Raw genomic sequence first — 57671 nt, forward strand, 5'->3', positions numbered from 1 at the left:
ATAAATCAGTCAACGAACCGACAAAAAGGGGACATCTCAAACCGCGAAAAAGAGGACTTCTCAGACCGGCATTGACAGTATCAATGCCGTGGACGTTGGCCCACTGCTCAAGCAGCTCTCTGGCAGTGTCCGGGATCACTCGCTTGTCCTCGTCGCCCTGCCAGATCGACAGCCTCGGCCAGGGGCCGGTGTGGTCGCTGGCATCACGCACCAGATCGCCCCACTCCTGTGGCGATAGATCCTTTATAGGGACGGATCCGGCTCGGTCGGCATCGACACCGCAGTCGGTTAGCGCTGTGATGGAGTAACGTGCACATTTATAGGGAATACCGGCGATGATGCCGCCGCCCGCAAACAGCTCCGGGTAGGTAGACAGCATTACCGCGGTCATAGCGCCACCCGCCGAGAGGCCGGTCACAAAAACACGGCGGGTGTCCGACTGCTGCTTGTCCGCCAGATGATCGATCATCTGCTTGATGGAGAGCGCTTCCCCTTCCCCACGATCAATATCATTGCCCCAATCCGTCCACCAGAAGACCCAATCCAGATAATGACTGCCGTTGAACCAGTTGAAGCACAAAGAGCTGTTGTTGGCCTTCTGCTGCTCAGGCAGCAGCAAGGCAAAGCGCCAGCGATCGGCCAGCTCGACCCAGCCGCTCTCATCGTCATACGCGGATGCGCTCTGGCTGCACCCGTGCAATGCCACCACCAGCGGGCGGCCTTTTGGCAGGTCATCCGGGATATATTCGTACATGCGCAGATCACCGGGGTTTGAGCCGAAACCGGTCACTTCTGTGAGCGTAGCGGCGCGAGCCGGGCTCAAGCCGGCAAGCAATAGTGCTGTCAGCAACGCCACTATTAAAGCTTTTAAAGCCGGCTTCTGGATCGCTTTCGCATTCAAACCAATACCTAATCGATTGTGCATGTCCGTCTGCCTTCTGATTATTGGGGGTGTTTATAGCTGCCAGGCTGCAACTTCATAAGACGCTACTGGGAACCAATCAATACGAAAAGTGGGACCGGAGCCCTATTTCATTACAAGCCAACAAAAGCGTTCGCCTTGACGTACGTACCTAAAGGCGTACACTTTGGTGATTATTTAAACACAACAAAGGTGCGTCATGACCGGAATTACTGCAACTGAGGCGCGCAGCAACCTTTACCGATTGATTGATGAGACCGCCGAATCCCACCAACCCATCACTATCATGGGTAAACGGAACAAAGCAGTCCTGGTATCGGAGGAAGATTGGTCGGCCATTCAGGAGACACTTTACCTGCTATCTGTTCCAGGTATGCGGGAGTCTATTCGTGAGGGGATGGATACCCCTGTAGATGAGTTTGATGAGGAGCTGGATTGGTGACATGGAAGTTGGTTTACAGCAAGCAAGCTCAGAAAGATGCTAAGAAACTGGCCTCCAGCGGCCTCAAGTCCAAAGCTCAGGAGCTGTTGGCAATCATCGCCGAAGATCCTTACCGCAAGCCGCCTCCCTTCGAAAAGCTGGTGGGCGATCTTTCAGGCGCCTATTCACGCCGTATCAACATTCAGCACCGCCTGGTTTACCAAGTGCTTGATGAAGAGCAGGTAATAAAAGTGCTCCGGCTTTGGAGCCACTACGAGTAAGGCACAATCCAACAAAAATTTCGAAGCAGGTTTGTGCCTTACGACTGTTAGGCTCAGAGATTACCCCGCATCCGCAACCAACCCCGCCGCCTCAATCCCAAACACAGCACATTGCTCATCGATATCGGACAGGTCACCGCTGATCCCTACCGCGCCGACGATCTCGTTGTCGCTGTTACGGATCAGTACACCACCCGGCACCGGTACGATCTTACCCTGCGCCAGAGTATTCAGTGCGGAGATAAACGCCGGGCGGTTCTGTGCGTCCTCCCCCAGGGCGCGGGAGGATTTGCCCACGGCGACGGCGCCCCAGGCTTTGCCTATGGCCACGTCCGGGCGGATCATGCTGGCGCCGTCCTGGCGTTGCAGCGAGATCAGTGTGCCGCTGGCGTCCAGTATCGCCACGGTCAGCGGCGCGGTGTTCAGTTCAAGGCTTTTGCCGAATGCGGCGCGGGTGATGGTGATCGAGCTTTCCAGATCGAGTTTGCCCATTTTCCACTCTCCTCTAAGAGATTAATTGTATTTATTTGAAGCTAGAGTTCGGTTTTAAACGGTAAAACGGAACGCGAATGCGGTTATTGGAGATGGTTCGTTCAGGCCGGATCTAAATAGTCTGTACTGAGCGCATTGAACTGTTGCTGCTGGGCGAAGCGTCCGATCAGTTGCTTGGCATTGTGATCACAGTCGATATCGCTGCCGGTATGGAGCTGAAGCAGCGACCGGTAGACCGCTTTGACCCCTTCTTCGTAGGCCCGGTGGCCGTTGAAGTGGATCCGCACTCCCCGCTGGCGCAGTTCGTCGATGCTCAGCTCTGACTTGGCGTAGTCGATCAGCATCAGCGGCAGGTCGGTGACGCCGTTCAGCTGCTCCAGCAGCTCTTTTGATGTCTGCCCGAAAATACAGATGCCATCGACGCCGGTACGGCTGTAGGCCGCGACCCGTTCCAGGATCGCCGGTAGCGGCTGCTGGGCGTGGGTGCGGGCGAACAACGCCATGCCGCTATCCCTACGCGCGTTCAGCGCGGCGTGCAGTTTGCTGCAGCCCTCTTCGATGCTGCTCAGGTTCAGCTCCGGCTGTTTGTAGCGCCTGGGAATAACGGTGTCTTCGATGGTGATGACGGCGGCACCGGCGTGCTCGAGTTCGGTGACCGTGCGCATCACATTGAGGGCGTTGCCGTAGCCGTTGTCGCCATCGACGATCACCGGCAGGCTGGAGGCCTGACACACCCGGCGCGCCTGGTCGGCCAGTTCGCTGAGGGTCAGCAGGTAGATATCCGGCACGCCCAGCGCCATCAATGAGGTGACCGAGCCGCCGAGTATGCCGACCGAGAAGCCGATCTCCTGGGCCATGCGTGACGAGAGGGGGTCGAAGACCGAGGCGCATCGTACGCACTGCCGAGTCTCCAGCAGTTCACGTAGACGCAGTCGTGCAGCAGAACTCATGATCGGTACCTGTTTTAATCGATGGTAAAGCGTCGGAAGAAGTGCCCCCTCGCCAGGCGAGGGGGATGTTCGGTGTTACAGTGCGATCTGGGTGGCCAGACCTTGCTCGAGCGCCAGCTTGGCGGCAGCCGAAGCCACGGCGAGATCCTGCAGGCCCACGCCGGTGCCGTCGAACAGGGTGATCTCCTGGTCGTCACGACGGCCGGGATGGGTGCCGTTGATCACCTGGCCGATCGGTGTGATGTCATTTTCGCTGATCAGCCCTGAGGCCACGGCATGCTGCGCCTCACCGATGGAGATCGACTGGGCCACCTCATCGGTGAACAGGGTTGCCGCCGCCAGCAGCTCCGGATCGACCTCCATCTTGCCCTTGGTATCGGTGCCCATGCAGGCGATGTGGGTGCCCGGCTTGATCCAATCTTTCATCATCAGCGGTTCGAACGCCGAGGTGATGGTGATGATTACATCCGCCTGCGCGCCCAGCTGCTGCTGGTCTACCGCTTCGAACGGCACACGCAGCTCATCGCAGACCGCGGCCAGACGGCTCAGGTACTCCGGGTGCGGGTTCCACGCCACCACCTTTTCGAACTCGCGCTGCTCGAGGGCGGCGCGCAGCTGGAAGGTGGACTGGTGCCCTGCTCCGACCATGCCCAGTACCTTGGCGTCCCTGCGGGCCAGGTAGGCGATGGATACGGCCGACGCCGCGGCGGTGCGCACGGCGGTCAGGTAGTTGCCGCCGACCAGCGCCTTCAGGCGGCCGGTATCGGGGTCGAACAGGATCACCGTCGACTGGTGGTTGGTCAGGTTCTTTTGCACGTTGCCCGGCCAGTAGCCGCCGGATTTGACGCCGAGCACCATACCGGCGCGGTCAAATCCGGATTTGAAGCCGTACAGGGCATCGGCGTGGCCGATCGCCTCACGCACCACCGGGAAGTTGTAGGCATCGCCGCGCGCCATGGCGCCGAATACGCTCTCGACCGCCTTGAACGCCTCGGGCCGGCCGACGATCTGTTCGCAGACCGCTTCGGATACGATCGAGACCAGGGTGTCTCGCTCGGTTCCGTTTACACCTGCTGCATTAGCAAGAGTCGTCATTAAATCTCTCCTCTCGTGAAGCCTGCTGCCCCTGAGGGCAGCAGGAGTGGGATCAGTACGCCTTACCGCGGGCGGAGACCGGCCACAGGGTCTCGACCTTGCCGTTACGTACGCCGACGTAGTAGTCGTGTACGTTGCAGGTCGGGTCGCAGTGGCCCGGTACCAGGCGCAGCTTGTCGTTGACCTTCAGCACACCGGTCGGATCGGAGATCACGCCGTGCTCGTCGGAGCATTTGATGTACTCGACATCGTCGCGGCCGAAGATGAACGGCAGACCGCTGTCCACCGACTGCGCCTTCAGACCGGCGTCGCAGATCGCCTTGTCGGCCTTGGCGTGGCTCATGACGCTGGTGAGGATAAACAGCGCGTTCTCCCACTCCCCCTGGTCGATACGCTTGCCGTCTTTATCGAGAATGCGGCCGTAGTCGGCATCCATGAAAGCGTAGGAACCGCACTGCAGCTCGTTGTAGACGCCGGAGTTACTCTCGAAGTAGTAAGAGCCGGTGCCGCCGCCGGAGACCAGTTCCGGTTCCAGCCCCACCTCCTTGAGGCCATCCACGGCAGCCTTGACCTGCGCGATGGCGATATCCAGCTTCTCCTTGCGTGCCTCGTAGGTATCCAGGTGCTGCATGGCGCCCTGGTAGGCCTGGATGCCGGTGAACTTCAGGTTGGCGGCGGCGTCGATCGCCTGAGCGATCTGGACGACCGCTTCGGTGGTGGTGACGCCGCAACGGCCCGCGCCACAGTCGATCTCGACGAAGCACTCCAGCTCGGTACCGTGCTTTTGCGCGGCGGCGGACAGTTCGGCGACGTTGTCGATGTCATCGACGCAGACGATGGTGCGCGCACCCAATTTCGGCAGTTGCGCCAGGCGGTCCAGTTTCAGCGGATCGCGGACCTGGTTGGAGACCAGGATGTCCTTGATGCCGCCGCGGGCGAACACCTCGGCTTCGGAGACCTTCTGGCAGCAGACGCCGATGGCGCCGCCCAGTGTCTCCTGCAGCTTGGCCACATCCACCGACTTGTGCATCTTGCCGTGAACCCGGTGGCGCATGCCGTGGGCCTTGGCGTAGTCGCCCATCTTCTTGATGTTACGCTCCAGGGCGTCCAGATCGAGGATCAGGCAGGGGGTCTGGATATCGGCTTCATCCATGCCCGGCAGGGCTGGAACGTCGTAGCCTACTTCGAGGTCTTGCAGATCAGTTTGTGCGTTCACTTCAGTGCTCCTATATCTGTTGTCGTTTCAGCCGTTCACTTGAGCCAGGGCAGTTTGTCGAGGTCCACGTTGCCGCCGGTGATGATCACGCCGACGCGCTTGCCGCGGAAAACCTCCGGGTTCTTCAGGATGGTCGCCAGCGGCACGGCGCTGCTCGGCTCCATCACGATCTTCATCCGCTTCCAGATCAGCTTCATGGCATCGACGATCTCCTCCTCGGTGGCGGTGAGGATGTCGGTGACATGGTGGCTGACGAAGTGCCAGGTCAGATCCTTCAGCGGCACCTTCAGGCCGTCGGCCACGGTCTCCGGGGCGTCGTCGGCGATGATGTGACCGGCGCGGAACGAGCGTGCGGCGTCATCCGCATTCAGCGGCTCGGCGGCGTAGATCTTCACCTCAGGGGCGATGGTGGACAGGGTCAGGCAGGTGCCCGAGATCATGCCGCCACCGCCGATCGGTGCGATCACCGCATCCAGGTTCTCCACCTGGGAGTACAGCTCCTTGGAGCAGGTCGCCTGGCCGGCGATAACGCGCGGATCGTTGTACGGGTGGACGAACTCGGCACCGGACTCGGCCACCACCTCGGCGAAGGTGGCTTCGCGGGAGCTGGTGGAGGGCTCGCACTCGACGATCTTGCCGCCGTAGCCGATCACCGCATCCTTCTTCGCCTGCGGTGCGGTGCGCGGCATTACCACGGTGACCGGGATGCCGCGCCGGCCTGCCGCATAGGACAGGGACAGCGCGTGGTTACCGGAGGAGTGAGTGGCCACCCCTACCCTGGCCTGCTCTTCGGTCAGACCGAACACGGCGTTACAGGCGCCACGCACCTTGAACGCACCGGCCTTCTGGAAGTTCTCGCACTTGAAGAACAGCTCGGCGCCGGTCAGTTCGTTCAGGAACCGGGAGGTCAGCACCGGCGTTTCATGGATGTAGGGCTTGATCCGCTCATGGGCGATCAGTACATCGTCGTATGTTGGAATGTTCATCGTTGTCTCGCTCACGGCATACCTCGGTGATCGCAATTATTGGTTGGCAGCGGCGGTGGCGCGGTAGTACTCCTGCGCCGCACGTACACCCGAGCCCAGCTCAATCGGGTAGTCCAGATCGGCCATCGCCATCTCGATGGTGGCAAGGCCCGACAGACACATAACGTCGGTCAACGAGCCCAGGTGGCCGATACGGAACGCCTTGCCGTTCATCTGGCCCAGGCCGATGCCGAAGGAGACGCCGTAGGTGTTGAACGCGTGCTCGGTCAGCTTGTTGCTGTCGAAGCCTTCCGGTACGTAGATGGCGCTAACGGTGTCGGAGTACAGCTCCGGCGACTTGGCGCAAAGCTTCAGACCCCAGGCGTCAACCGCCTTGCGTACACCCTCCGCCAGGCGGAAGTGACGGGCGTAAACATTCTCCAGCCCCTCTTCGAACAGCATCTTCAGGCTCTCGCGCATGCCGTAGATCAGCTGCAGCGGCGGCGTGTAGGGGAAGCCGCCGTTGGCGTTGGCCGCCATCATGTCGCGGAAATCGAAGAAGGTGCGCGGCAGGGTTGCAGTCTCCATCGCCGCCAGTGCCTTCTGGCTGACGCCGAGAATCGCCATACCGGTGCTCAGCATGAAACCCTTCTGCGAACCGGAAACCGCGATATCAACGCCCCAGGCGTCCATCTCGAACGGCATGGAGGCCAGCGAGCTTACGCAGTCGACGAACAGCATCGCCGGGTGGCCGGCAGCATCCATCGCACGGCGAACAGCGGCGATATCGCTCTTAACGCCGGTGGCGGTTTCGTTATGGGTCGCCAGCACTACCTTGATCCTCTTGTCCTTGTCGGCGCGCAGCGCCTCTTCGAACTTGTCGGCCGGGGCACCTGAACCCCACTCGCAGTCGATCACCTGAACTTCGAGGCCATGACGCTGGCACATGTCGATCCAGCGGTGGGAAAACATGCCGTAGCGCGCCACCAGTACCGTGTCACCCGCGGACAGGGTGTTGGTGATAGAGGCTTCCCATCCGCCGGTACCGCTGGCCGGGAAGGTGATCACCTGCCCCGTTTCGGTACCGAATACACGCTTGCAGTCCTGCAGCACGGGCGCGAAGGTCTCGACGAAATCCGGCGCGCGGTGGTCACGGGTCTGCATATGCATGGCGTTGAGCAACCGATCAGGAATGTTGGTCGGGCCTGGTATGAAAACGGGGTTCTGGTCTGACATGGTGATTCGCTCTTATTGGTAATACTTAAGTCGATACCAACATATGAAGAACCCAGATCAACCGCAATACGCAAAGATTTCACATTACGAAATACTTGATTTATCGGTCAGATTTTTTAATAACTACTTGTATATAAAGTGCTTTATTTATTCCAACCGGCAAAAACCATGAATTTCACAATATGAAAATTGGTATTTTTTTATTGCGATGTGGTAGATTGAGCGAAAATTACACATTGTGAAATTTAGATCCTCAAGACCTGATTCACAGATAAAGCGCCATTTTCAAAGAGTTATCCCAGGAGGCCTGTCATGTCAGAATCTAAACCGGAAGCCCGTATCCAGGTCATCGACCGGGCCGCCATCCTGCTGGATGTGATCTCCCGGTACTCAAAACCGGTGAAACTGAAGGTGTTGAGTGCGGATGCCGGACTGCACCCTTCTACCGCGTACCGGATACTGCACTCGCTGATCGATAACCGCTTCGTCGAGCGTAGCGGTGCCGGCGAGTACCGGCTCGGCCAGCGCCTGCTGCAGCTCAGCAACCGCCTGCACACCGATATCGACCTGCGCGCGGTGGCGATGCCCTATATGGCGAAGTTAAGGGACAAGCTGGGGGAGACGATCAACCTGACGATCCGCGAGGGCGATGTTGTGATCTATTTCGACAAGGCCACGCCGAACCGGATGATGCATGTGCAGCAGATCGTCGGCAGCCGGGCACCGCTGCATGTCACCGGTGTCGGCAAACTGATGCTGGGCAAGGGTGGTGCCCAGGAGATCGCCGGTTATGCCCAGCGCACCAACCTGCCCGCCTATACCCGCAACACCTTCAATTCACTGAAAGCGCTGACCGAAGAGTGCCTGGCCGCAGCCGAGCGCGGATATGCGCTGGATAACGAGGAAGCGGAGATCGGCGTCGGCTGCATCGGGGTGCTGATCTACGATCAGAGCAACCAGCCGGTGGCCGGGCTGTCGCTGTCGGCCCCAATGGAGCGGCGCAAGGATGAGTGGATTGAGGATGTGGTCGCGGCGGGTAAGGCGATCTCCGAGCAGTTGGGGTATCGACCGGAGTAAGGCAACACCGGTCGCCCCACTCTGTATCGGCTAACCTACCGAAACGGAATCTTCCCTGTCGGCGGCGCTGTTGCCGCCCCTGTTCTCCAGCGCGACAACCTGGTTGCGCCCCTGCTGCTTGGCGGTATAGAGCGCATCGTCGGCCAGGCTTATCCAGTCGTCCAGTGTCGCCCCTTCATCCTCGTGAAGCGCGATACCGATCGATACCGTGTAGTGAATTGTTTGCCCCTGGTAGTCAACCGCATCGTCCTGCACCAACCCACGCAGTCGCTCGGCAAGCGCATGGGCGCCCTCTTGGTTGACACGCGGCAAGAGGATCAGGAACTCCTCGCCCCCCCAACGGGAAGCGGTATCCTCGAGCCGGATCGCACTGCGCACCGCGTCGGCGAAACATTTAATCACCTGATCGCCCGCCGCGTGGCCGTAACGGTCGTTGATCTCTTTGAAGTAGTCGAGGTCGACCATCAACAGCGCCCCCGACTCGCCATAACGGCTGAAACGGTGGAACTGTGTCTCCAGCACCTCTGCCATCGACCGTCGATTGGGAAGACCGGTCAGATGGTCGGTCTGCGCCAGGCGAGTCAGCTCGGCCATCAGCGCATCCACCAGGCTCTCCCAGCGGGTGAAGATGCGGTAGTTGAACACCCCGATCGACAGCACGATCAGGGCGACGACCCAAAAGAAGATCCAGACCGTGGAGGTCAGCACCTCCGTCGCGTTCATCAACGGCGAGTCGGACACCCCGGACAAAGCGGTTTCAACCCGCTCGACGCCCAGTTTGATGGTCAGAAAGCCGTAACCCAGAACGCCGAGTACCAATACCATCACCAGCCGCAATACGCGACGGCTCAGATCTTCCACCTCAGGCGCACGCAGGATGGAGCGCTCCGCCTGCCAACGGGCCATAAAGGGGTGGGTGAGAAACAGAATCGGGCCGACGATAAACATCGACTGCAGGAAAGCGCCCAACCACCAGCCCTGCCAGATCGGCAGCAATCCAAGAGTGTCGACTTGGTTGGTATAGCACCATATAAGTGCACCGGCGGAGCTGAATATCGCGCCGATGAAGTTAATCAGTACAAAGAAAGCAAGGGACTGAATGCTGCGAAGATCACGGGGAATACGGATAGCGCGATAACCGATCGAGACGGCGGCGAAACCCAGAGGATCTGCGAAACTGAACAGCAATGCCCAATCCAGCGGCATCCCTGAATAGAGCGCCAGCACTAAAGTGGCGATGTACGCAGGTATTGCGCCCCAAAGCCAGCCGAAACAGAGTGTCCACCAGAGGCATATCAGCAAAGGCGGGTAGATGGTGATAAATACTTCGATACCGCCGAACGGCAGAGGCAGGCCTGACCATCCCTCGACGACGACGAGCAGACCGAAGGCGATGGAGGCAACAAGCGACAGCAGCCATCCACCGAGTACAGCCTTCTTTTCGGTGGGCGTCCCATATTGCCGCAGACGCGCGAACGTCATCGACAAGTAGGGCTCTTCTCCCTTCACCAGCCCGAGACGCGCAGCCAACTTCTTTGAAAGCATTCCAGACATCCTGCACTTGGAGCTTTTTCTGTTTTAGAAAGAATAGTCGTTAAACTCCATCTATGTATTAGACCGGCGACGGTATTGGATGAATTCGAACTATAAAACAGCCGCATCCGCAGCGGCCACGACAGTGGTGTCCCCCTAACTCTTCGGAGTCCTGACAGGTCAGGTTACTACCGCCCTCGGCAGTGAAAGGAATTGATTTCCTACCGTTTCACCCCGCTGAGCAGCTCCACACGTTCTGAATCGTAAAAATATTAGAAACGCTCCTCACAGATAGGAACGACTCGAATTAAGAGACGATGTGGTAAATCGCAGACTAGTTTGATCCTGATCGCAGCTGAAACAGGCTTTCTTTGATTGTGCTAACAAGCCGGGTTGTTGCTTCGTTAATATGTGTGGAGACGATGAGTGTGTTCTCTGTTTGCGGCAGTGTGGGTAACCCCTCGTCAATAATGATCATTCCAGATTCAAGGGCCATCTTTGGAATAACACCAATGCCAATACCCGCTCGCACGGCCGCGAGTATGCTGGTCCAACTGTGACTGGTAAAAGCGACGCGATGCGGTAGGTTATATTGCTTCAGTAGGCGAAGTGCCTCATCCCTGCCCAAACTGCCCTCCGGAAGTAAGGCTAGCGGGATAGGGGCGCTAGGCTGCAGTGGATGTGCTTCCGCCTTTACCCAGACCAATTGGTCGTGCCCAAGGCACAGACCAATGCCCGACAACGACGACATGTCGACCAGCGCTATATCGAGTTCTCCATCTGCGACCAGTGACGCTAGATAGTGGGGACGATAATCGCAAACGACCTCAAGCCTCACCTCTGGGTAGGAGAGCGCGTAAGTCTGAAGTAATGGAGTGAGCGACTCCGTTACATAATGGTCGTGGGTGCCAAGACGTACCTTTCCCTTAATGCCAGCATTTAGAAAGGTACCCAGAATCCGGTCGTGCAGACCGAGCAGCTGATGGGCGTGAGACCGAAGTTCTTCACCCGCCGCCGTTAGCTTGACTCCATATTGAGCACGCTCTAGCAGTGTTACCGTTACCAAAGTTTCAAGGCGGCTCAACTGCATGCTGACGGTAGATGGCGCCCGATGCAGCTGTTTGGCTGCTACCGTGAGGTTGAGCGTATCAGAGACTACAACGAAGGTGCGCAGCAACGAGATAGGCAGGTCAGTCATAAACTGGCTTCAATTTTTTTGAGTGAAATCGTCACTATTTATCTATTTGTAAAATAGCCCAACCGAGTATTTGTTAACCCAGCAATTAAGGAATCCCATTATCGAATCGAAGATCAAAGACCTATACGACACTTACTCCTAACCATAGCTTGATGGGAGATTCATTTCGTCCAACAACCAATCACGAAACTCTCTGGCGATGGCTCGCTCCCTGTTCAACCCGGGGCTGACTACGTAATACGCCTGGGCGCATCGCATCGGACGATCAACCAGCACCTCCAACTTGCCGGCCTCCAACTCGGTAGACAGCAGTTCTTTGGAGCCCAATACCACCCCCTGCCCGGAGATGGCCGCCTCCAGTGCCAGCAGTCCATTGCCAAACTGCAACACCTTACAGGCGTTCAGCTCCTCCTGGCCCTGCTGTCGGAACCACTCTCGCCAGCCGCAAAGATCCTCAAAGCGAGCCAGGGTGCGATCACATAACAGGGTGTCAGAATTCAATGCCATGAATGCGGCTTCGGAACTCAGCCCCGGTTTGCACATCGGCACAAGATCAAGATGCATCATGCGCTGCAGTTCCAGATCATCATAGTCGCCATAGCCCAGTCGCACCGACACATCGATCCCGGCTCGCTTGAGTTGCGATACACCAAATCCACTGTCACGACATGAGTCAACCGAGTGCAAGCTCGCCTGTAGCCGCACTTCGGCGTCGGGGAACTGGGCATAGAAACGGTGCAAACGCGGTACGATCCATTTGGTGGCGAACAGCGGTTCGGCACAGACGGTGATCACTTTGCGCTCTTCACTGTACAGGCGAATTTTATCGACGGCGTTGGCCAGAACCTGGAAGCCCTCATGCAGCTCGGGCAGGGACGCGCGCGCGGCGGGGGTCAGGCTGACGCGACGGTGATGTCGCACAAACAGCTCAACTCCCAGATACTCCTCAAGTGCTTTGACCTGGTGACTGATCGCTGCCGGGGTGACATTCAGCTCCTTCGCCGCCTTGGCGAAGCTTTTGGTGCGCGCGGCAACCTCGAAATACGAGAGTGCGATGAGCGGGGGGAGTCGTGACATAACAAGTACTCTTACTCTTCAGAGCTGCCACTGTAGCAACACATCAGCTGAATAGTTGGCCCTTCTGGCACAACTATTCAGCGATGCACCTCCTGCACCGGTTCAGCTCGCTTGCGCTTCCGCTAGCTGCTGACGCAGGACGAACTTCTGGATCTTTCCGGTTGAGGTTGTGGGGATACGTTCGAAGATAATTTTCTTCGGCGCCTTGAAGCGGCTCATGTTTTGCCGACAGAACTCGATCAGCTCCTGCTCGGTCAGTTCGCTGCCGATACGCAGCTGCACGAATGCCGCAGGCACTTCACCCCACTTTTCATCGGGAAGAGGCACCACCGCCGCGAGCTCGACATCGGGGTGGCGCTGGATAACATCCTCAACCTCCAGCGAGGAGATGTTCTCTCCCCCCGAGATGATCACATCTTTCGACCGGTCAGAGATCTTGATGTAGCCATCCTCATGCACGACCGCCAGATCGCCAGTATGGAACCAGCCGCCTGCAAACGCCTCTTCGGTAGCTGGCTCGTTGCGCAGATACCCCTTCATAACGATGTTGCCCCGGAACATGATCTCGCCCACGGTCTTGCCATCGGCGGGGACCGGCTGCATCGTGTTCGGGTCAAGCACCACGACCTCTTCCTGAAGCGGGTAGGTCACCCCCTGGCGTCCGTTGAGTTGAACCCTTTCCTCCAGGGTGCGACCAGCCCAATCATCCTGCTTGACGCATACGGTGGCAGGGCCATAGGTTTCGGTCAGACCATAGACATGGGTGAGTTCGATCCCGATTCGCTCCATCTTCGCCAGCACGGCCGCTGGCGGCGCGGCACCGGCAATCAGCCCGGAAACCTTGTGCTCGATCGGCGAGGACTGGACCGAGGCGGCATCAGCGATCATCGAATGTACGATCGGTGCACCACAGTAGTGTGTGACGCCATGTTGCTTGATCAGCTGCAGAATCAGCTCCGGGTCGACCTTGCGCAAACAGATGTTCGTGCCGCCAATCGCTGCCAGCGTCCAGGGGAAGCACCAGCCGTTGCAGTGAAACATCGGTAAGGTCCACAGGTAGACCACATTAGAGGCGATGCCCCAGGACAGGACATTACTGACCGCATTCAGATAGGCGCCACGATGGTGGGTTACCACCCCCTTCGGATTGCCCGTTGTACCCGAGGTGTAGCCTAATGCGATTGCATCCCACTCGTCGGACGGTGGATTGCACTCGGCCAATTCAGATTGCTCGGCAAGCAAAGCTTCGTATTCGAGGTTACCGATAGAGGCATCCAGGCCGCAGCTCGGATCGGCAACATTGATGACGATAGGCGCCGGGCTATCGAGCAGCGACAGCGCTTTCTCGACGACGCCAGTGTACTCCGGATCCACCAGCAGCAGCCGAGTCCGGCTATGATTAAGGATAAAGGCAACCGCCTCCGCATCCAGGCGGATATTGATTGAGTTTAGTACCGCCCCCGTCATCGGCACCCCGAAATGCGCTTCATACATTGCGGGCACATTTGGCAGCATGACGGAGACAGTATCGCCCCTGGAGATACCGTAGCCCTTCAATACCGAGGCCAGCTGACGGCAACGTTGATAGGTTTCAGCCCAGGTAAAGGATATGTCGCCATATATCAATGCGATGCTATCAGCATAAACAGACGCCGCCCGTTTGATAAAACTTAGCGGAGAGAGCGCCACGTAATTGGCTGGCGTCTTTTCGAGCGCCTGATTATAAGAACATAACCCGTTCATAATATTTGTACTCTTATTTTTTAACGAAAAAGTAGACCAGGATTAAATCAGGCTGGGTCTCTGTTACCCGCCAGCGGACAGAGCCGGCTTTCGCCGGCGAACGTTGGGCACGGGTTACCGAGTCGGCTGCACCCAGGTCGGCTTGCGCTTTTCCAGGAACGCATCAATGCCCTCCCCTGCATCGGGGCTCATCATGTTTTCAGCCATCACGTTACCTGCGAACTCATAGGCTTCAGACAACGACATCTGCCGTTGCGGGTTGAACATGGACTTGCCATAGCGGACGGCAGAAGGACTTTTGCTCAGAATTTTCACCACTTTCGCGGCGACAGCATCATCCAGCTCTTCGTCGGCCACGACACTGCTGATCAGCCCCCAATCCAGCGCCGTCTCGGCATCGATGACATCACCGGTCACCAGCATATCGAAGGCGCGTTTGGCCGAGATGCTTCTTGAGAGCGCAACAGCGGGCGTTGAACAAAACAATCCAACGTTTATGCCCGGTACTGCGAAGCGCGCTGATCTGGCGGCGATAACCAGATCACAGCTGGCGACCAGCTGACAGCCAGCAGCCGCCGCGATACCGCTGACTTTTGCAATCACCGGAACCGGCAGTGCAACGATACTCTGCATCATTTTGCCGCAGCGCTTGAACAACGCTTGATAGTATTCCCGCTCCGGATGCGAGCGCATCTCCTGCAGATCATGGCCCGCACAGAAACCGCGACCTTCAGCGCTAATCACCACACAGCGAACACTGGGATCCACCGCGATATCGTCCAGTTCGGTTTGCAAAGCGATCAACATCGCTTCAGACAGGGTATTCAGTTTGTCCGGCCGGTTCAGGGAAAGGAAGACCGCACCGTTACTATCGGTTCTAAGAAGAATGTCTTCATTTGATGAATTGATACGCACGCTTTCTCTCCTAGAAATATCGAGTTTACGAATGATTGATTTCGACACTGGCCGTTATTGAGTTCCTGATAAAGCAGTTCTTGTGTGCTCTTTCATGGATTTTTTTAATCATTTCCTGGTCAGGAGACTTATCACCACCAAAAACGATCTTCGGTGTCAAAATTATACGTGTAACTTCCATCCCACCTTTTAAGCTTTTTTCCAGAAATCCCTGTGGATTATCCTGATAGGACTCGACCTTGAACCCCTGAAACTCTGCAATCGCCAGGAAAAACAACATATGACAGCTGGATACCGCGCTCACAAGCATCTGTTCTGGATCAGCGCAATCTGGATCGCCCTTGAAATCGACAGACGCCGAAACATCAAGCTTCTGATTGCCGTTCAACGTAACAACATGATTGCGAGAGTATGTTTTTTCATCTGTGTCATGCGGTTTCTGGTACCAGCATATTTCTGCTTCATGTATAGACATCTGATAGAACCTTCTTATTCGTTTACCTGAGCAACTCTCTGCATGATATGAAGAACGTACCGAGGGCGGGGGCTAAAAGTAGTCAAAAACGTGTGTTATAGGACTATTTTTTCGTAATCCATAGACCATTTAGACTAGGCATATCCCAGCTAACTCAGGCCGCGGTTATCCAGCCGCTCTGGAGACCCCATTCTGCCTGCCATTTCGCCTGGAAAAGACCAGCCATGGCAGAGGCTCTATGAAAAATCTCATCTCATCTGTCACACATGTCTGGATACGGCTGACACAACAGAAAACCTTCCTTTGAGTTACGAATCCTAATCAATACACTTAGAAAGGATCGTTTTACACTCTAACCCCCTACAGGTAACGTGAAGTTCAGATCGACGTAATGAGCCATTTAAAAAATGTTCCAATACACGAGTTTACTCACTTTTAATAAGTGTATTTTATTTCTCAAGGCTTTTAGACGTAGAAAATAAGCGACTTAATGCCTGTATCTTCTCCCAGCAGATATATAAAACAACGGAGCAAGCCAAAGATGAAAATCATCGACGTCGAGTATGCAATTATTGGCGCCGGGACGGCCGGATTAGGTGCTTACTCTAAGATCAGTCGCAAAACGGACAGCCTGGTCATGATCCAGGATGGCCCCTACGGCACAACTTGCGCCCGAGTAGGCTGCATGCCCAGCAAGCTGCTGATCACGGCCGCCGATCATGCACACGATATCGAAACCAGCGAGTTTTTCGGTATCGAAAGCACGGGGACAGTCAATGGCAGAAAAGTGCTGGAACGTATGCGCCGGGAGCGGGACCATCGGTTCGTTGCGCGCAACCTCCAGTATGTCGAGAAGATACCGGCCCACCATAAAATCGAAGGGCGCGCTCGCTTTATCGCACCGGGTCACCTGATTGTCGGCGACGGGGTTGAAGTCAAGGCGAAGAAAATCATTCTTGCCTGTGGCTCGAGGCCCGAAATCAGCGAGGTGTTCAACCCCGTTCTGTCACGCGTGCTGACCAGCGATACGATCTTCGAGATAACAGACCTGCCGCGTTCCGTTGCCGTCATTGGCCTGGGGGTCATTGCGCTGGAATTGGGACAGGCACTGCACCGCCTGGGTGTTAAAACCACTTTGTATGGCCGTTCCGGAAAAATAGGCGGCCTTACCCATCCGGATATGCAGCAGGAAACCCTTAAGACCCTCAGCAATGAGCTGGAGATCTACCCCAGCGGTACCGTGGAGAGAACCTGGGAGGATGAAGGCGCCTGGATCCAGTACCGGCAGAGTCATGGTGAGACGGTAACCAAGGTATTCGACCGAGTGCTGGTGGCAACCGGCAGGGTGTCCAATGTCGATCGCCTGGATCTTGAGGCCGCTGGTGTCTCATCCGATCAGCACGGCAATCGGTCTTTCGACCCCGATACCCTGTCCTACCCCGGACACCCCATTTTCATCGCCGGCGATGCAACCGACGTGCTACCGGTATGGCATGAAGCCTTCGATGAAGGCCGCATCGCAGCTGACAATGCGATGCACTACCCGGATACAGTGGACGCCAAACGCCGCACGCCGCTGATGATCTACTTTACCGACCCGCAGATGGCGATTATTGGCAAAACCTACCAGGAACTGCAAAGCCAGGAGATTATCGTTGGCGAGCTGCCATTCGCCAGCCCACGGCATATCGTGTGGAACAAGGTCGATGGCCGTATTCAAGTGTACCTGGAGGCACGAACAGGCAAGATCCTGGGGGCAGAGCTGCTTGGCTATCAGGCCGAACACCTGGCCCATATTCTGGCACTGGCCATCACTCACCAGATGACCGCCGAGCAGGTGCTGGAGATGCCCATCTACCATCCGAGTGCCGAGGAGCTGCTGCGCGACGTGTTGGAAAACGCTCAGCGAAAAAGATAATCCCCCCAGATTCGGCCTTTGGCCAGCCGGTTAAATTTTGCTGCGCCCAACCGAACTCTTGGACAGCCCTGCCCATGAAGCTCGGTGTGTGCAGCTCACGATGGCACTTCGCCGCTAAGGTACCCTCCGAGGCGGCTTTTTTTAACTTTTTAGAAGAGTTTGAATTCTTAATTCACGATCCTGTCCACAGGCTCGTTCTCAAACTCTTCCTACAAACTCTTTGGTGAAGCCCTTGAAAGAGATGTTTACTTCCATCATTCGTAGCATTGGCGAGAATCCGGATCGCGAAGGTCTGCTCGATACCCCGGCGCGCGCAACAAAGGCGTTGGAGTATCTGACCAGCGGCTACCGGACAAGCCTGGAAGAGGTTGTCAATGGCGCGCTGTTCGAGTCCGACAACAGCGAAATGGTGATCGTCAAAAATATCGAGCTCTACTCATTGTGCGAACACCATCTGCTGCCTTTTATCGGCAAGTGCCATGTCGCTTATATCCCTTCCGGCAAGGTAATCGGCTTATCCAAGATAGCGCGCATCGTCGATCTGTTCGCTCGCAGGCTGCAGATTCAGGAGAACCTGACCAAGCAGATTGCGGACTGCATCATGGAGGTGACCGGCGCGGCCGGGGTCGGTGTCGTGGTTGAAGCCAAGCATATGTGCATGATGATGCGCGGCGTCGAAAAACAGAACGGCTTGATGACGACGTCAATGATGCTGGGGCAATTCCGTAAGAGCGGCGCAACACGCGCCGAATTCCTCTCTCTTATCAACTGATTCGCCACGCTCGCCTGGTGATAATCACGCGCAATCCGGAACCGATATAGCGCTCAACCGCTCTATCGGTTCCTTCGTCCTTGCTTCAGAAGTTCAACTCCAAAAACAATTCACAGCGTGATTATCCAGCACTAACAGGGCTAATCAACCTGCTTAGAAAACGTCGTTTTACACCCCTCGCCACTCTTCTTAGGATCATTATTCGGATCTGCTTCGCCGCCGCGATAATAAAAACAAACAGGACTTATATAATGAACCAAACCGCTCAACGCAGACTATTAACAACTGAAAGTGATACGGAATACGACGAGGATACGGGCTACTACGATACGGACTACACAGTAGGGCAGGATAACGTTCAGGTTATGGGTATGGACATCCACAACCCCGTTTTCGGCGTAAGCGCCGGTCTGATTCTGCTTTTCATTATCGGAACACTGCTGTTTCCCGCCGAAGCCAAAGTTGCCCTGACCGGCGCGCGCAGCTGGTCGATCGAAAACTTCGATTGGCTGTTCATGATTGGCGCTAACGCCTTCGTGTTTTTCTGTCTGGCCATGATCCTGCTGCCGATCGGTCGGGTTCGCCTCGGTGGTGCCTCCGCTCGTCCGGAGTTCTCCACTGTCTCCTGGTTCTCGATGCTGTTTGCCGCCGGCATGGGTATCGGGCTGATGTTCTGGAGTGTTGCCGAACCCGTCGCCTACTACACCGACTGGTATGGCACGCCGCTGAATGCGGCAGCCAACACACCGGAGGGTGCTTCAATGGCGCTGGGTGCCACCATGTTCCACTGGGGTCTGCACCCCTGGGCGATCTACGGTGTCGTCGCACTGGCGCTGGCGTTCTTCTCCTATAACAAGGGCCTGCCGATGACACTGCGGTCAGCCTTCTACCCGCTGCTGGGCGAACGCTGCTGGGGGCCGATCGGGCACCTCATCGACATTCTGGCGGTACTGGCCACTATCTTCGGTCTGGCCACATCCTTGGGACTTGGCGCGCAACAGGCGTCCGGAGGACTTAACTACCTGTTTGGCATTGAAAACGACATCACCACTCAGATCGTGGTGATTGCCGGTGTGACCAGTGTAGCACTGCTTTCCGTGGCGCGCGGTCTTGATGGTGGCGTCAAGCTGCTCAGCAACATCAACATGATCATCGCTGCCGGCCTGGTTGCGCTGGTTATCGTGCTCGGTCCGACGCTGGAGATCTTCAGCTCCATGGGCTCAATCCTGGGCAGCTATGCCGAAAACATCGTACCGCTGAGCAATTGGGTCGGTCGTGAAGACAGCTCCTGGTTCCACGGCTGGACCGTGTTCTACTGGGCCTGGTGGGTGTCCTGGTCACCGTTCGTCGGCATGTTTATCGCCCGCGTTTCCAGAGGCCGTACCGTACGTGAGTTCATGATCGCCGTGCTGCTGGTGCCTACCCTGGTGACCCTGGTCTGGATGGGTGTGTTCGGCGGTACCGCCCTGGAGCAAGCGCAGGCTGGTGTCGGCGCGCTGGCTGGGGGGATCACCGATGTTTCACTGGCCATGTTCCAGATGTTTGAGAATCTGCCGCTGACCATGCTGATGTCCTTTGTCGCCGTCATGTTGGTACTGGTGTTCTTCATTACCTCAGCCGACTCCGGCTCACTGGTCATCGACAGTATCACCTCCGGCGGTAAAACCGACGCCCCAATGTTGCAGCGCCTGTTCTGGGCAACACTGGTGGGTGTTATCGCGGCCGTGCTGCTGGTTGGTGGCGGCACCGAGGCGCTGACAGCCCTCCAGGCCGGTGCGATCACGACCGGACTGCCATTTACTCTAGTGCTAACACTGATGTGCTTGAGCCTTTATAAAGGTCTCAAAACGGAAATACGCTAGTACGTATTTAGAATATAAGCTAGGAACAAGCCGGCATAAAGCCGGCTTGTTTAATGGCGTCTAGCCGAAATTTTCATCGCTTCGGCTTGGAGCAATCTTCGATAGGACATAAAACTTACTCGCTCGTCCGATTCTTAATTTCCATCAGTTGCGACAAACTAAGCGAAGTTGATTTAACATCCTTGGTTACCATATAAATATAATAGCGATCGATGCCGATATCTTCGTCGAGTAACTGCTCAATTAACGCCTGGAAATTGAACAGGCTGGTTGTTATGACCTTGAGTACATAGTCACAACCACCACCAGTCGCGCAGCATTCAACTATTTCATCGATACTCTGTATGCGTTTTTCAAACCGATCAAAATCTGACTTTTTATGTGCCTTTAGAGAAACAGTCACAAAAACCTTGGTTATGTCGATAATTTTATCAACAGCGACCTGTCCTCGATAACCCGTTATAAGACCCGCATTTTTGAGCTTGGTAAGTCGTAACCAGCAGGGTGTTGGCGAAAGATTGACCAATTCGGCAAGCTGGTTTTTGCTTATTTGTCCATGCTGCTGCACAGCACTCAAAATCCGGATATCCATTGCATCTAGCGCGACTTTTTTCATATTTTTAACGCTACAAATAGCATCCTATAGGCACGAGTTTAGTTGCCCGGATGAAGATCTTCAATTTTCAAACGGCTAACACAAACGGGTGAGCTGCGCCCATTTTATCGGTTTCGCACAGGGCGTTCGCTCGAACGGCGATTAGCGAGTATAGCGTCAGAGGAGGCGGCCGAACAGAAAAATGGACGTCGGCGTTGCCTGCTATGTGGGTTTATATTTAGCCCGCCGACGCTTGAGTTATCGGTGGTTCCGAAACGATGCTAAGGGGGCAGCTGTGCACACGACATGACGCCGATGGCGCTAAAATCGCCCTAGTTCAGGTATCTGTCGAGGTAAGGGTGGGAGCAGGAAGGGTCGGGAGCATTAGGCTGTCGCTTAACTAAGCACCCTGCTAATCCCGGATCGATGAGCGATCCGGCTAACCTGAGTTTGTTTCACGCTACGGGATGAAAGGCAGGCCTCTAATGCCAGGGTTTAGAGTGCCTGCCTATCTCGTCTATCCATCAATTAGACGGTCAGACCTTTAGGTTCGGGAAGGGAGTGTGCGCGACAGCATGCGGTGACTGTATTCGCCAGTAGACACGCAATGGTCATCGGCCCCACACCGCCGGGTACCGGTGTGATAGCACCGGCAACCTCTTTGGCGGCTTCGTAGTCCACATCGCCGACCAGTCGCGTCGTACCGTCTTCTTGGTCAATGCGATTGATACCCACGTCAATCACGGTTGCGCCCTCCTTGAGCCAGGATGACTGAACGAAATGAGGCTGGCCGACTGCGGCAACAACGATATCGGCCTGCCGCAGGATATCCGGCAAATTCCTTGTACGCGAGTGAGCGACGGTTACTGTGCAGCTCTCTCTGAGCAGCAACTGGGCCATGGGCTTACCGACGATGTTGGAGCGCCCAATCACCACCGCATTCAACCCTGACAGGTTGCCGCAATACTCGCGCAGCATCATCAGGCATCCCAAAGGGGTGCAGGGCACCATCGCCTTCTGCCCGGTGGCGAGCAGGCCCGCATTGGAGATATGAAACCCATCCACATCCTTGGCTGGATTAATCGCATTGATCACCAGCGCTTCGTCGATATGCTTCGGCAAGGGAAGCTGGACGAGGATGCCATGTACCGACAGATCGTAGTTGAGCTGTTCAATCAGCGCCAACAGGTCAGCTTCGGAGGTATCGGCAGGCAACTTGTACTCGTAGGAGTGCATGCCGACCTCTACGGTTTGCTTGCCTTTCGAACTGACATAGACCTGGGATGCGGGATCATCTCCTACCAGTACAACCGCAAGGCCGGGCGTAATCCCATGCCTCTGTTTGAGGTGCGAAACATGCTCAGCTACACTCTCACGTAGTATCGCTGCGAACGCCTTACCGTCGATGATCCGAGCAGTCATGCCTGTCTCCTTCTTCGATCGCGCACCGCCTGACAAAGGTTAACAACCTGCATAGTCGGTGCACTTATATTCGTTGTTGTTTTAGTTACGCAGCTCTATAAAAAAGCTGCGATTGCCCAGCCAGGAAAAATGCAAACAGGCGTCTATTAAGGGGTTGCGGTACCCTTTGTATTTCCTGGCATTACGCTGCTGAAGCCGGCCGCCCTGAAGCCCCGCCATGCTCGGTAATCCAATGTGCGTTGGCGGTAATCCCTCCCAACGGGAAGAAGTGCACCTGCTCAACACCGAAGTGCGGATGGCGCTCTTTATGAGCCGCGAGCTCAAGCAATATATCGGTCGGCTCGTAGGGCATAATCAGCTTGGATACATCCTTCGCCCGGCGCTGTAGCACCCGCATACTGGGGCCCACACCACAGGACAAAGCATATTTCATCAGGGTCTGCAGCTTGGCAGGTCCGGCCAGGCCCATATGAATTGGCAGGTCTATCCCCTCCTCCGCCAGCCGATCGGCCCAGGCGATCACCGGTGCTGCCTCGAAACAGAACTGGGTCGTGATCGCCAACTTCGCATCGGTGCGTTCGGAAAAGGCCCGCTTCCATTTCAGCGCTTGCATGACCAGCCTGTCAGAGCCATCGGGATCGATATCGCGGTTTCCCTCAGGATGACCCGCAACGTGCAGATGCTCGAAATCGTTAAACAGCCCGGTCTCGATCAGCTGAATAGAGCTCTCGAATTCTCCCGCCGGCGTGCTCAGTCCGCCACCCAGGAGCAGTGCCTGTTTTACGCCCGCCTCGCCCTGATATTGGGCGATCCAGTTCGCCAGTTCCGCACGGTCCTTGATCACACGGGCCGGAAAATGCGGCATTACCGGGAAGCCTTCATCGGCCAAGCGACGCGCGGTGCGCACCATATCCTCAATCGGCGTGCCGTCGATATGGGCTATGTAGACACGGGTACCTTCGGGCAGGAGGTCACGAAAATTCTCCACCTTCTCGGCAGTCTTCGGCATAACCTCTATCGAATAGCCGCGCAGGATGTTCTCCAGTAGATGAGGCCCCTGCCCCTCCTTGCTGGCGTCCGCGGATTTACAAAGAAAAGAGAACAGCCCCATACAATGTCTCCCGTCTGCTGGCTCTCGGCCAGGCTCTGTTTTTATAGTTGCAATGAGCGTCCGTTGGCACAGGAGGTGTCCGCTTGCCCTTTGGGCATCACGGCACCGTAAAATCTGTCTCAGCCGGCTGTATTGGCGGCGCAGGCCAGATCCTGTGCCCCTGGAAGAACCTACGGTGATAGCCTGCTATCACCGTGCGTCTTGCTGACGACTTTTAAGCTGCCGCGATTTTCTTGTTGGGATCGAAGAACGGTCTTTCGACCACGGTGGCGGTCCGCTTCCCATTGGGCATATCCACTTCCAGGGTCGTGCCAATCTCTGCAACATCCGCGCTTACCATCGCCAGCGCGATATTCTTCTCCAGACGCGGAGAGAAGATCGCCGAGGTGACCTTGCCCACGGACTGCCCCTCGTTTTCCAGCGTCCAGAACTTGGTGTTCGGACCCGACAGGGCCGGACCGTCGATCAACACGCCGACCTGCTTGCGGGATACACCCTGTTCACGGATTCGCTTGAGGGCCGCCTTACCGATGAACTCGGCTTCCATATCCAGCTCAACCAGCCGATCCAGGCCCAGTTCATACGGGTTGGTGTTGATGTCCATATCGGCGTGATAGGAGAGCATGCCGCCTTCGATGCGGCGAATAGAGGATGTATGCCCCGGCTTGAGACCAAAGGGAGCACCCGCCGCCATGATCTTTTCCCACAGCTCGTCGCCCTTCGAGGAGTCCTGCAGATAGAGCTCATAGCCCAGCTCGCTGGACCAGCCGGTGCGGGACACGATCAGCGGAATGCCGTCGAGGTCATACTCGCGCAGCCAGTAGTAACGGAGATCGGTGATGCTGTCACCGAACAGCGCCTTCATGATCTCGCCGGACTTCGGCCCCTGCAGCTGAAGCGGAGACACGTCCGGCTCGCGGATCTGCACGTCCAGGCCAGAGTTGACGGCCACGCCCTGCGCCCAGAGCAGAATGTCGCTGTCCGCAAGGGAGATCCAGAAGCGGTTCTCTTCCAGACGCAGCAGGATAGGATCGTTCAGGATGCCGCCGTCGGCATTGGTGATCAGCACATATTTGCACTGACCCACGGCGCACTTCGACAGATCCCGAGGTGTCAGCATTTGAGCAAATTTTGCGGCGTCAGGACCGCTGATCTCGACCTGACGCTCTACCGCAACGTCGCAAAGAATCGCGTCGTTTACCAGGTTCCAGAAGTTTTGTACCGGATCGCCGAAATCACGCGGAATATACATGTGGTTATAGACCGAGAATCCGGTGGCCCCCCAACGCACAGTGGCGTCGAAGTACGGAGATTTACGGATCTGTGTGCCGAAACCAAACTCTTTTTGCTCTTGCTTGCCCATCTACTCATCCTCTTATTGTGCGGCCGTTTTTCAGATCTGTGGTTACCAACGAGCGGTAACGCTTGAATAAGGAAATGATATGAGGAACACACTGAATACGAGGCCTAAAGGGGGGCGACCAAACTGCATATCAGGACTAATTTTGGGTACCCTTTGGACCGTTTAGACTACAGCCAGGCAGAGAGCCGGATAGCACCCAAAATGCATACGCTTTAACACTCAAAACGGCTCTGGGCGCAGCTCTTACGTAGAGGTTTCATAAGCCTAGCGGCGAGGCGAAGTCATATCGGGCGATGGTGTGAACACGAGAAGGGAGATCCTCTAAATGGCAAAAGCGGATCACCCGATTGGCCGGGGGATCCGCTTGTTATTTAGAGCAGCTGAGCGTTGAAGGGAAAATCAGTGCCCCGGGAAGACAATCGTCTTGTTGCCGTTGAGGAAACAGCGTCGCTCAACATGCAGTTTGATCGCCTTTGCCAGTGCAAGACGCTCGGTGTCGCGCCCTTTTGCCACCAGCCGATCCGGGGTATAGGTATGATCCACCGACTCCACGCCCTGGGTGATGATCGGACCTTCATCCAGGTCTTTACTGACGTAATGCGCAGTCGCACCCACCAACTTCACCCCTTTCTCATAGGCCTGATGATAAGGCTTTGCACCTTTGAATCCCGGCAGCAGCGAGTGGTGGATATTGATCGCACGTCCGTGCAGCTTCCTGCACATATCATCGGAAAGTACCTGCATGTAGCGCGCCAGCACGACCAGATCGGCCTCGGCTTTCTGGATGATATTCCACATCTCCGCTTCCTGCTGCGGCTTGCTTTCCGCAGTAATCGGCAGGTGGTAATACGGAATGTTGTACCACTCAGCCAGCCTTTGCAGGTCAGGATGATTGGATATGATAGCCGGAATCTCGATGTTGAGCGCCCCGATGCTGTGACGATGCAAAATATCCTGAAGACAGTGATCATACTTGGATACAAGGATAACCACCTTGTCTGGAATCGATGAATCCCGCAGATCCCATACCGCATCAAAGGATGCTGCGCGATCTCCAAACTGGCTGCGCAGGCTTTCTTCAGCCAATTCACCGGCACCTATATAGCGGAACTCCACTCGGAAGAAGAAACGCCCAACATCATCATCGTCAAAGGTATGTATCTCATACGCATAACACTCATGCTTATACAGGCATCCGATTATCAGATCGAGTACACCCAGTTTGCTGGCTGAGCTACCGCTGAGGATATAGGTTTTTTCGTTTGTGTTCATAACACCGGGTCCTTTAATCAATTCATGCGCCGTTTAGGCTTCAGAAGATATTGGCGTTGGAAAAACCTGCGCTCGAATATCTTCTGATGGGTCTTGGACTGATATATTTTTATTAGTCGACGTAAATTCGCTGAGGCTTAACCTGCCGCGATTTTCTTGTTGGGATCGAAGAACGGTCTTTCGACCACGGTGGCGGTCCGCTTCCCATTGGGCATATCCACTTCCAGGGTCGTGCCAATCTCTGCAACATCCGCGCTTACCATCGCCAGCGCGATATTCTTCTCCAGACGCGGAGAGAAGATCGCCGAGGTGACCTTGCCCACGGACTGCCCCTCGTTTTCCAGCGTCCAGAACTTGGTGTTCGGACCCGACAGGGCCGGACCGTCGATCAACACGCCGACCTGCTTGCGGGATACACCCTGTTCACGGATTCGCTTGAGGGCCGCCTTACCGATGAACTCGGCTTCCATATCCAGCTCAACCAGCCGATCCAGGCCCAGTTCATACGGGTTGGTGTTGATGTCCATATCGGCGTGATAGGAGAGCATGCCGCCTTCGATGCGGCGAATAGAGGATGTATGCCCCGGCTTGAGACCAAAGGGAGCACCCGCCGCCATGCTCTTTTCCCACAGCTCGTCGCCCTTCGAGGAGTCCTGCAGATAGAGCTCATAGCCCAGCTCGCTGGACCAGCCGGTGCGGGACACGATCAGCGGAATGCCGTCGAGGTCATACTCGCGCAGCCAGTAGTAACGGAGATCGGTGATGCTGTCACCGAACAGCGCCTTCATGATCTCGCCGGACTTCGGCCCCTGCAGCTGAAGCGGAGACACGTCCGGCTCGCGGATCTGCACGTCCAGGCCAGAGTTGACGGCCACGCCCTGCGCCCAGAGCAGAATGTCGCTGTCCGCAAGGGAGATCCAGAAGCGGTTCTCTTCCAGACGCAGCAGGATAGGATCGTTCAGGATGCCGCCGTCGGCATTGGTGATCAGCACATATTTGCACTGACCCACGGCGCACTTCGACAGATCCCGAGGTGTCAGCATTTGAGCAAATTTTGCGGCGTCAGGACCGCTGATCTCGACCTGACGCTCTACCGCAACGTCGCAAAGAATCGCGTCGTTTACCAGGTTCCAGAAGTTTTGTACCGGATCGCCGAAATCACGCGGAATATACATGTGGTTATAGACCGAGAATCCGGTGGCCCCCCAACGCACAGTGGCGTCGAAGTACGGAGATTTACGGATCTGTGTGCCGAAACCAAACTCTTTTTGCTCTTGCTTGCCCATCTACTCGTCCTCTTATTATGCGACCGCGTTATCAGCTCTGCCGTTAAACGCTTGAACAAGGAAATGATATGAGGAACGAACTGCAGGCGGAGCCTAAACAAAGGCCAGAAAGCCCCTTATCAGGACTATATTTCTGCTCCCTTTGGACCGTTTAGGCTAATGCCAAACATGAGAGCAAATCGCGAGGAATAGGCATACTCGCACCGATTCAACAGCAGACCGATGGATTCACCTGACTCAAAGATCTGCTAGAGCTGAGCAAGCGTTGGCGCTGAACAAGATCACTGTGCAAGCAGTTTGCAAACGGACAGAGAAAGGGCAGTAGATGGCTACAAAAGCCCAGAAACGAAAAAAATCGCCAGCAGGCGATTCATTCAGGTCTCTGATTTTAATGGTCGGGACGGCAGGATTTGAACCTGCGACCCCTTGCACCCCATGCAAGTGCGCTACCAGACTGCGCTACGCCCCGACTAGGCGGAGACCTGAAGGTCTCGAAGAGAGATGCGAATACTACATTAAGGTTTTGATAATTGGAAGCTTTTATCGAACGGTTTTTAACAGATCGCGGATCGATTCAAGCTCGGTGATGGTCTGGCGCAGCAGCTGACGGTAGCGCTTGGCATCGTCCCCTGCCTGCTCCCCTTTCAACCACTGACGGGCGCCGACAATGGTAAAACCCTGGTCATACAGCAGGCTGCGGATCTGCCGAATCAGCAGCAGGTCCTGGCGTTGGTAATAACGGCGATTGCTACGCTTGACCGGCTGGATCTGCTCGAACTCCTGCTCCCAATAGCGCAGCACGTGCGGTTTCAGGTCACAGAGTTTGGCAGCTTCGCCGATGGTGAAATAGCGTTTGCCGGGTATCGGCTCCAGCTCAGTCTGCTGAGTTGGACTGCTGTCCGGCATAGGCTTCTACACGTTCCTTGAGCTTTTGGCCTGGACGGAAGGTCACGACCCGGCGTGCCGAGATCGGGACCTCCTCTCCAGTTTTGGGGTTCCGGCCCGGCCGCTGGCGCTTATCGCGCAGATCGAAGTTGCCGAAGCCGGACAGTTTCACGTGCTCGTTTGACGCCAGACTGGCACGAATTTCTTCAAAGAAGGATTCCACCATCTCTTTCGCTTCGCGCTTGTTGAGCCCCAGTTCGTCGAACAGTCGCTCAGCCATATCTGCTTTAGTCAAAGAGCTCATGACACTCACCCTGTCTTAATCTCTTAATGTCGCTCCGAGCTTTTCGTTCAGAGCAGTGACGACAGCGCTCACTGCGCTGTTTATTTCTTCATCATTAAGAGTGCGTGATGGATGTTGCCAGGTCAAGCCCAGAGCCAGACTTTTTCGTCCCGGTTCAATACCTTGGCCCTGATATACGTCGAACAGAGTGACCTGTTTGAGGTACTCGCCGGCACTTTCAGAGGCCACTTCACGCAGCTGCGCGAAGGGGGTTTCGGCACTGACAAGGATCGCCAGATCGCGACGCGACTCGGGGAACTTGGACAGTTCGGAGAAGCGTGCCACACGGCCGTCGATCACCGCATCCAGTTCGACTTCAAACAGGAACACCGGGCCGGTCAGGTCCAGCGACTTCTGCAGAGACGGATGCAAGGCACCGATACGACCGACCAGTTCGCCATCGAGCAGGATCGCGGCACTCTGACCCGGATGTAGCGCCACATGGCTGTCGGCACGGAAGCTGAAGCGAGCGGCGTTGCTGCCCAGGCCCAGCAGGGTTTCCAGATCGCCCTTCAGATCGAAGAAGTCGACCTTGTCGTTACCGGCACTCCAACCCTCCGGCTGACGGCTGCCGCAGATGATACCGGCCACCACGTTCTGCTGCTGCAGGCCATCGGCTGCCGGCACGAAGCGCTGACCGATCTCGAACAGACGTACACGCGACTGCTGACGGTGCTGGTTGTACTGTACCGCCTTGGCCAGACCCGGCCAGAGTGTGGTGCGCATTACCGCCATCTCGGCGGAGATCGGGTTGGCCAGCGCCATTGGTTCATGCTGGTCGTCGAACTGTTTGGACAGGCCCGCTTCGATGAAGCTATAGGTGATCGCTTCCTGGTAGCCCAGCGAGATCAGGTGCGCGCGTACACGGCTCTGGTTTACTTTCGCTTCAGCGATCGGCGGAATCGGCAGCTCGGCACGCGGGGTACGTACCGGCAGATTGTTGTAGCCGTAGACGCGGGCGATCTCTTCGATCAGGTCCATCTCCAGGCTGATATCGAAGCGGTAGCTCGGTACGCTTGCCAGCCACTCGCGCTCGCCGTTAGCCTCCAGGGTCAGGCCCAGACGGGTCAGAATCTCTTCGATCTCCGCGGCCGGGATCTCCAGCGACAGCATCGACGTGACCTTGTCGTGGCGCAGACGCACCTTCTCCACCTTCGGCAACTGCTCTTCAGCGACCGCTTCGGTCACCGGCCCCGGCTGACCGCCAACGATGTCGAGCAGCAGCGCAGTGGCACGCTCCATGGCACGACGCTGCAACTGCCAGTCGACGCCACGCTCGAAGCGGTGGGAGGAATCGGTATGCAGGCCGTAGCTGCGGGCGCGGCCGGCGATCGCCAGTGGTGCGAAGAACGCACTCTCGAGCAGAATATCGCGGGTTTCATCAGTCACCGAGGTCGGTTCGCCGCCCATGATGCCGGCCATCGCCACGGCAGATGAGCTGTCGGCGATCACCAAGGTATCGCTGTTGAGCTTGACGGTCTGACCGTCGAGCAGCGTAAGTTCCTCATCCTGCTGCGCCATGCGCACCTGGATACCGCCGTTGAGCTTGTTCAGGTCGAAGGCGTGCATCGGCTGACCGAGCTCGATCAGCACGTAGTTGGTCACATCGACTACCGGATCGATGGAGCGGATACCGGAGCGACGCAGCTTCTCCTGCATCCACAGCGGCGTTTCTACGCCCGGATTGATGTTGCGGATCACACGCGCCAGGTAGCGCGGACAGCCGTGCGGCGCCACCAGCGTCGCCTCGATCTGATCGTCGATCTGCGGCGCAACCGGTGCACAATCGATCGCGGTTACGGGCACCTTGTTCAGCACGCCCACTTCGCGCGCCATACCGGCGACACTGAGGCAGTCGCCACGGTTCGGCGTCAGGTCCACATCAATGATCTGGTCGTCGAGCTTTAGGTAGTCGCGCAGATCGACACCGACCGGGGCATCGGCGGCCAGCTCCATCAGGCCGGCATGGTCGTCTGACAGGCCCAGCTCATCCTCGGCGCAGAGCATGCCGAAGGACTCGACCTGACGCAGTTTTGCCTTCTTGATCTTGAAATCGCCCGGCAGCACGGCGCCGACCTGGGCGAAGGGCACCCGGATGCCGGCACGCGCGTTGGGCGCGCCGCATACGACCTGGAAGGTCTCCTTGCCATCGCTGACCTGACAAACGCGAAGTTTGTCCGCATCCGGATGCTGCTCGGCGCTGAGAATCTCGCCTACAACGACACCGCTGAACGCGCCGGCCACCGGCTCGACGTCGTCCACTTCCAGACCCGACAGGCTGAGCTGATCGGCCAGGGTCTGGGTATCGATTTCGGGCTGCACCAACTCGCGCAACCAGTGTTCACTGAATTTCATGCTGCTGTCCTGAATTCGTTCAATTCTGGGTGGGGCCGATCAACGGAACTGGCCGAGGAAGCGCAGGTCGTTCTCGAAGAACAGACGCAGATCGTCAACGCCGTAGCGGAGCATCGCAAAACGCTCAACGCCCATACCGAAGGCAAAGCCGCTGTACTCCTCCGGATCGATACCGGACATCTCCAGCACCTTGGGATGCACCATGCCGCAGCCGAGCACCTCGAGCCATTTGCCGTCACCGCGGTCGATATCCACCTCGATGGAGGGCTCGGTGAACGGGAAGTAGGAGGGACGGAAACGCACCTTCACGTCCTCTTCGAAGAACTCACGCAGGAACTGCTCCAGCGTACCCTTCAGGTCGGCGAAGCTGATATCTTTGTCGATCAGCAGACCCTCGACCTGGTGGAACATCGGCGAGTGGGTCTGATCGTAATCGCAGCGGTAGACACGGCCGGGGCAGATGATGCGGATCGGCGGCTTCTGCGCTTCCATGGTGCGCACCTGCACCGGCGAGGTGTGGGTACGCAGCAGGGTGTGGGCATCGAAATAGAAGGTATCATGCATCGCCCGCGCCGGATGGTGAGCCGGAATATTCAGCGCCTCGAAGTTATGATAATCGTCTTCAATCTCGGGACCTTCCTCGACGGTGTAACCGATGCTGCCGAAGAACGCTTCGATACGCTCCAGCGTCTTGGTCACCGGATGCAGGCCACCGAGCTGCTGGCCACGGCCGGGCAAGGTGACGTCGACGGTTTCCGATGCCAGTTTCTGCTCCAGCGCCGCCCCTTCGAGCTGAGCCTTGCGGGCATTCAGTACTTCAGACAGCTCGTCCTTGGCCTCGTTGATCTTGGCGCCAGCTGCGGGGCGATCCTCGGCGGATAGCTTGCCGAGCCCCTTCAGCAACTGGGTAAGATGCCCCTTCTTACCGAGGTACTGAACACGCACATCGTCCAGCGCCTTTACGTTATCGGCCTGCGCGACCGCCTGTTTGCCTTCCTCCAGGAGGGCGTGAAGATTTTCCATGTCCGGCTCCAAACAAAAATAGGGGAAGAGTTGGCACCCTTCCCCTATTCGATTCGATCAATTACCTACTGATAGGCGGGTGTGACTTACGCCAAAGCCGCTTTGGCTTTCTCAACCACCGCAGCAAAAGCTACCTGCTGGTGAACAGCCAGGTCAGCCAGTACCTTACGGTCGATTTCGATGTTGGCCTTCTTCAGACCAGAGATAAAGCGGCTGTAGGACAGACCGTTGATGCGGGCAGCAGCGTTGATACGGGCGATCCACAGAGCGCGGAACTGACGCTTACGCTGACGACGGTCGCGGTAAGCATACTGACCAGCTTTGATAACCGCCTGCTTGGCTACACGGAACACACGGCTGCGAGCGCCGTAGTAACCTTTAGCCTGTTTCAGGATCTTCTTATGACGGGCACGAGCCTGTACACCACGTTTTACGCGAGGCATAGCAATTCCTTCCTATATATAAAGTTGATTCAGACTAAGGCTTACAGATACGGCAGCATGCGCTTGACCAGAGCCTGGTCGGCAGCATGAACCTGCAGCATCGGGCGCAGCTGACGCTTACGCTTGGTGCTTTTCTTGGTCAGAATGTGGCTTTTGAAGGACTGCTTGTGCTTGATGCCGTTAGCAGTTTTCTTGAAACGTTTTGCCGCACCGCGGACAGTTTTAATCTTAGGCATTTTCAATCTCCACGCATTCGTTTGTAATACGCCAGCCGAAAACCGACAAAACCCACACTCTTGACCACAAGGGCCAACAGCGCGGGTTCAGGCGAAAAAGCTGACTATTTCTTTTTCGGGGCGATGACCATCACCATCTGGCGACCTTCCATCTTCGGCTGCTGCTCTACAGTACCGAGCTCGCCGAGGTCAGCCTCGACACGCTGCAGCAACTGCATACCCAGCTCCTGATGGGCCATCTCACGACCACGGAAACGCAAGGTCACCTTGGCCTTGTCCCCGGCTTCAAGGAAACGTATCAGGTTGCGCAGTTTTACCTGATAATCCCCTTCTTCCGTACCGGGACGGAATTTCACTTCCTTGACCTGCATCTGAGACTGCTTCTTCTTAGCCTCATTTGCTTTCTTCTTCATCTCATACTGATGCTTACCATAGTCCATGATCTTGCAGACAATGGGATCAGAATCAGAGATCTGAACCAGGTCAAGTTCGGCTTCCTGAGCGAGCTCAAGAGCCTGATCAATCGTTACGATACCAACCTGCTGGCCATCTGCGCCGATTAGGCGGAGTTCGCGAGCACGAATGTTTTCGTTAATTGGCGGCAAATTCTGACGAGCGCCGCGCTTGTTATCACGCCTGATAGTGTTATCTCCTGAAGATTTTTATTGCTGACGCCCTTTACGGGTCACTTCCTGACTCAGCAAGTCAAGCAGGGCATCAACCGGCATGGTGCCGAGGTCCTCACCGGAGCGCGTACGCACTGCAACGGAGCCGGACTCTACTTCTTTATCGCCTACCACAAGAAGGTAGGGCACTTTCTGCAAAGTGCGCTCGCGGATTTTAAAGCCGATCTTCTCGTTTCTCAAGTCCGCAATCGCCCGATATCCGTGATTTTCGAGACGCTCGTTCACCTGCTTGACGAAATCGGCCTGTTTGTCGGTGATATTCATCACCGCAACCTGCACCGGTGCCAGCCAGGTCGGCAACGCGCCGGCATAGTGTTCGATCAAAATACCGATAAAACGTTCGAAGGATCCAAGGATTGCGCGGTGCAGCATCACCGGGGTTTCGCGCTCACCCTGTTCGTTGACGAACTGGGCACCGAGGCGGCCCGGCATGGAGAAGTCGACCTGAATGGTACCACACTGCCAGATACGACCGAGACAGTCGCGCAGGGAGAACTCGATCTTCGGACCATAGAAAGCGCCCTCGCCCGGCAGCTCATCCCAATCCAGTCCTGCGGTATCCAGTGCATCGGCCAGCGCCTTCTCCGCCTTGTCCCAGCTCTCGTCGGAACCGACGCGCTGATCGGGACGGGTGGAGAGTTTGTAGATGATGTCGCTGAAACCGAAGTCCGCGTAAACCTCGTGCAGGAAGTCGATAAACGCCGCTACTTCCGACTGGATCGAGTTTTCGGCGCAGAAGATATGCGCATCGTCCTGTACGAAGCCACGTACGCGCATGATGCCGTGCAGCGCGCCGGAGGGCTCGTTGCGGTGGCAGGAACCGAACTCGGCCAGTCGCAGCGGCATCTCGCGGTAGGAGCGCAGCCCCTGGTTGAACACCTGGATATGGCAGGGACAGTTCATCGGCTTGATGGCGAAGTCACGGCTCTCGGAGTGCGTGGTAAACATCTGCTCGTGGAACTTGTCCCAGTGACCGGATTTCTCCCAGAGCGTACGCTCGACCACCTGTGGGGTCTTGATCTCCTGGTAACCGTGCTTGCGCTGCTTGGCGCGCATGTACTGCTCGATCTGCTGATACAGGGTCCAGCCGTGCGGGTGCCAGAACACCATGCCCGGCGCTTCCTCCTGCAGATGGAACAGGTTCAGCTGCTTGGCCAGCTTGCGGTGATCGCGCTTCTCCGCTTCTTCCAGGCGATGCAGGTAGGCTTTCAGCTCCTTCTTGTCACCCCAGGCGGTACCGTAGATACGCTGCAGCATCTCGTTCTTGGCATCGCCGCGCCAGTAGGCACCGGCAACCTTCATCAGTTTGAACGCCTTGATATGGCCGGTGGACGGTACGTGCGGACCACGGCAGAGGTCGATGAAATCGCCCTGACGGTAGAAGGAGAGCGGCTCCTCGCCCGGGATCGATTCGATGATCTCGACCTTGTACTTCTCGCCCATCTGCTGGAACATCGCCACCGCTTCACCGCGGTTCATGATCGAACGGCTGACCTGCAGATCCTGCTTGGACAGCTCGTTCATGCGCTGCTCGATCCTGGCCAGGTCCTCCTGGGTAAACGGACGCTCGTAGGCGAAGTCGTAATAGAAGCCATCCTCGATCACCGGACCGATGGTGACCTGGGCGCCAGGGAACAGCTCCTGCACCGCCATCGCCATCAGGTGAGCACAGGAGTGACGAATAACATCCACACCCTCTTCATCCCGTGCGGTGACGATCGCCAGCTGTGCATCCTGCTCAATCAGATAGCTGGTATCGACCAGCGTACCGTCGACCTTGCCGGCGACAGCGGCCTTGGCCAGACCCGCGCCAATAGAGGCTGCAACGTCGTAAACGGTTACCGGGTGATCGAATTCGCGAGTACTCGCATCGGGGAGGGTAATAACAGGCATCAGAGTTCCTTAAGCTTAGTGGTGGCCCCTACGACAGGTCACATAAGTGCTCTTTTGGCAGCCCCGGAAAGAGCCGCCGTGAAAATAAGACCGCAAAGTATACCGCCCCACCGCGGACAGCTCCAGCCGCAAAGACATGGATACGGACAAACTCTGCATGAACGCGTACAATTTAGAGCACAAAGGGTGACAGAAATATAAACAACCATATGCCCCGAATTCGACTTCGCATCAGCACCCGGCTGATGATCGTGCTATGCCTGCTGGTTCTACTTCAATCCGCGCTGCTCGGCGGTTTCGCGCTCCGCCATCTGGCCGACTCGCTCGAGGATCAGATGGCCCAGCGTGCACTGCAGCTGGCCTCGATGATCGCGCAGACCCCCTCCATTCGGGAGGCGGTGGCGGCCAACGACAGCGCTGCCACGCAACGGATCGCCAGCGAACTGCGCGACGCCACCGATGCCAGCTTCATATCCATCGGCAACGCCCAGGGGATACGCCTGGCCCATCCACTGCCGGATCGGATCGGCAAGCCGATGGTCGGCGGCGACAACGACGAAGTGCTCAAGCAGGGGCACACCATCATCTCCCAGGCGGTCGGCAGCATGGGGCCGTCGATCCGCGGCAAGGCGCCGGTATTCAACGATCTGGGCGAAGTGGTCGGCGTGGTCTCGATCGGCTACCTGACCCAGGAGATCGACGACACGGTGCTGACCTACCAGCGGGTGGTGATCGCCGTGACGCTTCTGCTTCTGGTGCTGTCGGTAATGGCCGCCAGCTGGATCGCGCGCCGTTTCCGTGCTGCCATATTCGATCTGGAACCGCATGAGATCGCCACCCTGTTCGAGGAGCGCAACGCTACCCTGGAGTCGATCCGCGAAGGGATCATCGCGATCAACGCCGAGGGTCAGATCACCACCTGCAACCGTGCCGCGATCGAGACTCTGGGGCTGGAGCAGGGGGACGTGGTCAACCGACCTGTCCGCGAAGTTGTCCCCGACAGTCGCCTTCCCGACCTGCTGGAGAGCGGTGAACCGGAGTTCGATACCGAGATGGTGATCGGCGGGCGCAGTCTGATCATCAACCGCATACCGATCCGGGTCAAAGGCAAACTGACCGGTGTCGTCGCCAGTTTCCGTGTCCGCGACGAACTGGCGATGGTCAGCCGCCAGTTGACCCGCATCAGCCAGTACGCCGAGACCCTGCGCAGCCAGGCCCATGAATATGCCAACAAGCTGCACACCATCGCCGGCCTGATCCAGCTCGACAAGAGTGACGAGGCACTGGAGCTGATCGGCCAGGAGACCCGCGACCACCAGGCGATGCTGCGCTGGCTGGTCGATTCGGTGGACGACCCGGTGGTCTCCGGCTGCCTGCTCGGCAAGTTCAACCGCGCCCATGAATTGGGCCTGCAACTGGTGATCGACCCGGACAGCCACCTGGGTCCCCTCCCCGCCAACATTACACCGGAACGCCTGGTGACGTTGATCGGCAATCTGATCGACAACGCCCTCGACGCCTCGCTCAGCGCCAAGGGACGCAGTGTCTTCCTGTCGATGACCGATATCGGCCAGGACCTGATCTTCGAGGTGGAGGACCAGGGCCACGGTATCGCCGCGGAGGATATGCCGCGGGTGTTCGAGCGCGGCTTCAGCCGCAAGGCGGAGGGGCGCGGCATCGGCCTGCACCTGGTTAAAGAGGGGGTCAGTCAGTTGGGCGGCGAGATAGTGGTGGAGAACCTGGACGCGGGTGGAGCCCGGTTTACCCTTTACCTTCCGAAGGAAACCAAGGAGAGCGTTGGATGAGCACCCCCTTAGGCATCGTCATCGCCGAAGACGACCCGCAGATTGCGGAGATTCAGCGCCGTTTCGTGGAGCGCGTTCCCGGTTTCGAGATTCGAGGCATCGCCCATACCACGCGGGATGCCCGTGAGCTGATCGAGGTGATGCGCCCCAATCTTGTGCTGCTCGATATCCAGTTTCCCGACGGCAGCGGCCTGGACCTTCTGCGCGAACTGCGTGCGGCACGGCAACCTACGGATGTAATCCTGATCACTGCCGCCAAGGAGGTAGAGAGCCTGACCGAAGCGCTGCGTTGCGGCGTGTTCGACTACATCCTCAAACCGCTGGTCTACGAGCGCCTTGAGCAGGCGCTACAGAACTACCAGGCTCACCTGGAGCGTCTGCGCCAGCTCGAGAGCCTGAGTCAGCAGTCGGTGGATGGTCTGCTGCCGCGCAGTGGCACAAACACTCCCCATTCGCCGGCGACGGTCGCCTCACGCCTGCCCAAGGGGATCGATACCCTGACCCTGGACAAGGTGCGCTCGGTGATGAAGGAGACCGCCGACAGTTTCAGCGCCGAGCAGGTAGGTGAAAAAATCGGCTCCAGCCGCACCACGGCGCGACGCTATCTGGAGTATTTGGTATCGGAGCGGGAGCTGGAGGCGGACATCAACTACGGCAGCATCGGTCGCCCCGAGAGGCGCTACCGGCGTCACACCGGCTGAGGCGCCCGCGGGGTACCGTACATCCTGTACATAAAAAGAAACCACCTGAGGCTGGGCCAAAGGTGGTGAAAGATGCCGAACAACAGGAACCTGAGTTATCCGGCAGGTGCAAGAATGCTCACAGCACAGGCTTAATCGGCCTCCTCCTCGATCTCCATCCGGGCACGGGCATTTTCCATGCGCCGACGCAGGATCGGACCGAGAATGTAGGGCAGCGCCAACCCGGCGAAGGCTACAACCCAGATACCGATGCTCAGGCCGCTGGAGAACAGGATCGACCAGTCGCCGTCGGAGATGGTCAGTGCATGACGCAGGCTGCGCTCCATCTCCGGCCCCAGCAGCATGCCGAGGATCACCGGCACCAACGGCACCTCCAGCTTACGCAGCAGGTATCCGAGCAGACCGAAGCCGACCATGAAGTAGAGATCCAGCGCGCTGTTGCTGATGGAGTAGATCCCCACCGCGGCGATCAGCGTCACCACCGGCATCAGGTACTTGGGCGGGATGCTGAGCAGCTTGACGAACAGACCGACCATCGGGATGTTCAGGATCAGCAGCATGATGTTGCCGACCAGCAGCGCCGCGATCACGCCCCAGACCAGTTCCGCGTTCTGGGTAAACAGCATCGGACCCGGCTGCACGTTCAGCGAGATCAGCATCGCCAGCAGTACTGCGGTGGTACCGCTACCTGGCACGCCCAGGGTCAGCATCGGCACCAGCGCGCCGTTTGCAGCGGCGTTGTTGCCTGCCTCCGGCGCAGCGACTCCACGCGGGTCACCCTGGCCGAAGTGTCCACTCTTGCCAACTATGCGCTTCTCCAGCGAGTAGCTGAGAAAGCTGCCCAGCGAGGCACCCGCCCCCGGCAATACGCCGGCGACAAAGCCCAGCACCGAGCCGCGCAGGCTGGTCGGCAGAACATGCAGGATATCGCTCAGCTTCAGGTTGAGCTTGTTCAGCGTCGCGCTGCCTGCGCCTTCGCTGATATGGCGCTCGATGAAGAACAGCAGTTCACTGACCGCAAACAGACCGACGATGGCGATAATGAAATCCACACCCTCGTATAGCTCAAGGATGTTGTAGGTATAACGCTGGTTCCCGGTCGAGATATCCACACCGACGGTGGAGATCATCAGACCCAGCGCAGCAGCAACCACGGTCTTGACCTGGTTCTTGCCGGTCACCCCGCCCAGGGTGGCGAACGCCAGCGAGAACAGCGCGAAATACTCGGCCGGGCCGAAGTGCAGCGCGAAGCGTGCCAGGATCGGCGCCAGAATGATCAGGCCGATGGTGGCCAGCAAACTGCCGATAAAGGAGGCGATGGCGGAGATCGCCAGCGCTTCCGCCGCCTTGCCTTGCATCGCCATCGGATAGCCGTCCAGCGTGGTCATCATCGCCGGCTCGTCACCGGGGATGTTGAGCAGGATGCTGGAGATTCGTCCGCCATACATGGCACCGGCGTAGACCGAGGTGAGCAGGATCATCGACGCCGCCGGCGACAGGCCAAGGCTGAACGCCAACGGAATCAGGATCGCCACACCATTGGCCGGGCCGAGCCCGGGCAGGGCACCGATCAGCGTGCCGAGCAGCGCACCGATGGCGGCGAACATCAGGTGTTCCGGCATCAATGCGACAGAGAAACCATGCAGCAGAAAATTCAACGTTTCCATCAGTTCAGCTCCATCAGGTCAGCTTGAGAATGCCGGCCGGCAAGTGCAGCTCTAGCAGGAAGTTGAACAGCAGATAGATCGACACCGCACTGCCCAGGCCGGTCAGCCCTGCCGGTATCGGTTTTGCGCCCATGCGCCAGCAGAGCACGGCGACCATCAGCGTGGTGGAGATCACGAACCCAAGCGGCGCCAGCAACGCGGCAAATATCAGCAGCAACACCAGCACAAAGCCAAGGTCGAGCAGTGTCTTCATGCCCGGCCACTCCTGGTCGGGATCGGGTTTGACGATGAGGTAGACGCTGGAGAACCCGAGAATCACCGCCAGCAGCAGCGGGAAGGTTTCCGGTCCGACAGCCTCGACACCGCCAAAAGGCTCGGGGAACAGACTGGCCTCCCAGCCGTACACGACGGCCAGGAGGAGCATCAGGATTCCCAGGATGCGATCGCCGATCATTTGATCAGACCGATCTCGGTAGACAGATCACGGATTTCCTTCACCTGCTGCTGGACGAAGGCTGTGAACTCCGGACCGGATTTGTGGAAAGGCATCAGACCGTTCTGCTGCATCACCTGCTTCCAGTTGTCGCTCGCGTAGACACCATCGATGGTCTTGGTCCACCACTCGAAGGCATCATCCGGAACACCGGCGGGCAGGTAGAAGCCACGCCAGTTCGGCGCGATCGCATCGATACCCTGCTCTTTGGCGGTCGGCATATCGGCATATTGACCCGGCAGGCGCTCTTCGGACATCACCGCCAGCACACGCAGGTCGCCGGACTCGACGAAGCCGAGCACTTCGGACACGTCACCGGTGAAGCCCTCGATATGGCCACCGACCACCTGAGTGATCGCCTCGCCACCGCCGCTGTAGGCCAGGTACTTGATCTTCGGCAGGTTACCGACACCGGCAGCCTTCGCCGCGATCAGCACTTTCAGGTGGTCCCAGCCACCGGCCGCGCTACCGCCGCCGAATTTGACCGACGTCGGGTCCTCTTTCAGCGCGTCCATCAGCGCGTTCAGATCCTTGTAGGGGGAGTCCTTGGATACCGCGATCACGCCGTAGTCCGCTCCCAGAGCGCCGACCCACTTGACCTGGTCAGCGTTCATGCCGACGAACTGGCCCTGCGCCAGACGGGTGGTGGTAGCGGTACTGGCCGCAACCAGCAGCGCGGTATCGCCTTCACGCTTGGAAACGGTATGCGCAAACGCCACACCGCCACCGGCGCCCGGCATGTTCACGGTCTGCACGTTGCCATCGATATACTTCAGATCGGAGAGGATCTTGCCGACGCTGCGGCAGGTGAAGTCCCAACCACCGCCCGGGTTGGCCGGTGCGATACACTCGGCGGAGCGTGCCGGTTCGAAAGCGAAGGATTGGGAGGTTGCGAAAACGAGTGAGGTAGCAAGCAGCAGCTTGCGAACGGAACGTTGCATCAGCGTAATCTCCAACTTTGTTGTTGTAGTGTTGTCGGCTCGATCTTTTTTGGGGGCAATCGAGCCCTGCGATACCAGTTGCGGTATCCGATCACGCTGAAAAGATAGTGCGCAGTATCCTGGTTAGATAGCTAACGCAATTAAGAAGTTTTTAATACTTAAAGCCCTTTTTGTGCATATTGTTCACGGCATCCTTGTGCAGCATCAGCTCAAGCGAGCCGCCACCCCGTCATGCCTGTTCGAGACGGAACATATAACCCGTCGTCGGATTCACAATAAGCGCAGCACACACCATTGCCACTAAAACAGATCCTTCAGCCGATAGTAGAGCATGCCCAGCGCCAGCAACGGCGAGCGTAGCGCCGGTCCACCCGGGAAGGTCATATGCTTGACCCGGTCGAAGATATCGAACCGCTCCGCCTGCCCCGACAGCAGCTCGGCGATGACGCGTGCCGCCATATGGGTGGCGTTGACGCCGTGGCCGGCATAGGCCTGGGCATAAAGAATATTGGGCGCATCGGGCAATCGGCCGATCTGCGGAAGACGGTTGGCACCGATGCCGATCATACCGCCCCACTCGTATTCGACCCGGACCCCTTTCAACTGCGGGAATACCCGCTCCAGGTTGGGCATCAATGCCCCGGTGATATCCCGTGGATCGCGTCCGGAGTAGTTGCACAAACCGCCGAACAGCAGACGTCGATCGGCCGACAGATGGAAGTAATCCAGCGCCACGCTGAGATCGGCGAAGGCCATGTTTCCTGGGATAATGTCACGGCACTGCGCTTCGCTCAGCGGTTCGGTGGCGATCAGGTAACTGCCGGCGGGCAATACCTTACCGCCGATATGGGGCTCCAGCTTATGGCCGATGTAGGCGTTGCCGCACAGCACCAGGTAGCGGCAGCTGACCTCGCCGGAGGGTGTGACCACCTTGGGCTTGTCACCCTTGATGATCTTCTCGGCCGGGGTGTATTCGAAGATCTGCACACCCGCATCGCGCGCAGCACCTGCTTCACCCAAGACCAGGTTCAGCGGATGCAGATGACCGCTGCCCATATCGATCATGCCGCCCAGGTAGCGCTCGGAGCCGATCACCTCATGCATCTGCTCGCGCTGCAGGATACGGGTTTCGGGCTGATAACCCAGGCTCTGCAGGAACGCCTGGTCCTCCTCCAGTTCGCGCATATGGCGTGGTTTCAACGCCAGGTCGCAATAGCCCATCTGCAAGTCGCAATCGATAGCATGACGGGACACCCGATCCCGTACGATCTCCACCGCTTCGATCCCCATGCGGGCGATGGCGTCGATCCCCTCGCGGCCGATCTCGCCGGCAAACTGCTCGATGCCGTGGCCTATACCGCGAATCAGCTCGCCGCCGTTGCGCCCGGAGGCGCCCCAGCCGATCCGGCGCGCTTCCAGCAGGGCTACGCTGAAGCCGCGCTCGGCCAGCTCCAGGGCGGTATTGACGCCACTGAAGCCGCCGCCGACGACGCAGACATCGACACTGATCACGCCCTCCAGCCGCGGATACTCGACCAGTTCGCGCGCGGTCGCGGTATAGAAGGACTCAGGATGACGTTCCGTGTGCACGGGGGTGTTCATAGATGCTCCATAGTCACGAATGCGAACACATTCTATCGAATTCAGGGCAGCGGCTGCTGCTGGGTAATACAGTGGATATTGCCGCCGCCGAGCAGGATTTCCCGCCCCGGCACAGTCACCACCCGACGCTCCGGATACAGGCGCTGCATCAACTCCTGCGCAGTCGCATCGGCCGGATCGCCAAACCGTGGCATGATCACGCCGCCGTTGACCAACAGGTAGTTGATATAGGAGCCGGCCAGGCGGATAGAGGGATCCCGCGGCTGGCTGCCGTCATGATGATCGACACCGGCGCACTCCTCGGCGGTCGCATACAGCGGTCCGGGGATCGGCATACGATGCACCTTCAGTGTGCGGCCGGCCGCATCGGTGGCGTTGGCCAACCTGTCCAGCGCCGCATGACAACTCTCATAGTTCGGATCGGTCTTGTCATCGGTCCAGGCCAGCACCACCTCGCCCGGACGCACGAAGCAGCAGAAGTTATCCACATGGCCGTCGGTCTCGTCGCTGTACAGCCCCTCAGGCAACCAGATGGTCTTGCTGATACCCAGGTACTGCTGCAGTTTCTGCTCGATCTGCTCGCGACTCATCTGCGGATTGCGGTTGGCATTGAGCAGGCACTCCTCAGTTGTCAGCAGGGTACCCTCGCCATCCACATGGATCGAGCCGCCCTCCAGAATGAACCCGTCGGTGCGGTAACGTGGACAACCCTCTATTCCCGCCACCTTAGCCGCCACCTGAGCGTCCAGATCCCAAGGGAAGTAGAGGCCGCCCTGCAAACCGCCCCAGGCGTTGAACTCCCAATCCACGGCACGCACTTCGCTGCCGTTGGTGACGAAGGTCGGTCCAGTATCGCGCATCCAGGCATCGTTGCTGGAGATCTCCAGCACGCGGATGCGCGGGTGCGCCAGCTGACGGCAGGCGTTTTCATACTGCACAGCGCTGACGCCGACGCTGACCGGCTCGAACTCGGCGATGGCCCTCGCCACGGCGGTGAATGCCGCCTGCGCGGGCTTGGCGCCCAAGCGCCAGTTGTCCGGACGCTCCGGCCAGAGCATCCAGATCTGTTTCTGCGCCGCCCACTCGGCCGGCATATGGAAGCCGTCGGCGGCGGGTGTGCCATTGAGTCTATTCATGTTGCTGCCTCTCTATTTGGCACTATAGCCGGTCAGTCCGCTGGTGCAGCCATCCAGGCTGCCGATGGCGCCGTACAGCTCCGGACGGCGATCACGGAATACCCCCCAGCCTCTGCGTACTTCAGCGAGTTGATCCAGATCGAAGCTGTGCACCAGTACCGCCGTCCCCTCACGCGGCGCTTCCTGCACCAGTTCGCCATGCTGGTTGGCGATAAACGACGAACCGTAGAAGGTGATACCCACCTCATCCTCCTGCTCGCTGCCGACCCGGTTGGAGGCGATCACCGGCGTCAGGTTGGCTGCGGCATGCCCCTGTTGGGTACGCTGCCAGTGGCGACGTGAATCCAGCGTTGCGTCCTGCGGCTCGCTGCCGATGGCGGTGGGATAGAAGATCAGTTCGGCGCCTTTCAGCGCCAGACAGCGCGCGGTTTCCGGGAACCACTGATCCCAGCAGATCCCAACCCCGATGCGGGCATAGCGGGTATTCCAGACCTGGAACCCGGTATCCCCCGGCGTGAAGTAGAACTTCTCGCTGTAGCCCGGGCCATCCGGGATATGGCTCTTGCGATACAGATTCGGCAGCACGCTGCCGTCGGCATCGATCACCGCCACCGAGTTGAATCGCATCTGTCCCTTACGCTCGTAGAAGCAGATCGGCAGCACCACCTGCAGCTCGGCGGCGATGCGCGAAAAATGCCGTACCGCCGGATTCGCCTCCAGCGTGGTTGCCAACGCCAGATGCTCCGCCTTCTGCTTCTTGCAGAAATAGGGCGTCTCGAACAGCTCCTGCAGCAAAATGATTTGTGCACCCTGGGCATGAGCCTGGCGCACCAGCGCCTCGGCGCGCTCTATATTGTCGTTGCGATCGTCACTACAGGCCATCTGTGTTGCGGCAACACATACTACACGGGACATTGTTATCTCCTCTATCAGACAGTATGCAGGTACCAGGAGTACTCCAGATCGGAGATGGTACGTTCAAATTCGGCCAGTTCGCTCTCTTTGCAGGCGATAAACACATCGAGGAAATCGCTGCCGAGATACTCATTCATCACCGTTGAGCCAGCCAGCGATCGCAGCGCATCGCGCAGGTTGTTGGGCAGTGTCGCCGGGTACTGCTCGTAGGCGTTGCCGACGACACTGGGCGGTGGCTCGATCTTGTTGGAGATGCCGTAGTGCATCGCCGACAGCATCGCGGCCATCATCAGGTAGGGGTTGGCATCGGTGCCGGCAACGCGGTGCTCGATACGGGTGGCTGCCGGGTCGCCGCCCGGAATCCGCAGCGCCGTGGTGCGGTTCTCGACGCCCCAGGTGGGTGCCATCGGTACAAAGAACTCCTTGCTGAAGCGGCGGTAGGAGTTGATATTGGGACAGAGGATGGCGAAGTACTGCTCCAGCGTCTCCAGCAAGCCGCCCAGCGCCCAACGCAGCATATCGTTGGCCTGTTCGTCGTCATCGACGGCAAAGATATTGCGCCCCTCGCGATCCACCAGGCTGATATGCAGGTGCATGCCGTTACCGGCCTGATCGGCATAGGGCTTGGCCATGAAGGTGGTATCCAGCTCGTGATCATAGGCCACGTTCTTGATCACCCGGCGCAGCAGGGTGGCGTTATCGCAGGAGCGCACCGGATCGTCCACATGCATCAGGTTGATCTCGAACTGCCCCGGTGCCGACTCGGCAACGATGGTATCGGCCGGCAGCCCCTGGGAGCGGGCGGTAGTGATGATATCCATCAGCAGATCGGTGTACTCATCCAGCTCATCGATGGAGTAGACCTGGACACTCTCCGGCCGCTTGCCGGAGATCGGCGAGCGCGGAGGCTGGGGACGACCGGAGAGGTTCTCCTGGTCGATCAGGTAGAACTCAAGTTCGAAGGCGGTCACCGGCGTCAGGCCCAGCTCCTTGAACTTGCGCACGACGCTTTTCAAAATCATCCTCGGATCGGCAAAGAACGGCGTATCCCGATCCTCGTACATCGACATCAGACACTGTGCGATGGGACGCTTCTGCCAGGGCTCCATCGCCAAAGTGCCCGGTATCGGGAAACAGATACGATCCGCATCCCCTATCTCCAGTCCCAGCCCGGTCTCCTCGACCGTGGTGCCCTGGATATTGAGACCGTACAGCGAGGCCGGCAGCGCTATGCCTTTGCCGTAGGCCTTGGTCAGCGCCGACCTGTCCACCCTTTTACCCCTGACGATGCCGTTCATATCGGCGATCAGGAGATCCACGAACTGCAGATCCGGATGTTCTTTAAGAAAAGCCTCAGCCTCGTTCAGACTGGGAACATCGATATCTTCCGAGCTTACGTAACTCATTATGAGCACCCGTTTTTATGTAAAGTATTTCAATCAATCAGGTTGGTAGTTGGGGTCCAATCCGGGCCCAGATTTCTGAGCCACATCAATCAATTACGCACCATTTCTGTTCACCCGGTTCATCGGTGTGCACTGCATCGATGCCATACCATTCTGATTTGAAAATATTTTCCGGAAAATACCACCCGGGGGGTATTGTTGGCCCCGGCTCGGTAACGCGATGATCTGTCCACAGACTGTCGTGAAATAAAACGAACACCCAAATGAGCGACAGCCGTGAGTCCGCCTCGGGGCGGTTCAGTATCAAGGGTGTCGTAGCCTACATAACAACCGAGTATTCAACATGGAAGCGGACCTGGAACGCTGGCTGAAAGAACAGAAGATTACCGAGGTGGAGTGTGTGGTCAGTGACCTGACCGGCATCGCCCGCGGCAAGATATCCCCGGTGGACAAGTTCATCGCCGAAAAGGGGATGCGATTACCGGAGAGCGTGCTGCTGCAGACCGTCACCGGTGATTACGTCGAGGATGAGATCTACTACGCCCTGCTCGACCCGGCCGATATCGACTTCATCTGCAAACCCGACCCCCGTGCCGCCTACCAGATCCCCTGGACCATCGAAAAAACCGCCCTGGTTATCCACGATACCTATGATCGCCACGGCAACCCCGTACCGCTCTCGCCGCGCAACGTATTAAAGAAGGTGCTCGACCTGTATGCCGAGCGAGGCTGGCGACCGGTAGTCGCGCCGGAGATGGAGTTCTACCTGACCGAGCGCTGCGCCGACCACGACCTGCCGTTGAAGCCGCCCACCGGACGATCCGGCCGACCGGAAACCGGCCGCCAGTCGTTCTCGATCGAAGCGGCGAACGAGTACGACCCGCTGTTCGAGGATATGTATGACTGGTGCGAGATGCAGGGGCTGGAGATCGACACCCTGATCCACGAAGAGGGCACCGCGCAGATGGAGATCAACTTCCTCCATGGCGATCCGCTCGAACTGGCCGACCAGGTGTTCGTATTCAAGCGCACGCTGCGCGAAGCGGCGCTGAAGCACAATGTGGTCGCCACCTTCATGGCCAAGCCGGTGACCAACGAGCCCGGCAGTGCGATGCACCTGCATCAGAGCGTGCTCGACATCCGTACCGGCGAAAACGTGTTCAGCACGGCGGATGGGGAGAAGAGCGAACTCTTCCTCAGCCATATCGCCGGGCTGCAGACCTACATCCCCAGCCTGATCCCGATGCTCGCGCCCAACGTCAACTCCTTCCGCCGTTTCCTGCCGGACACCTCGGCACCGGTCAACGTGGAGTGGGGCGAGGAGAACCGCACCTGCGGTCTGCGCGTGCCGGTGTCCTCGGCGCAGAACCGCCGGGTCGAGAACCGCCTGCCGGGCGCCGATGCCAACGTTTACCTGGCGATCGCCGCCAGCCTGCTGTGCGGTTATATCGGCATGGTCGAGGGGCTCTCCCCCAGCGCTCCGGTCGAGGGCCGAGCCTACGAGCGGCGTAACCTGCGCTTGCCGCTGACCCTGGAAGCGGCCAACGAGCAGATGGAGCAGTGCCCGGTGATCCGCCGCTACCTCGGCGACCTGTTCGTCGACGGCTACGTCGCCACGCGGCGGGCCGAGATGGAAAACTTCAAGCGCGTGATCAGCTCCTGGGAGCGCGAGTTCCTACTGCTGTCCGTGTAGACCCTGAAACATCGAAACAGATCAATAACGACAAACTCAGCGATCCGACCCATAACAGAAATAAAAAGGATGCAGACATGAGTCAATTAGCCAGTTCCCCTCAACCGCCACCCACCGGCGGGCAGTACAACCTCCGGCGCGACACCCCGTCCCACCGGAGCAGCCTCACAACTGAAAAACATTGGACCTGTACCCTTGAGGAGAGAACATGAAACCCACTATCCGCAACACACTGCTGGCCATGACTCTGGGAGCCGCCTGCACCGCCGCCCAGGCCGAACAGAAAGAGCTGCACGTCTACAACTGGTCTGACTACATCGCCGAAGACACCCTGGCCAACTTCGAGGCCGCCACCGGTATCAAGGTGATCTACGACGTGTTCGACAGCAACGAGGTGCTGGAAGCGAAACTGCTCTCCGGTCACTCCGGCTACGACATCGTCGTGCCCTCCAACAGCTTCCTGGCCAAGCAGATCCGCGCAGGCATCTTTATGGAGCTGGATCGCGGCAAGCTGCCGAACTGGAGCAACCTGGATCCCTCGCTGATGAAGACCCTGGAAAAGGCTGATCCGGGCAACCGGCACTCCTTTCCCTACCTTTGGGGCACCACCGGCATCGGCTACAACGTGGACAAGATCAAGGAAGCACTGGGTGTAGACGAAATCACCTCCTGGGACGTGATCTTCAAGCCGGAAAACATCGCCAAGCTGAAGGAGTGTGGCGTGTCCCTGCTCGATGCACCGAGCGAGATCTTCCCGGCCACCCTGAACTACCTGGGTGAAGACCCCAACCCGACCAGCCCCGACGCCATCGCCAAGGCGGAAAAAACACTGCTGGAGATCCGCCCCTACGTGCGCTACTTCCACTCCTCCAAGTACATCACCGACCTGGCCAACGGCGACATCTGCCTGGCGGTAGGCTGGTCCGGGGACATTCTGCAAGCCAAGGATCGCGCCATCGAAGCGGACAACGGCGTCAATGTGGCCTACAGCATCCCGCAGGAGGGTGCCGGTACCTTCTTCGACATGCTCGCCATGCCGGCCGATGCCAAGAACGTGGCTGAAGCCTACGCTTTCCTCAACTACCTGCTCGAGCCGAAGGTGATCGCCGCGGTGTCCGACTACGTCGCCTACCCGAACGGCAACGCTGCCGCGACCCAGTATGTCGATGAGGAGATCCGCAACGATCCGGGCATCTATCCGAGCAAGGAGACCAGCGAGAAGCTGTACACCTTCGCCGACCTGAGTCCGAAAGTGATACGTGCCATGACCCGCAGTTGGACCCGCATCAAGTCAGGCCAGTAAACGGTTTAGGAGAGACAGCATGACAGCTTCCCTGGCTATCAATGAAAAGATGAGCGCTGCGACGCAGGACGAGATCCTGCGTATCGACAGCGTGAGCAAACTGTTTGACGATGTGCGCGCGGTCGATAACGTCTCACTGACGATCAACCGTGGCGAGATCTTCGCCCTGCTTGGCGGCTCCGGCTCGGGTAAATCGACCCTGCTACGGATGCTCGCCGGATTCGAAAAACCCTCCCAAGGACGCATCTTCCTCGACGGACAGGATATTACCGACCTGCCCCCCTACGAGCGTCCGATCAACATGATGTTCCAGTCCTACGCCCTGTTCCCGCACATGACCGTGGCGCAGAACATCGCCTTCGGCCTGAAGCGGGACAAACTGCCCAAGGCGGAGGTAGAAGCCCGCGTACAGGAGATGCTGTCACTGGTACACATGGATAAGTACGCCAAGCGCAAGCCACACCAACTGTCCGGCGGCCAGCGCCAGCGCGTGGCCCTGGCACGCTCCTTGGCCAAGCGTCCGAAACTGCTGCTGCTCGACGAGCCGATGGGCGCGCTGGACAAGAAGCTGCGTACCCGCATGCAGCTGGAGGTGGTCGAGATCCTGGAACGTGTCGGCGTCACCTGTGTCATGGTGACCCACGACCAGGAGGAGGCGATGACCATGGCCGGTCGCATCGCCATCATGGACGAGGGCTGGATCGCCCAGATCGGCACCCCGACCGATATCTACGAGAGCCCCAACAGCCGCATGATTGCCGAGTTCATCGGCTCGGTGAACCTGTTCGAAGGCGATATCGTCGTCGACGAGCACGACCATGCCATCATCGAGTCTCCCGCCACCCCACAACCGCTCTACGTCAGCCACGGCGTCTCCACCAACGTGCAGAACAAGCATGTCTGGCTGGCGGTGCGCCCGGAAAAAACCCTGATCACGCGGGACAAGCCGGACGCCGAGTACAACTGGGCCCTGGGCCGGGTCCATGATATCGCCTATCTCGGCGGCTTCTCGGTGTTCTACGTAGAACTGCCCAGCGGTCAGATCGTACAGTCGGTATCGGCCAACAAGGAGCGGCGCGCCGATTACCCACAGTGGAACGAGAGCGTCTATATCAGCTGGGAGGCCACCAGCGGAGTGGTGCTGCGATCATGAAAGCTCTCAGCCTGAAACCGACCCTGAAACTGCCCAACGGCCGCATCTGGACCCTCGGTGTCCCCTACTTCTGGCTGCTGCTGTTCTTTGCCCTGCCCTTCCTGATCGTACTGAAGATCAGCCTGTCGAGCATGGCGATCGCGATTCCGCCCTATGAGAGCCTATTCAGCTTCACCGACGAGGTGATGGAGATCTCGCTCAACCTGGGCAACTTCCTGCTGTTGCTGGATGACTCCCTGTACGTGTCGGCCTATCTGAACTCGCTGCAGGTGGCGTTCTTCTCCACCCTGGGCTGCCTGTTGATCGGCTACCCGATGGCCTACGCCATGGCGCGCTCGACGCCACGCCAGCAGACCATCCTGCTGCTGTTGATCATGCTGCCCTCCTGGACATCCTTCCTGATCCGGGTCTACGCCTGGATGGGCCTGCTCAGCGATACCGGGCTGATCAACAACTTCCTGCTCTGGCTGGGGCTGATCGACTCGCCGCTGCGGATGATGAACACCAACTTCGCGGTCTATATCGGCATCATCTACGGCTACCTGCCGTTCATGGTGTTACCGCTCTACGCCAACCTGGTCAAGCTCGACCCCAGCCTGCTGGAGGCGGCCTCCGATCTGGGCTCGCGCAGTCTGCACACCTTCTGGACCGTGACCCTGCCGCTGTCCAAAGGCGGCATCATCGCCGGCTCCATGCTGGTATTTATCCCGACGGTGGGTGAGTTCGTGATACCGGAACTGCTCGGCGGTCCCAACTCGCTGATGATCGGCAAGATCCTCTGGCAGGAGTTCTTCAATAACCGCGACTGGCCGGTGGCCTCGGCACTGGCGATCGTCATGCTGTTATTGCTGATCATCCCGATCGCCCTTTTCCACCGCTATCAATCCCGCCAGATGGAGGCCGAATCGTGAAAAAGCTTTCATTCTCCAAAGTGATGCTCTGGGCCGGCCTGGCATTTCTCTACGTGCCGATGCTGATCCTGGTGATCTACTCCTTCAACGCCTCGAAGCTGGTCACGGTCTGGGGCGGCTGGTCCACCAAATGGTACGGCACCCTGCTGGAAAACGAGCAGATCCTGGACTCGGTCGGCACCAGCCTCAGGATCGCCTTCTTCAGTGCCAGCATGGCGCTGATCCTGGGCACCATGGCAGCGTTCGTCATGGCCCGTTTCCGCCACTCCTGGGGCAAGATGACCCTGTCCAACATGATCTCGGCGCCACTGGTGATGCCAGACGTGATCATCGGCCTGTCGCTGCTGCTGCTGTTCGTACACATGGCCGATACCATCGGCTGGCCGACCGACCGGGGTATGACAACGGTGTGGATCGCTCACTCCACCTTCTGCTCGGCCTATGTCGCCGTAGTGGTCTCCTCCCGCCTGCGCGAAATGGACCGTTCCATCGAGGAGGCCGCGCTGGACCTTGGCGCCACCCCGCTGCAGTCGTTCTTCCTGATCACCGTACCGGTGATCGCGCCCTCGCTGATCGCGGGCTGGTTGCTGGCGTTCAGCCTGTCGCTGGATGACCTGGTGATCGCCAGCTTCACCTCCGGCCCCGGCGCCACCACACTACCGATGGTGGTGTTCTCCTCCGTCCGCCTGGGTGTGTCACCGCAGATCAACGCGCTGGCCACGCTGATCATCCTCGCGGTATCGACCACCGCGCTGCTCGCCTGGTACCTGGCCCGTCGTTCGGAGAAGCGGCAGAAACTGCAGATGCGGCAAGCGGATCTGCAGATGCAGCCGGCGTAACCGCTCCTCCCCGGAAACATGGCCCTTACCGCGGTAAGGGCCACTCTTTATCTCGACTTTCCATCTCCTTTTTTGCTTTCCCTGTCCCAGTACTCAGCCTTAAGCCGAGGCGATACAATCACCGTCTCCGTCAACATACCGGAGCGTCAGGTCTTCAACAGGGTTGGGTAGATGGTCAATATTCCAAAAGTGATCGCAGTCAGTTTGATTGGACTCTTTGTCGCCGCCTGTGCAGCAACGAGCAGTCGGTTTGCGACGTCCGACGAGGTAAGCGCATATCTGGTCAAGCGAACACCCGCGGAGCTGCAGGGAGTCTTGGGCAAGCCCCGTACGATAGAGCATATCGACCCCAATACATCGGTATGGACCTACCACTCTGACATGATTCAGAACAAAAAACCGACTCAGGGGAAGTGCGAGATGATCATTACCTTTGAGGGTGGGGTCGCAGTAAAGGCCGTGGTTAATGCAACCGAATACTCCCCATTCGCTGCACCTTTAGCTACGTGTAACCTGATGCTGGACGGTCTGTGAATCTTCGCACCCGCAAGGCGATCTGCCGGAGTGTCATCGGTCGCTCATCGGCACAGAGCGGACCTCTAACGCAGACTATCTAGTACCATCTGTCTTAACGTCGTGTTTCGCCGGACCACAATCGCTCAACGGCATTGGCATATCCATAAGATCCGAAGCGATTCAGTTTAGACCCTGCGAACATACTGCGTTAACTGAATGTTAAGTTGTACTGTTTCAGAGTGGCGCCATTACTTACATACCGAGCAGAGAGTTATGATTAACAAACTACTGACTGTCGCCCTGGCGTCGATTCTCATGTCGCCGGCCGTAGCCCTTGCTGACCCACCCAACAAAGAACAGGTAGAAGCCCGCCAGAAGCGCATGGAACATGAGCGTGAGAGAGAGCAAAAATACCGGGAGGATGAGCGTGAATACCAGCAGAAGCGGCGGGAAGAGGAGCGAGAGTACCTGAAAAAACAGCGCGAATCAGAACGCGAAGCGCGCAAACACTACGAAGAGATGAAGCGTGAACAGCGCAAGCATCAGGAAGAGATTAGCCGAGAGAACGCCAAAGAGTATGAGGAGTACGAGCGCGACCACTACGAGCGTATCGAGTATGAAAAACGCTCGGAATACAAGCGTTCAGATCGCGGCAGAAGCGACGCGGAATTACTCCGGGATATGGCTAAGGACAGAGCTGTTGAGGCTGTCGGCGCCACCCCAGGCAGTTCCGAGGAAGCCCTGATTCGTCTTGGTACCGATGTGCTGATCGAAAAAACAACCTCAAGCGATTGACGGTACGATTCCGGCTCAGGGGTCAGTAGTGTTCAGAAATCTGTGTCACTTCAGTAGCATACGCGAAACAGGAATGACACATGAACGACAACTTCGATTTCGACAAAGCACTTGAAGCGCTCCGTTCCGGCAAAGACCTGACCGGCAAGGACGGCGCGGGACAGTGCCACAACATTCTGGCACTGGTCGATCACGGCACGCGTGCCAATCTGAGGTTGACGGCATTGATGGATAAGCGCTCCTCCACGATTATCCGGGAACTGCTGATCGCCGTGCTGCGTTATGGAAAACCGCAGTACATCCGCACCGATAACGAGGCGATCTTTACCTCGCGCTACTTTGCGACGGCGCTGCGGCTGCTCGGTATTCACCATCAGACCATCGATCTCGGATGCCCCTGGCAGAACGGGCGGGTGGAGCGGTTTTTCGGTACATTGAAGCGCAAGCTGGATCGGTTGGCGGTCGAATCGTTCGCCGAGTTGGACGGTGCCTTGGGCCAGTTCCGGCTCTGGTACAATCATGTGCGCCCACATCAAGCGCTGGACGGTAGAACACCGGCTGAGGTGTGGGCGGGTGAAACCGTCATTCCCCGTTGTCGGACGGCGGAGTGGTTCGAGGCCTGGGATGGGTTGTTGCAGGGGTATTATCTGCGTCAATAGCCCTCCTCGCGTACCCGCCGAGATGTAGACGGACCCGGTGTCCGGGGTTTGGCTCGCCCCGACTGCCACTTGGCGGGCACTTTGAGCCGAAATCGGTGGCTGTGCGCTGAAAATCATCGGATTTTTGGCCCTATCTCGAACAGCGACGGTGCTTTTTCAGCAGGTTTCATCGAAAAAGCACCTCAAAAATACCCTGATAGCTGTTGCCGGACATCCGGACGGGACACCGGGTCGTAGCCCAGGTCGGTATAGGCACGGTGCAGGTTGCCGGCGGCGTCCCACTGGTAGTTGGTGTGCATACCGGTGACGCTGTCGATCCAGCGCACCATCTGGCCGATGGCGTCGTACTCGTAGCGGATGCTGCGCTCGTGCGCAGCGGCCTGGTAGAGGCCGTCACCGTTGGTATCGATATCCTCGGCCATGCGCTGGCCGGCGAGGTCGTAGCGGTAGACGGTCTTGACGCCGGTGCCCAGGTCGTTGACCTCGAGCAGGCGGCCGGCATCGTCGTAGCTGCGGCGGATATCCTTGCCGTTGGCGGCGTACTCGCGGATCAGGCGACCCTGATCGTCGTACTCGTACAGGGTGCGGCGTCCACCCTGGTCGATCTCTTCGGTGACGCGGCCAAAGGCGCCGTAGAGCTTGGTGCTGGTGACCCGCTGTCCGTCGGTAGTGGAGATCTCGTTGCCGTAGGCGTCGTAGGCCTTGCGTTCGTGGATCTCCTGGCCGTTCTGGTAGGTGATGGTGTCCACCACGCGGCCGAGGCCGTCCCAGACCTGGCGGGACGCGTGACCGTTGGTGTCGATGGTCTGGGTGCGGTTATCGCGACCGTCGTAGGCGTAGCGGGTGGTGTGGCCCAGGGCGTCGGTGGCTTCGACCAGACGATCGCGCTGGTCGTAGACCATATCGACGCGCTGCCCCATGCGGCCGGCATCGACGCGTTTGCCATCGACGATGACTACCCGCATTGCGCCCCGCCAGTACCGGGTATAAGCTGACATTTTCCCGATTCAAGTTCCGATACCACACAGTTTCTGTGTATCGTCGGTGCAATAGAGGAGCAGCGTTCATGCAGCAGACATTAAAGCAGGAGGCTCTGGAATCCCTCCAGCACCTGCCAGACGATGCCGATATCGATGAGATCATGTACCGCCTTTACGTCATAGATAAACTGCACAAAAGCCGCGAAGCCATCAATGAAGGCGATACCATCAACCATGAAGACTTGAAGCGAGAGATTGAACAGTGGTGATCGTGTGGTCAAAACCTGCACGCAAAGACTTGCATCTGCTTCACCAATATATCGCTCAGGACTCCAAACGCTACGCAAAACGTGTCGTCCAAGACACGAGATCTTGCTGGAGGCTCCTCGCCTCGGCAGGATGGTGCCGGAAATTGGTGAAGAAAATGTCCGGGAAATCGGTATGTATTCTTACCGTATCATGTATGAAATATTGGGTAGCACCCTTTACATTCACGGCATCATCCACAAACGGCGGCACTTCGTTCCAAACGATTTACAGCGGTGAACAATCTCTGATCCTCTCCTTCCAGCCGAAGGCACTGTAAAGCTTGGTGCAGGTCACCTGCTGGCCGCCGGTGGCGGCGATCAGGTCATCAAGGAAGTTGTATCGGCTCTCGGTGAAGGACATCGGCAACAGGAAGGCGGTGCGGTCTTCCCATGCGAGTCTTTCGGCCTCTTCGAGGCTACATTGGCTTTCCTTCGCCAACCATTCGATAAAGGGTTGTTTGGGGTGCAATCGCAATACGCCCCGGTTGACCGGGTAACCGGGTAACCGGTGACGTGAATGCCAAGCAGTTTATTGATGATTTTCGGGATCGTCATGGTCGCTGCCTCACAAGTGATATTTGGCCGGGTTACGCCACTCTGTCATGTCTTGGCATGGTTCGTTTACGTGAACATGCAAGGAAGGAGTCTGGGATATTATCTGCGCCGATAGCCCTCCTCGTGTACCCGCCGAGATGTAGACGGATCCAGTGTCCGGGTTTTGGCTCGGCCTGACTGCCAGTTGGCGGGCATCTTGAGGGGCGGATCGACGAGTACGTCGATCTGTGAATATTGGCTGACACAGAGCTATGAACACCCTCCACAGGGCAGTTACGCCTTTTACCCATTCGTGCCGGCCCGGAAGTACTATTTCGTCCACCGACTCGTCCGGGGTAGACTCGCTTCGAACATCAATTCGTGTTGTGGTTTTATTACGTGGGTGACATCGCTTTCCCCAACAAGGTATCTCGACTGTCGGTGATCGTTTTGCTGCTCCTGGCGATGCTATGTCGTGGTGTCTGGAACGCGGCTCTGGCCGAGCATGAGAGGGCTCCGCTGATTGATCCCCTCATCGAGGCTCTCCGGCATAGCCACTATCATCCCCTCAGGCGCTCTATCGCCCTCCAAGGCTTGCTTCAGCTTTTATCCAAGAGCCAAGCACTCATTTATTCTCAGAATAGTTGTTGATGGAGAACTGATATGTTCCCAGCATTGCTTTCTGTCGGCGTGGGAAAAGCGAAAGGTATGCTCATGGCTGCCTGCACGCTTTTGCTCCTGCCGGCAGCCATCGGCCTTTCATCGCAGGCCTTTGCCCATGGTGTCGCTGAAGGTGACGCCATGTTTATTGAGGGTGCCAACGGCATGCAGTTGCTACCCTTTATCTACCTCGGCGCCAAGCATATGGTGACCGGGTACGATCATCTGCTGTTTCTGCTCGGGGTGATCTTTTTTCTCTACCGTATGAAAGAGGTAGGGATATACGTCAGCCTGTTCGCTGTCGGACACAGCGTGACGCTGCTGTACGGGGTCCTCGGCGAGACTCAGGTCAATCCTTATATTGTCGACGCGATTATCGGTTTTTCAGTGGTGTACAAGGCACTGGACAATCTGGGCGCCTTTCGCCGCTGGTTCGGATTGCAACCCAATACCAAGGCGGCCGTGCTGGTCTTCGGTTTCTTCCATGGCTTCGGCCTCGCGACCAAGCTTCAGGACTTCACCTTGTCGGAGGAGGGCCTGGTGGCGAATATCCTCGCCTTCAACGTCGGCGTCGAGATCGGCCAGTTACTGGCATTGGGCGCAATTCTGATCGCGATGAACGCCTGGCGGCGCACCGCCGCTTTTCAACGACATGCGTTTGCCGCCAATGTGGGGTTGATGTCGGCAGGCTTCATGTTGATCGGCTACCAGCTTACCGGGTACCTGACCCTTTCCTGAGGAATCGAACATGCGTGATATTTCTGAACTGAGCCAGGATGGGCTGCCATCCGGCAAGAGTCTGATCAAGGCGACTATCATTGCCCTTGCTATCGCCGGTGTCCTGTTGGTCACCACTGTTTTACCCGCCGAGTATGGCGTCGACCCCACGGGGCTTGGCAGATCGATGGGACTTACTGTGTTGAACGAAGCCAATGCCGGTGAGTCCCAGCCAGAGTCCGGTGCGTTGGCCGAGCCGGCCCCGCTCATGGATACTGCAAGTACCGGTCTTAGCCCGCTCTGGAAGAGTGGTTCGGCGTTTCGTTCCGACGAGATGTCGTTAACCCTGCAACCGCGCCAGGGTGCCGAGATCAAGGCGCTGATGCAGCAGGGAGAGAACTTTGTTTTCCACTGGAAGGCCGAGGGCGGCACAGTGCTGTTCGATATGCACGGTGAGCGCCCCAATGCCGGTGATGAGTTCACCAGCTACTGGCTGGAGCGTGATCAGTCCAGCGCAAGCGGTTCATTCGAAGCGCCGTTCGCGGGAACCCACGGCTGGTACTGGCAAAACAACGGCAGCGAACCGGTGACCATTCACCTGAGTACCGCCGGTTATTACGCCAAACTCTATCGCCCCTGATATCCAGCAATTGGCCTGTTGAACAGATTATGTTTCAGCAAATATGCGGAATCCACCCAGGTGAGTACGGATCAGGACAAGGTATGGACCCTGCGCTATGCCAACCCCGACGCCATTGATGAGACCAAGCTAGTGCTCCCGCGTTGGCCAATGCGGGTGATGCTCATCGATGACCAACGGATGACTGTGCGTTATCGCACCATGGTGATGGGGGTGCGCATGAGGTTCCGGCCCTT

Annotated in this window: 57 protein-coding genes and 1 tRNA gene (1 of these 58 running past the window's edge); 20 read left to right on the plus strand and 38 right to left on the minus strand. The window is 57.9% G+C overall.

Going from position 1 to position 57671, the window contains the following annotated elements; all coding sequences use genetic code 11:
- The coding region (locus tag KQ940_RS03620) for an extracellular catalytic domain type 1 short-chain-length polyhydroxyalkanoate depolymerase (protein ID WP_217411818.1) at positions 1–925 on the minus strand (925 nt) is incomplete at its 3' end.
- 196 nt (positions 926–1121) lie between these two features.
- Here KQ940_RS03620 and KQ940_RS03625 point away from each other — a divergent pair.
- Together KQ940_RS03625 and KQ940_RS03630 are read left to right on the plus strand one after the other, a co-directional pair.
- Positions 1122–1364: a type II toxin-antitoxin system Phd/YefM family antitoxin gene (locus KQ940_RS03625; protein ID WP_217411820.1), complete on the plus strand. Its 243-nt coding sequence runs from the start codon at positions 1122–1124 to the stop codon at positions 1362–1364.
- Positions 1361–1624 (plus strand): Txe/YoeB family addiction module toxin, encoded by a 264-nt coding sequence (locus tag KQ940_RS03630; protein WP_217412228.1) that lies wholly within the window; start codon positions 1361–1363, stop codon positions 1622–1624. The genes KQ940_RS03625 and KQ940_RS03630 overlap by 4 nt, the downstream gene beginning before the upstream one ends.
- A 60-nt stretch (positions 1625–1684) precedes the next feature.
- On the opposite strand, the gene KQ940_RS03635 is transcribed toward KQ940_RS03630, so the two are convergent.
- The 6 genes from KQ940_RS03635 to bhcA form a co-directional block, all read right to left on the minus strand.
- Positions 1685–2116 (minus strand): GlcG/HbpS family heme-binding protein, encoded by a 432-nt coding sequence (locus tag KQ940_RS03635; protein ID WP_217411822.1) that lies wholly within the window; start codon positions 2114–2116, stop codon positions 1685–1687.
- Between the two features lie 101 nt (positions 2117–2217).
- Positions 2218–3066, minus strand: a complete 849-nt coding sequence (locus tag KQ940_RS03640; protein ID WP_217411824.1) for an isocitrate lyase/PEP mutase family protein — start codon at positions 3064–3066, stop codon at positions 2218–2220.
- A 75-nt stretch (positions 3067–3141) separates the two neighbouring features.
- Positions 3142–4161, minus strand: coding sequence for an iminosuccinate reductase BhcD (gene bhcD / locus KQ940_RS03645; protein WP_217411826.1), 1020 nt, complete (start codon positions 4159–4161; stop codon positions 3142–3144).
- Positions 4162–4213: 52 nt separating this feature from the next.
- On the minus strand, positions 4214–5377 hold the full coding sequence (gene bhcC / locus KQ940_RS03650; RefSeq protein WP_343222608.1) for a 3-hydroxy-D-aspartate aldolase BhcC: 1164 nt from the start codon (positions 5375–5377) through the stop codon (positions 4214–4216).
- Between the two features lie 35 nt (positions 5378–5412).
- A complete protein-coding gene (gene bhcB / locus KQ940_RS03655) occupies positions 5413–6363 on the minus strand; it encodes a beta-hydroxyaspartate dehydratase BhcB (protein WP_217411828.1) in 951 nt (316 codons plus the stop codon).
- A gap of 36 nt (positions 6364–6399) precedes the next feature.
- Entirely contained in the window at positions 6400–7578 is a 1179-nt protein-coding gene (gene bhcA, locus KQ940_RS03660) for an L-aspartate--glyoxylate aminotransferase BhcA (RefSeq protein WP_217411830.1), read from the minus strand.
- 312 nt (positions 7579–7890) lie between these two features.
- Here bhcA and KQ940_RS03665 point away from each other — a divergent pair, with 312 nt between their 5' ends.
- Positions 7891–8655, plus strand: coding sequence for an IclR family transcriptional regulator (locus tag KQ940_RS03665; protein ID WP_217411833.1), 765 nt, complete (start codon positions 7891–7893; stop codon positions 8653–8655).
- Between the two features lie 30 nt (positions 8656–8685).
- On the opposite strand, the gene KQ940_RS03670 is transcribed toward KQ940_RS03665, so the two are convergent.
- From KQ940_RS03670 to KQ940_RS03695, 6 genes are all read right to left on the minus strand, one after another.
- The gene (locus KQ940_RS03670) at positions 8686–10200 is read right to left on the minus strand and encodes a sensor domain-containing diguanylate cyclase (RefSeq protein ID WP_217411835.1); all 1515 of its coding nucleotides are present in this window, start codon (positions 10198–10200) and stop codon (positions 8686–8688) included.
- A gap of 322 nt (positions 10201–10522) precedes the next feature.
- The gene (locus tag KQ940_RS03675) at positions 10523–11386 is read right to left on the minus strand and encodes a LysR family transcriptional regulator (protein WP_217411837.1); all 864 of its coding nucleotides are present in this window, start codon (positions 11384–11386) and stop codon (positions 10523–10525) included.
- A 138-nt stretch (positions 11387–11524) separates the two neighbouring features.
- A complete protein-coding gene (locus KQ940_RS03680; RefSeq protein ID WP_217411839.1) occupies positions 11525–12463 on the minus strand; it encodes a LysR family transcriptional regulator in 939 nt (312 codons plus the stop codon).
- 102 nt (positions 12464–12565) lie between these two features.
- Positions 12566–14206 (minus strand): acyl-CoA synthetase, encoded by a 1641-nt coding sequence (locus KQ940_RS03685; protein WP_217411841.1) that lies wholly within the window; start codon positions 14204–14206, stop codon positions 12566–12568.
- 114 nt (positions 14207–14320) lie between these two features.
- Positions 14321–15121, minus strand: coding sequence for an enoyl-CoA hydratase (locus KQ940_RS03690; protein ID WP_425515617.1), 801 nt, complete (start codon positions 15119–15121; stop codon positions 14321–14323).
- 25 nt (positions 15122–15146) lie between these two features.
- Complete coding sequence (locus tag KQ940_RS03695) at positions 15147–15596, minus strand: OsmC family protein (protein ID WP_217411843.1); 450 nt, start codon at positions 15594–15596, stop codon at positions 15147–15149.
- Positions 15597–16137: 541 nt separating this feature from the next.
- On the opposite strand from KQ940_RS03695, the gene KQ940_RS03700 reads away from it, so the two are divergent.
- From KQ940_RS03700 to KQ940_RS03710, 3 genes are all read left to right on the plus strand, one after another.
- On the plus strand, positions 16138–17514 hold the full coding sequence (locus tag KQ940_RS03700; protein ID WP_217411845.1) for a dihydrolipoyl dehydrogenase: 1377 nt from the start codon (positions 16138–16140) through the stop codon (positions 17512–17514).
- A 241-nt stretch (positions 17515–17755) separates the two neighbouring features.
- On the plus strand, positions 17756–18286 hold the full coding sequence (folE, locus tag KQ940_RS03705) for a GTP cyclohydrolase I FolE (RefSeq protein WP_217412234.1): 531 nt from the start codon (positions 17756–17758) through the stop codon (positions 18284–18286).
- A 365-nt stretch (positions 18287–18651) separates the two neighbouring features.
- A complete protein-coding gene (locus KQ940_RS03710; RefSeq protein WP_246589717.1) occupies positions 18652–20148 on the plus strand; it encodes a BCCT family transporter in 1497 nt (498 codons plus the stop codon).
- A 115-nt stretch (positions 20149–20263) separates the two neighbouring features.
- On the opposite strand, the gene KQ940_RS03715 is transcribed toward KQ940_RS03710, so the two are convergent.
- From KQ940_RS03715 to thrS, 15 genes are all read right to left on the minus strand, one after another.
- A complete protein-coding gene (locus KQ940_RS03715) occupies positions 20264–20764 on the minus strand; it encodes an Lrp/AsnC family transcriptional regulator (RefSeq protein ID WP_217411849.1) in 501 nt (166 codons plus the stop codon).
- A gap of 507 nt (positions 20765–21271) precedes the next feature.
- Positions 21272–22165: a bifunctional methylenetetrahydrofolate dehydrogenase/methenyltetrahydrofolate cyclohydrolase FolD gene (gene folD / locus KQ940_RS03720; RefSeq protein WP_217411851.1), complete on the minus strand. Its 894-nt coding sequence runs from the start codon at positions 22163–22165 to the stop codon at positions 21272–21274.
- Positions 22166–22346: 181 nt separating this feature from the next.
- Positions 22347–23276 carry a methylenetetrahydrofolate reductase gene (locus KQ940_RS03725; protein WP_217411853.1) on the minus strand — a complete coding sequence of 310 codons (930 nt, stop codon included), beginning with the start codon at positions 23274–23276 and terminating at the stop codon, positions 22347–22349.
- Positions 23277–23490: 214 nt separating this feature from the next.
- Entirely contained in the window at positions 23491–24639 is a 1149-nt protein-coding gene (locus KQ940_RS03730) for a glycine cleavage T C-terminal barrel domain-containing protein (protein ID WP_217411855.1), read from the minus strand.
- Positions 24640–25038: 399 nt separating this feature from the next.
- The gene (gene purU / locus KQ940_RS03735; RefSeq protein WP_217411857.1) at positions 25039–25911 is read right to left on the minus strand and encodes a formyltetrahydrofolate deformylase; all 873 of its coding nucleotides are present in this window, start codon (positions 25909–25911) and stop codon (positions 25039–25041) included.
- Between the two features lie 137 nt (positions 25912–26048).
- A complete protein-coding gene (locus KQ940_RS03740; protein ID WP_217411859.1) occupies positions 26049–27197 on the minus strand; it encodes a glycine cleavage T C-terminal barrel domain-containing protein in 1149 nt (382 codons plus the stop codon).
- 392 nt (positions 27198–27589) lie between these two features.
- A tRNA-Pro gene (locus KQ940_RS03745) sits at positions 27590–27666 on the minus strand.
- A gap of 71 nt (positions 27667–27737) precedes the next feature.
- Complete coding sequence (locus tag KQ940_RS03750) at positions 27738–28103, minus strand: MerR family transcriptional regulator (protein ID WP_217411861.1); 366 nt, start codon at positions 28101–28103, stop codon at positions 27738–27740.
- Positions 28072–28386, minus strand: coding sequence for an integration host factor subunit alpha (gene ihfA / locus KQ940_RS03755; protein WP_188745523.1), 315 nt, complete (start codon positions 28384–28386; stop codon positions 28072–28074). Before ihfA ends, KQ940_RS03750 begins: the two co-directional genes overlap by 32 nt.
- 15 nt (positions 28387–28401) lie before the next feature.
- Entirely contained in the window at positions 28402–30780 is a 2379-nt protein-coding gene (gene pheT / locus KQ940_RS03760) for a phenylalanine--tRNA ligase subunit beta (protein ID WP_217411863.1), read from the minus strand.
- Between the two features lie 39 nt (positions 30781–30819).
- Complete coding sequence (pheS, locus tag KQ940_RS03765) at positions 30820–31803, minus strand: phenylalanine--tRNA ligase subunit alpha (RefSeq protein WP_217411865.1); 984 nt, start codon at positions 31801–31803, stop codon at positions 30820–30822.
- Positions 31804–31889: 86 nt separating this feature from the next.
- Positions 31890–32246 carry a 50S ribosomal protein L20 gene (gene rplT / locus KQ940_RS03770; protein WP_217411867.1) on the minus strand — a complete coding sequence of 119 codons (357 nt, stop codon included), beginning with the start codon at positions 32244–32246 and terminating at the stop codon, positions 31890–31892.
- Positions 32247–32287: 41 nt separating this feature from the next.
- A complete protein-coding gene (gene rpmI / locus KQ940_RS03775) occupies positions 32288–32482 on the minus strand; it encodes a 50S ribosomal protein L35 (RefSeq protein WP_217411869.1) in 195 nt (64 codons plus the stop codon).
- 104 nt (positions 32483–32586) lie between these two features.
- Positions 32587–33087, minus strand: coding sequence for a translation initiation factor IF-3 (infC, locus tag KQ940_RS03780; protein WP_246589698.1), 501 nt, complete (start codon positions 33085–33087; stop codon positions 32587–32589).
- Positions 33088–33144: 57 nt separating this feature from the next.
- The gene (thrS, locus tag KQ940_RS03785) at positions 33145–35061 is read right to left on the minus strand and encodes a threonine--tRNA ligase (RefSeq protein ID WP_217411871.1); all 1917 of its coding nucleotides are present in this window, start codon (positions 35059–35061) and stop codon (positions 33145–33147) included.
- 209 nt (positions 35062–35270) lie between these two features.
- On the opposite strand from thrS, the gene KQ940_RS03790 reads away from it, so the two are divergent.
- On the plus strand, positions 35271–36866 hold the full coding sequence (locus KQ940_RS03790) for an ATP-binding protein (protein WP_217411873.1): 1596 nt from the start codon (positions 35271–35273) through the stop codon (positions 36864–36866).
- Entirely contained in the window at positions 36863–37567 is a 705-nt protein-coding gene (locus KQ940_RS03795; protein WP_217411875.1) for a response regulator, read from the plus strand. Before KQ940_RS03790 ends, KQ940_RS03795 begins: the two co-directional genes overlap by 4 nt.
- Before the next feature lie 131 nt (positions 37568–37698).
- Here KQ940_RS03795 and KQ940_RS03800 read toward each other — a convergent pair whose 3' ends face one another.
- The 7 genes from KQ940_RS03800 to KQ940_RS03830 all read right to left on the minus strand — a co-directional run bounded on the left by KQ940_RS03800 (position 37699) and on the right by KQ940_RS03830 (position 45727).
- On the minus strand, positions 37699–39234 hold the full coding sequence (locus tag KQ940_RS03800) for a tripartite tricarboxylate transporter permease (protein ID WP_217411877.1): 1536 nt from the start codon (positions 39232–39234) through the stop codon (positions 37699–37701).
- A 13-nt stretch (positions 39235–39247) separates the two neighbouring features.
- Positions 39248–39688, minus strand: a complete 441-nt coding sequence (locus KQ940_RS03805; RefSeq protein WP_217411879.1) for a tripartite tricarboxylate transporter TctB family protein — start codon at positions 39686–39688, stop codon at positions 39248–39250.
- A complete protein-coding gene (locus tag KQ940_RS03810; protein ID WP_217411881.1) occupies positions 39685–40668 on the minus strand; it encodes a Bug family tripartite tricarboxylate transporter substrate binding protein in 984 nt (327 codons plus the stop codon). Before KQ940_RS03810 ends, KQ940_RS03805 begins: the two co-directional genes overlap by 4 nt.
- 300 nt (positions 40669–40968) lie before the next feature.
- On the minus strand, positions 40969–42270 hold the full coding sequence (locus KQ940_RS03815) for an NAD(P)/FAD-dependent oxidoreductase (RefSeq protein ID WP_217411883.1): 1302 nt from the start codon (positions 42268–42270) through the stop codon (positions 40969–40971).
- Positions 42271–42311: 41 nt separating this feature from the next.
- A complete protein-coding gene (gene aguA, locus KQ940_RS03820) occupies positions 42312–43406 on the minus strand; it encodes an agmatine deiminase (protein ID WP_217411885.1) in 1095 nt (364 codons plus the stop codon).
- Between the two features lie 12 nt (positions 43407–43418).
- Positions 43419–44321, minus strand: coding sequence for an N-carbamoylputrescine amidase (gene aguB, locus KQ940_RS03825; protein ID WP_217411887.1), 903 nt, complete (start codon positions 44319–44321; stop codon positions 43419–43421).
- Positions 44322–44335: 14 nt separating this feature from the next.
- The gene (locus KQ940_RS03830; protein ID WP_217411889.1) at positions 44336–45727 is read right to left on the minus strand and encodes a glutamine synthetase family protein; all 1392 of its coding nucleotides are present in this window, start codon (positions 45725–45727) and stop codon (positions 44336–44338) included.
- 343 nt (positions 45728–46070) lie between these two features.
- Here KQ940_RS03830 and KQ940_RS03835 point away from each other — a divergent pair, with 343 nt between their 5' ends.
- The 8 genes from KQ940_RS03835 (at position 46071) to KQ940_RS03870 (ending at position 53596) form a co-directional block, all read left to right on the plus strand.
- Positions 46071–47420 (plus strand): glutamine synthetase family protein, encoded by a 1350-nt coding sequence (locus KQ940_RS03835; RefSeq protein ID WP_217411891.1) that lies wholly within the window; start codon positions 46071–46073, stop codon positions 47418–47420.
- Between the two features lie 208 nt (positions 47421–47628).
- Positions 47629–48723 carry an extracellular solute-binding protein gene (locus KQ940_RS03840; protein WP_217411893.1) on the plus strand — a complete coding sequence of 365 codons (1095 nt, stop codon included), beginning with the start codon at positions 47629–47631 and terminating at the stop codon, positions 48721–48723.
- Positions 48724–48772: 49 nt separating this feature from the next.
- Entirely contained in the window at positions 48773–49876 is a 1104-nt protein-coding gene (gene potA, locus KQ940_RS03845) for a polyamine ABC transporter ATP-binding protein (protein ID WP_425515618.1), read from the plus strand.
- Entirely contained in the window at positions 49873–50787 is a 915-nt protein-coding gene (locus KQ940_RS03850) for an ABC transporter permease subunit (RefSeq protein ID WP_217411897.1), read from the plus strand. The genes potA and KQ940_RS03850 overlap by 4 nt, the downstream gene beginning before the upstream one ends.
- A gap of 23 nt (positions 50788–50810) precedes the next feature.
- Positions 50811–51626, plus strand: a complete 816-nt coding sequence (locus tag KQ940_RS03855; protein ID WP_217412238.1) for an ABC transporter permease subunit — start codon at positions 50811–50813, stop codon at positions 51624–51626.
- A gap of 171 nt (positions 51627–51797) precedes the next feature.
- Entirely contained in the window at positions 51798–52160 is a 363-nt protein-coding gene (locus KQ940_RS03860) for a hypothetical protein (RefSeq protein WP_217411900.1), read from the plus strand.
- A gap of 255 nt (positions 52161–52415) precedes the next feature.
- Positions 52416–52937 (plus strand): hypothetical protein, encoded by a 522-nt coding sequence (locus tag KQ940_RS03865; RefSeq protein WP_217411902.1) that lies wholly within the window; start codon positions 52416–52418, stop codon positions 52935–52937.
- 80 nt (positions 52938–53017) lie between these two features.
- Complete coding sequence (locus KQ940_RS03870; RefSeq protein WP_217411904.1) at positions 53018–53596, plus strand: integrase core domain-containing protein; 579 nt, start codon at positions 53018–53020, stop codon at positions 53594–53596.
- A gap of 182 nt (positions 53597–53778) precedes the next feature.
- Here KQ940_RS03870 and KQ940_RS03875 read toward each other — a convergent pair whose 3' ends face one another.
- Positions 53779–54561, minus strand: a complete 783-nt coding sequence (locus tag KQ940_RS03875; RefSeq protein WP_217411906.1) for a hypothetical protein — start codon at positions 54559–54561, stop codon at positions 53779–53781.
- 101 nt (positions 54562–54662) lie between these two features.
- On the opposite strand from KQ940_RS03875, the gene KQ940_RS03880 reads away from it, so the two are divergent.
- Entirely contained in the window at positions 54663–54845 is a 183-nt protein-coding gene (locus tag KQ940_RS03880; RefSeq protein ID WP_217411908.1) for a hypothetical protein, read from the plus strand.
- A 4-nt stretch (positions 54846–54849) separates the two neighbouring features.
- A complete protein-coding gene (locus KQ940_RS23175; RefSeq protein WP_425515619.1) occupies positions 54850–55122 on the plus strand; it encodes a type II toxin-antitoxin system RelE/ParE family toxin in 273 nt (90 codons plus the stop codon).
- Here KQ940_RS23175 and KQ940_RS03890 read toward each other — a convergent pair.
- Positions 55111–55353: a hypothetical protein gene (locus KQ940_RS03890; protein WP_217411913.1), complete on the minus strand. Its 243-nt coding sequence runs from the start codon at positions 55351–55353 to the stop codon at positions 55111–55113. The two genes, KQ940_RS23175 and KQ940_RS03890, sit on opposite strands and share 12 nt — an antisense overlap.
- A gap of 728 nt (positions 55354–56081) precedes the next feature.
- Between KQ940_RS03890 and KQ940_RS03895 the strand changes: the two genes are divergently transcribed.
- Together KQ940_RS03895 and KQ940_RS03900 are read left to right on the plus strand one after the other, a co-directional pair.
- Positions 56082–56816 carry a HupE/UreJ family protein gene (locus tag KQ940_RS03895; RefSeq protein ID WP_217411915.1) on the plus strand — a complete coding sequence of 245 codons (735 nt, stop codon included), beginning with the start codon at positions 56082–56084 and terminating at the stop codon, positions 56814–56816.
- A gap of 10 nt (positions 56817–56826) precedes the next feature.
- Positions 56827–57435 carry a hypothetical protein gene (locus KQ940_RS03900; RefSeq protein WP_217411917.1) on the plus strand — a complete coding sequence of 203 codons (609 nt, stop codon included), beginning with the start codon at positions 56827–56829 and terminating at the stop codon, positions 57433–57435.
- A 129-nt stretch (positions 57436–57564) separates the two neighbouring features.
- On the opposite strand, the gene KQ940_RS03905 is transcribed toward KQ940_RS03900, so the two are convergent.
- A protein-coding gene (locus KQ940_RS03905) for an MFS transporter (RefSeq protein ID WP_246589700.1) crosses the window boundary here: on the minus strand, positions 57565–57671 show its 3' portion. Its footprint extends 1273 nt past the window's final position; the window shows 107 of its 1380 coding nt (coding positions 1274–1380); its start codon lies beyond the right edge, outside the window; it ends in the stop codon at positions 57565–57567.

The organism is Marinobacterium ramblicola, from assembly GCF_019084545.1.
Taxonomy (GTDB): Bacteria; Pseudomonadota; Gammaproteobacteria; order Pseudomonadales; family Balneatricaceae; genus Marinobacterium_D; species Marinobacterium_D ramblicola.

Bases quoted from the DNA above. Each gene is read 5' to 3' on its own strand.
- KQ940_RS03625 (WP_217411820.1), top strand. From the start codon at position 1,122: ATGACCGGAATTACTGCAACTGAGGCGCGCAGCAACCTTTACCGATTG.
- KQ940_RS03635 (WP_217411822.1), bottom strand. From the start codon at position 2,116: ATGGGCAAACTCGATCTGGAAAGCTCGATCACCATCACCCGCGCCGCA.
- KQ940_RS03640 (WP_217411824.1), bottom strand. From the start codon at position 3,066: ATGAGTTCTGCTGCACGACTGCGTCTACGTGAACTGCTGGAGACTCGG.
- bhcD (WP_217411826.1), bottom strand. From the start codon at position 4,161: ATGACGACTCTTGCTAATGCAGCAGGTGTAAACGGAACCGAGCGAGAC.
- bhcB (WP_217411828.1), bottom strand. From the start codon at position 6,363: ATGAACATTCCAACATACGACGATGTACTGATCGCCCATGAGCGGATC.
- bhcA (WP_217411830.1), bottom strand. From the start codon at position 7,578: ATGTCAGACCAGAACCCCGTTTTCATACCAGGCCCGACCAACATTCCT.
- KQ940_RS03665 (WP_217411833.1), top strand. From the start codon at position 7,891: ATGTCAGAATCTAAACCGGAAGCCCGTATCCAGGTCATCGACCGGGCC.
- KQ940_RS03670 (WP_217411835.1), bottom strand. From the start codon at position 10,200: ATGCTTTCAAAGAAGTTGGCTGCGCGTCTCGGGCTGGTGAAGGGAGAA.
- KQ940_RS03675 (WP_217411837.1), bottom strand. From the start codon at position 11,386: ATGACTGACCTGCCTATCTCGTTGCTGCGCACCTTCGTTGTAGTCTCT.
- KQ940_RS03680 (WP_217411839.1), bottom strand. From the start codon at position 12,463: ATGTCACGACTCCCCCCGCTCATCGCACTCTCGTATTTCGAGGTTGCC.
- KQ940_RS03685 (WP_217411841.1), bottom strand. From the start codon at position 14,206: ATGAACGGGTTATGTTCTTATAATCAGGCGCTCGAAAAGACGCCAGCC.
- KQ940_RS03695 (WP_217411843.1), bottom strand. From the start codon at position 15,596: ATGTCTATACATGAAGCAGAAATATGCTGGTACCAGAAACCGCATGAC.
- KQ940_RS03700 (WP_217411845.1), top strand. From the start codon at position 16,138: ATGAAAATCATCGACGTCGAGTATGCAATTATTGGCGCCGGGACGGCC.
- folE (WP_217412234.1), top strand. From the start codon at position 17,756: ATGTTTACTTCCATCATTCGTAGCATTGGCGAGAATCCGGATCGCGAA.
- KQ940_RS03710 (WP_246589717.1), top strand. From the start codon at position 18,652: ATGGGTATGGACATCCACAACCCCGTTTTCGGCGTAAGCGCCGGTCTG.
- KQ940_RS03715 (WP_217411849.1), bottom strand. From the start codon at position 20,764: ATGAAAAAAGTCGCGCTAGATGCAATGGATATCCGGATTTTGAGTGCT.
- folD (WP_217411851.1), bottom strand. From the start codon at position 22,165: ATGACTGCTCGGATCATCGACGGTAAGGCGTTCGCAGCGATACTACGT.
- KQ940_RS03725 (WP_217411853.1), bottom strand. From the start codon at position 23,276: ATGGGGCTGTTCTCTTTTCTTTGTAAATCCGCGGACGCCAGCAAGGAG.
- KQ940_RS03730 (WP_217411855.1), bottom strand. From the start codon at position 24,639: ATGGGCAAGCAAGAGCAAAAAGAGTTTGGTTTCGGCACACAGATCCGT.
- purU (WP_217411857.1), bottom strand. From the start codon at position 25,911: ATGAACACAAACGAAAAAACCTATATCCTCAGCGGTAGCTCAGCCAGC.
- KQ940_RS03740 (WP_217411859.1), bottom strand. From the start codon at position 27,197: ATGGGCAAGCAAGAGCAAAAAGAGTTTGGTTTCGGCACACAGATCCGT.
- KQ940_RS03750 (WP_217411861.1), bottom strand. From the start codon at position 28,103: ATGCCGGACAGCAGTCCAACTCAGCAGACTGAGCTGGAGCCGATACCC.
- ihfA (WP_188745523.1), bottom strand. From the start codon at position 28,386: ATGAGCTCTTTGACTAAAGCAGATATGGCTGAGCGACTGTTCGACGAA.
- pheT (WP_217411863.1), bottom strand. From the start codon at position 30,780: ATGAAATTCAGTGAACACTGGTTGCGCGAGTTGGTGCAGCCCGAAATC.
- pheS (WP_217411865.1), bottom strand. From the start codon at position 31,803: ATGGAAAATCTTCACGCCCTCCTGGAGGAAGGCAAACAGGCGGTCGCG.
- rplT (WP_217411867.1), bottom strand. From the start codon at position 32,246: ATGCCTCGCGTAAAACGTGGTGTACAGGCTCGTGCCCGTCATAAGAAG.
- rpmI (WP_217411869.1), bottom strand. From the start codon at position 32,482: ATGCCTAAGATTAAAACTGTCCGCGGTGCGGCAAAACGTTTCAAGAAA.
- thrS (WP_217411871.1), bottom strand. From the start codon at position 35,061: ATGCCTGTTATTACCCTCCCCGATGCGAGTACTCGCGAATTCGATCAC.
- KQ940_RS03790 (WP_217411873.1), top strand. From the start codon at position 35,271: ATGCCCCGAATTCGACTTCGCATCAGCACCCGGCTGATGATCGTGCTA.
- KQ940_RS03795 (WP_217411875.1), top strand. From the start codon at position 36,863: ATGAGCACCCCCTTAGGCATCGTCATCGCCGAAGACGACCCGCAGATT.
- KQ940_RS03800 (WP_217411877.1), bottom strand. From the start codon at position 39,234: ATGGAAACGTTGAATTTTCTGCTGCATGGTTTCTCTGTCGCATTGATG.
- KQ940_RS03805 (WP_217411879.1), bottom strand. From the start codon at position 39,688: ATGATCGGCGATCGCATCCTGGGAATCCTGATGCTCCTCCTGGCCGTC.
- KQ940_RS03810 (WP_217411881.1), bottom strand. From the start codon at position 40,668: ATGCAACGTTCCGTTCGCAAGCTGCTGCTTGCTACCTCACTCGTTTTC.
- KQ940_RS03815 (WP_217411883.1), bottom strand. From the start codon at position 42,270: ATGAACACCCCCGTGCACACGGAACGTCATCCTGAGTCCTTCTATACC.
- aguA (WP_217411885.1), bottom strand. From the start codon at position 43,406: ATGAATAGACTCAATGGCACACCCGCCGCCGACGGCTTCCATATGCCG.
- aguB (WP_217411887.1), bottom strand. From the start codon at position 44,321: ATGTCCCGTGTAGTATGTGTTGCCGCAACACAGATGGCCTGTAGTGAC.
- KQ940_RS03830 (WP_217411889.1), bottom strand. From the start codon at position 45,727: ATGAGTTACGTAAGCTCGGAAGATATCGATGTTCCCAGTCTGAACGAG.
- KQ940_RS03835 (WP_217411891.1), top strand. From the start codon at position 46,071: ATGGAAGCGGACCTGGAACGCTGGCTGAAAGAACAGAAGATTACCGAG.
- KQ940_RS03840 (WP_217411893.1), top strand. From the start codon at position 47,629: ATGAAACCCACTATCCGCAACACACTGCTGGCCATGACTCTGGGAGCC.
- potA (WP_425515618.1), top strand. From the start codon at position 48,773: ATGAGCGCTGCGACGCAGGACGAGATCCTGCGTATCGACAGCGTGAGC.
- KQ940_RS03850 (WP_217411897.1), top strand. From the start codon at position 49,873: ATGAAAGCTCTCAGCCTGAAACCGACCCTGAAACTGCCCAACGGCCGC.
- KQ940_RS03855 (WP_217412238.1), top strand. From the start codon at position 50,811: ATGCTCTGGGCCGGCCTGGCATTTCTCTACGTGCCGATGCTGATCCTG.
- KQ940_RS03860 (WP_217411900.1), top strand. From the start codon at position 51,798: ATGGTCAATATTCCAAAAGTGATCGCAGTCAGTTTGATTGGACTCTTT.
- KQ940_RS03865 (WP_217411902.1), top strand. From the start codon at position 52,416: ATGATTAACAAACTACTGACTGTCGCCCTGGCGTCGATTCTCATGTCG.
- KQ940_RS03870 (WP_217411904.1), top strand. From the start codon at position 53,018: ATGAACGACAACTTCGATTTCGACAAAGCACTTGAAGCGCTCCGTTCC.
- KQ940_RS03875 (WP_217411906.1), bottom strand. From the start codon at position 54,561: ATGCGGGTAGTCATCGTCGATGGCAAACGCGTCGATGCCGGCCGCATG.
- KQ940_RS03880 (WP_217411908.1), top strand. From the start codon at position 54,663: ATGCAGCAGACATTAAAGCAGGAGGCTCTGGAATCCCTCCAGCACCTG.
- KQ940_RS03895 (WP_217411915.1), top strand. From the start codon at position 56,082: ATGTTCCCAGCATTGCTTTCTGTCGGCGTGGGAAAAGCGAAAGGTATG.
- KQ940_RS03900 (WP_217411917.1), top strand. From the start codon at position 56,827: ATGCGTGATATTTCTGAACTGAGCCAGGATGGGCTGCCATCCGGCAAG.